General features: G+C 33.9%; 58 protein-coding genes, 1 tRNA gene and 1 other RNA gene (2 of these 60 running past the window's edge). 21 read left to right on the top strand and 39 right to left on the bottom strand.

What is annotated here, in order from left to right; genetic code table 11:
* Positions 1-1,170 carry the 5' portion of a tetrahydrodipicolinate N-succinyltransferase N-terminal domain-containing protein gene (locus tag SUDEN_RS05740; protein WP_041672250.1) on the bottom strand. Its footprint begins 27 nt before the window's first position, so only the first 1,170 of its 1,197 coding nucleotides appear in the window; it begins with the start codon at positions 1,168-1,170; its stop codon lies beyond the left edge, outside the window.
* A gap of 76 nt (positions 1,171-1,246) precedes the next feature.
* Here SUDEN_RS05740 and SUDEN_RS05735 point away from each other — a divergent pair, with 76 nt between their 5' ends.
* Positions 1,247-1,750: an ankyrin repeat domain-containing protein gene (locus SUDEN_RS05735; protein WP_041672248.1), complete on the top strand. Its 504-nt coding sequence runs from the start codon at positions 1,247-1,249 to the stop codon at positions 1,748-1,750.
* Between the two features lie 7 nt (positions 1,751-1,757).
* Here SUDEN_RS05735 and SUDEN_RS05730 read toward each other — a convergent pair whose 3' ends face one another.
* From SUDEN_RS05730 to SUDEN_RS05725, 3 genes are read right to left on the bottom strand one after another with little or no spacing between them, the layout of a single operon-like run.
* Positions 1,758-2,405 carry a DUF6166 domain-containing protein gene (locus tag SUDEN_RS05730; RefSeq protein WP_011372721.1) on the bottom strand — a complete coding sequence of 216 codons (648 nt, stop codon included), beginning with the start codon at positions 2,403-2,405 and terminating at the stop codon, positions 1,758-1,760.
* A 9-nt stretch (positions 2,406-2,414) separates the two neighbouring features.
* On the bottom strand, positions 2,415-2,540 hold the full coding sequence (locus SUDEN_RS11570) for a hypothetical protein (protein WP_274378246.1): 126 nt from the start codon (positions 2,538-2,540) through the stop codon (positions 2,415-2,417).
* A 56-nt stretch (positions 2,541-2,596) separates the two neighbouring features.
* On the bottom strand, positions 2,597-3,328 hold the full coding sequence (locus tag SUDEN_RS05725; protein WP_011372720.1) for a competence/damage-inducible protein A: 732 nt from the start codon (positions 3,326-3,328) through the stop codon (positions 2,597-2,599).
* Positions 3,329-3,427: 99 nt separating this feature from the next.
* Here SUDEN_RS05725 and SUDEN_RS05720 point away from each other — a divergent pair, with 99 nt between their 5' ends.
* Both SUDEN_RS05720 and adk read left to right on the top strand, forming a co-directional pair.
* Positions 3,428-3,715: a hypothetical protein gene (locus SUDEN_RS05720; protein WP_011372719.1), complete on the top strand. Its 288-nt coding sequence runs from the start codon at positions 3,428-3,430 to the stop codon at positions 3,713-3,715.
* A 101-nt stretch (positions 3,716-3,816) separates the two neighbouring features.
* The gene (gene adk / locus SUDEN_RS05715) at positions 3,817-4,464 is read left to right on the top strand and encodes an adenylate kinase (RefSeq protein WP_011372718.1); all 648 of its coding nucleotides are present in this window, start codon (positions 3,817-3,819) and stop codon (positions 4,462-4,464) included.
* A 138-nt stretch (positions 4,465-4,602) separates the two neighbouring features.
* On the opposite strand, the gene SUDEN_RS05710 is transcribed toward adk, so the two are convergent.
* Together SUDEN_RS05710 and aspS are read right to left on the bottom strand one after the other, a co-directional pair.
* Entirely contained in the window at positions 4,603-5,172 is a 570-nt protein-coding gene (locus SUDEN_RS05710; protein WP_011372717.1) for an adenylate kinase, read from the bottom strand.
* Positions 5,173-5,230: 58 nt separating this feature from the next.
* A complete protein-coding gene (gene aspS, locus SUDEN_RS05705) occupies positions 5,231-6,973 on the bottom strand; it encodes an aspartate--tRNA ligase (protein WP_011372716.1) in 1,743 nt (580 codons plus the stop codon).
* 128 nt (positions 6,974-7,101) lie between these two features.
* Here aspS and SUDEN_RS05700 point away from each other — a divergent pair, with 128 nt between their 5' ends.
* The 12 genes from SUDEN_RS05700 (at position 7,102) to mrdA (ending at position 17,771) form a co-directional block, all read left to right on the top strand.
* Positions 7,102-7,956 (top strand): NAD(+)/NADH kinase, encoded by an 855-nt coding sequence (locus SUDEN_RS05700; protein WP_011372715.1) that lies wholly within the window; start codon positions 7,102-7,104, stop codon positions 7,954-7,956.
* A gap of 48 nt (positions 7,957-8,004) precedes the next feature.
* The gene (locus SUDEN_RS05695) at positions 8,005-9,546 is read left to right on the top strand and encodes an AAA family ATPase (RefSeq protein WP_011372714.1); all 1,542 of its coding nucleotides are present in this window, start codon (positions 8,005-8,007) and stop codon (positions 9,544-9,546) included.
* Between the two features lie 2 nt (positions 9,547-9,548).
* A complete protein-coding gene (locus SUDEN_RS05690; RefSeq protein ID WP_011372713.1) occupies positions 9,549-10,325 on the top strand; it encodes a TatD family hydrolase in 777 nt (258 codons plus the stop codon).
* A gap of 78 nt (positions 10,326-10,403) precedes the next feature.
* A complete protein-coding gene (locus tag SUDEN_RS05685; protein ID WP_238374790.1) occupies positions 10,404-11,558 on the top strand; it encodes a lytic transglycosylase domain-containing protein in 1,155 nt (384 codons plus the stop codon).
* A 22-nt stretch (positions 11,559-11,580) separates the two neighbouring features.
* Entirely contained in the window at positions 11,581-12,393 is an 813-nt protein-coding gene (locus SUDEN_RS05680; RefSeq protein WP_011372711.1) for a septal ring lytic transglycosylase RlpA family protein, read from the top strand.
* A 1-nt stretch (position 12,394) separates the two neighbouring features.
* Positions 12,395-12,967: an imidazoleglycerol-phosphate dehydratase HisB gene (hisB, locus tag SUDEN_RS05675; protein ID WP_011372710.1), complete on the top strand. Its 573-nt coding sequence runs from the start codon at positions 12,395-12,397 to the stop codon at positions 12,965-12,967.
* A complete protein-coding gene (locus tag SUDEN_RS05670; protein ID WP_041672246.1) occupies positions 12,964-13,458 on the top strand; it encodes a KdsC family phosphatase in 495 nt (164 codons plus the stop codon). The genes hisB and SUDEN_RS05670 overlap by 4 nt, the downstream gene beginning before the upstream one ends.
* Before the next feature lie 11 nt (positions 13,459-13,469).
* On the top strand, positions 13,470-13,979 hold the full coding sequence (lptC, locus tag SUDEN_RS05665) for an LPS export ABC transporter periplasmic protein LptC (protein WP_238374789.1): 510 nt from the start codon (positions 13,470-13,472) through the stop codon (positions 13,977-13,979).
* Positions 13,980-14,480, top strand: coding sequence for a lipopolysaccharide transport periplasmic protein LptA (gene lptA / locus SUDEN_RS05660; protein ID WP_011372707.1), 501 nt, complete (start codon positions 13,980-13,982; stop codon positions 14,478-14,480).
* Positions 14,473-15,090, top strand: coding sequence for a ribosome biogenesis GTP-binding protein YihA/YsxC (gene yihA / locus SUDEN_RS05655; RefSeq protein ID WP_011372706.1), 618 nt, complete (start codon positions 14,473-14,475; stop codon positions 15,088-15,090). Before lptA ends, yihA begins: the two co-directional genes overlap by 8 nt.
* Positions 15,080-15,541 carry an N-acetyltransferase gene (locus SUDEN_RS05650; RefSeq protein ID WP_011372705.1) on the top strand — a complete coding sequence of 154 codons (462 nt, stop codon included), beginning with the start codon at positions 15,080-15,082 and terminating at the stop codon, positions 15,539-15,541. The genes yihA and SUDEN_RS05650 overlap by 11 nt, the downstream gene beginning before the upstream one ends.
* 415 nt (positions 15,542-15,956) lie before the next feature.
* Complete coding sequence (gene mrdA / locus SUDEN_RS05640; RefSeq protein ID WP_011372703.1) at positions 15,957-17,771, top strand: penicillin-binding protein 2; 1,815 nt, start codon at positions 15,957-15,959, stop codon at positions 17,769-17,771.
* Positions 17,772-17,807: 36 nt separating this feature from the next.
* On the opposite strand, the gene SUDEN_RS05635 is transcribed toward mrdA, so the two are convergent.
* The 3 genes from SUDEN_RS05635 to SUDEN_RS05625 are packed head-to-tail and all read right to left on the bottom strand — an operon-like array spanning position 17,808 to position 19,355.
* Complete coding sequence (locus tag SUDEN_RS05635; RefSeq protein ID WP_011372702.1) at positions 17,808-18,734, bottom strand: calcium/sodium antiporter; 927 nt, start codon at positions 18,732-18,734, stop codon at positions 17,808-17,810.
* 6 nt (positions 18,735-18,740) lie between these two features.
* On the bottom strand, positions 18,741-19,160 hold the full coding sequence (ybeY, locus tag SUDEN_RS05630) for an rRNA maturation RNase YbeY (protein WP_011372701.1): 420 nt from the start codon (positions 19,158-19,160) through the stop codon (positions 18,741-18,743).
* A gap of 15 nt (positions 19,161-19,175) precedes the next feature.
* On the bottom strand, positions 19,176-19,355 hold the full coding sequence (locus SUDEN_RS05625; protein ID WP_041672243.1) for a hypothetical protein: 180 nt from the start codon (positions 19,353-19,355) through the stop codon (positions 19,176-19,178).
* Between the two features lie 84 nt (positions 19,356-19,439).
* Here SUDEN_RS05625 and queC point away from each other — a divergent pair, with 84 nt between their 5' ends.
* The gene (gene queC / locus SUDEN_RS05620; RefSeq protein WP_011372700.1) at positions 19,440-20,114 is read left to right on the top strand and encodes a 7-cyano-7-deazaguanine synthase QueC; all 675 of its coding nucleotides are present in this window, start codon (positions 19,440-19,442) and stop codon (positions 20,112-20,114) included.
* Positions 20,086-20,763 carry a M48 family metallopeptidase gene (locus SUDEN_RS05615; RefSeq protein ID WP_011372699.1) on the top strand — a complete coding sequence of 226 codons (678 nt, stop codon included), beginning with the start codon at positions 20,086-20,088 and terminating at the stop codon, positions 20,761-20,763. The genes queC and SUDEN_RS05615 overlap by 29 nt, the downstream gene beginning before the upstream one ends.
* On the opposite strand, the gene SUDEN_RS05610 is transcribed toward SUDEN_RS05615, so the two are convergent.
* The 7 genes from SUDEN_RS05610 to mobB are packed head-to-tail and all read right to left on the bottom strand — an operon-like array spanning position 20,741 to position 27,628.
* Positions 20,741-21,973 carry a putative glycoside hydrolase gene (locus tag SUDEN_RS05610; RefSeq protein WP_011372698.1) on the bottom strand — a complete coding sequence of 411 codons (1,233 nt, stop codon included), beginning with the start codon at positions 21,971-21,973 and terminating at the stop codon, positions 20,741-20,743. The two genes, SUDEN_RS05615 and SUDEN_RS05610, sit on opposite strands and share 23 nt — an antisense overlap.
* A gap of 21 nt (positions 21,974-21,994) precedes the next feature.
* On the bottom strand, positions 21,995-23,128 hold the full coding sequence (locus tag SUDEN_RS05605) for a TRAP transporter substrate-binding protein (RefSeq protein WP_011372697.1): 1,134 nt from the start codon (positions 23,126-23,128) through the stop codon (positions 21,995-21,997).
* A 10-nt stretch (positions 23,129-23,138) separates the two neighbouring features.
* Positions 23,139-24,134, bottom strand: a complete 996-nt coding sequence (locus SUDEN_RS05600) for a hypothetical protein (RefSeq protein WP_011372696.1) — start codon at positions 24,132-24,134, stop codon at positions 23,139-23,141.
* The gene (metG, locus tag SUDEN_RS05595; protein ID WP_011372695.1) at positions 24,131-26,065 is read right to left on the bottom strand and encodes a methionine--tRNA ligase; all 1,935 of its coding nucleotides are present in this window, start codon (positions 26,063-26,065) and stop codon (positions 24,131-24,133) included. The genes SUDEN_RS05600 and metG overlap by 4 nt, the downstream gene beginning before the upstream one ends.
* 22 nt (positions 26,066-26,087) lie before the next feature.
* Positions 26,088-26,294 (bottom strand): hypothetical protein, encoded by a 207-nt coding sequence (locus tag SUDEN_RS05590; protein WP_011372694.1) that lies wholly within the window; start codon positions 26,292-26,294, stop codon positions 26,088-26,090.
* Positions 26,278-27,120 (bottom strand): class 1 fructose-bisphosphatase, encoded by an 843-nt coding sequence (locus SUDEN_RS05585; RefSeq protein WP_011372693.1) that lies wholly within the window; start codon positions 27,118-27,120, stop codon positions 26,278-26,280. The genes SUDEN_RS05590 and SUDEN_RS05585 overlap by 17 nt, the downstream gene beginning before the upstream one ends.
* 4 nt (positions 27,121-27,124) lie before the next feature.
* Entirely contained in the window at positions 27,125-27,628 is a 504-nt protein-coding gene (gene mobB, locus SUDEN_RS05580) for a molybdopterin-guanine dinucleotide biosynthesis protein B (protein ID WP_011372692.1), read from the bottom strand.
* A 96-nt stretch (positions 27,629-27,724) separates the two neighbouring features.
* On the opposite strand from mobB, the gene SUDEN_RS05575 reads away from it, so the two are divergent.
* Positions 27,725-28,216 (top strand): hypothetical protein, encoded by a 492-nt coding sequence (locus tag SUDEN_RS05575; RefSeq protein WP_011372691.1) that lies wholly within the window; start codon positions 27,725-27,727, stop codon positions 28,214-28,216.
* A gap of 6 nt (positions 28,217-28,222) precedes the next feature.
* Here the strand turns inward: SUDEN_RS05575 and SUDEN_RS05570 are convergent, their stop codons facing one another.
* The 7 genes from SUDEN_RS05570 to rnpB form a co-directional block, all read right to left on the bottom strand.
* Positions 28,223-28,507: a YggT family protein gene (locus SUDEN_RS05570; RefSeq protein ID WP_011372690.1), complete on the bottom strand. Its 285-nt coding sequence runs from the start codon at positions 28,505-28,507 to the stop codon at positions 28,223-28,225.
* Positions 28,504-29,802, bottom strand: coding sequence for a glutamate--tRNA ligase (gene gltX, locus SUDEN_RS05565; protein ID WP_011372689.1), 1,299 nt, complete (start codon positions 29,800-29,802; stop codon positions 28,504-28,506). Before gltX ends, SUDEN_RS05570 begins: the two co-directional genes overlap by 4 nt.
* Before the next feature lie 252 nt (positions 29,803-30,054).
* A tRNA-Glu gene (locus SUDEN_RS05560) sits at positions 30,055-30,129 on the bottom strand.
* Between the two features lie 92 nt (positions 30,130-30,221).
* On the bottom strand, positions 30,222-30,767 hold the full coding sequence (locus SUDEN_RS05555; RefSeq protein ID WP_011372688.1) for a response regulator transcription factor: 546 nt from the start codon (positions 30,765-30,767) through the stop codon (positions 30,222-30,224).
* A 93-nt stretch (positions 30,768-30,860) separates the two neighbouring features.
* The gene (locus tag SUDEN_RS05550) at positions 30,861-31,067 is read right to left on the bottom strand and encodes a hypothetical protein (RefSeq protein ID WP_041672241.1); all 207 of its coding nucleotides are present in this window, start codon (positions 31,065-31,067) and stop codon (positions 30,861-30,863) included.
* Positions 31,068-31,193: 126 nt separating this feature from the next.
* Positions 31,194-31,451 (bottom strand): hypothetical protein, encoded by a 258-nt coding sequence (locus tag SUDEN_RS05545; RefSeq protein WP_011372687.1) that lies wholly within the window; start codon positions 31,449-31,451, stop codon positions 31,194-31,196.
* Between the two features lie 202 nt (positions 31,452-31,653).
* An RNA gene (gene rnpB / locus SUDEN_RS11150) (RNase P RNA component class A) lies at positions 31,654-31,996 on the bottom strand.
* Positions 31,997-32,171: 175 nt separating this feature from the next.
* Here rnpB and SUDEN_RS05540 point away from each other — a divergent pair.
* Positions 32,172-32,789, top strand: coding sequence for a TetR/AcrR family transcriptional regulator (locus SUDEN_RS05540; RefSeq protein ID WP_011372686.1), 618 nt, complete (start codon positions 32,172-32,174; stop codon positions 32,787-32,789).
* 76 nt (positions 32,790-32,865) lie between these two features.
* Here SUDEN_RS05540 and SUDEN_RS05535 read toward each other — a convergent pair whose 3' ends face one another.
* The 10 genes from SUDEN_RS05535 to mltG all read right to left on the bottom strand — a co-directional run bounded on the left by SUDEN_RS05535 (position 32,866) and on the right by mltG (position 43,809).
* A complete protein-coding gene (locus SUDEN_RS05535) occupies positions 32,866-33,420 on the bottom strand; it encodes a 2-oxoacid:acceptor oxidoreductase family protein (RefSeq protein WP_011372685.1) in 555 nt (184 codons plus the stop codon).
* Between the two features lie 11 nt (positions 33,421-33,431).
* The gene (locus SUDEN_RS05530) at positions 33,432-34,289 is read right to left on the bottom strand and encodes a 2-oxoglutarate ferredoxin oxidoreductase subunit beta (protein WP_011372684.1); all 858 of its coding nucleotides are present in this window, start codon (positions 34,287-34,289) and stop codon (positions 33,432-33,434) included.
* A gap of 1 nt (position 34,290) precedes the next feature.
* On the bottom strand, positions 34,291-35,424 hold the full coding sequence (locus SUDEN_RS05525; RefSeq protein ID WP_011372683.1) for a 2-oxoglutarate synthase subunit alpha: 1,134 nt from the start codon (positions 35,422-35,424) through the stop codon (positions 34,291-34,293).
* A complete protein-coding gene (locus SUDEN_RS05520; RefSeq protein WP_011372682.1) occupies positions 35,424-35,759 on the bottom strand; it encodes a 4Fe-4S dicluster domain-containing protein in 336 nt (111 codons plus the stop codon). The genes SUDEN_RS05525 and SUDEN_RS05520 overlap by 1 nt, the downstream gene beginning before the upstream one ends.
* Before the next feature lie 190 nt (positions 35,760-35,949).
* Complete coding sequence (gene sucD, locus SUDEN_RS05515) at positions 35,950-36,822, bottom strand: succinate--CoA ligase subunit alpha (protein ID WP_011372681.1); 873 nt, start codon at positions 36,820-36,822, stop codon at positions 35,950-35,952.
* A gap of 13 nt (positions 36,823-36,835) precedes the next feature.
* Complete coding sequence (gene sucC / locus SUDEN_RS05510) at positions 36,836-38,011, bottom strand: ADP-forming succinate--CoA ligase subunit beta (RefSeq protein ID WP_011372680.1); 1,176 nt, start codon at positions 38,009-38,011, stop codon at positions 36,836-36,838.
* Between the two features lie 21 nt (positions 38,012-38,032).
* Positions 38,033-39,424 (bottom strand): class II fumarate hydratase, encoded by a 1,392-nt coding sequence (gene fumC, locus SUDEN_RS05505; RefSeq protein ID WP_011372679.1) that lies wholly within the window; start codon positions 39,422-39,424, stop codon positions 38,033-38,035.
* A 4-nt stretch (positions 39,425-39,428) separates the two neighbouring features.
* Complete coding sequence (gene mdh / locus SUDEN_RS05500; protein ID WP_011372678.1) at positions 39,429-40,388, bottom strand: malate dehydrogenase; 960 nt, start codon at positions 40,386-40,388, stop codon at positions 39,429-39,431.
* A gap of 147 nt (positions 40,389-40,535) precedes the next feature.
* Positions 40,536-42,725 carry an NADP-dependent isocitrate dehydrogenase gene (locus tag SUDEN_RS05495; protein ID WP_011372677.1) on the bottom strand — a complete coding sequence of 730 codons (2,190 nt, stop codon included), beginning with the start codon at positions 42,723-42,725 and terminating at the stop codon, positions 40,536-40,538.
* Positions 42,726-42,864: 139 nt separating this feature from the next.
* Complete coding sequence (gene mltG, locus SUDEN_RS05490; RefSeq protein WP_049752234.1) at positions 42,865-43,809, bottom strand: endolytic transglycosylase MltG; 945 nt, start codon at positions 43,807-43,809, stop codon at positions 42,865-42,867.
* On the opposite strand from mltG, the gene SUDEN_RS05485 reads away from it, so the two are divergent.
* Entirely contained in the window at positions 43,739-46,906 is a 3,168-nt protein-coding gene (locus SUDEN_RS05485) for an AsmA-like C-terminal domain-containing protein (protein ID WP_041672237.1), read from the top strand. The genes mltG and SUDEN_RS05485 overlap by 71 nt on opposite strands.
* Before the next feature lie 2 nt (positions 46,907-46,908).
* Here SUDEN_RS05485 and SUDEN_RS05480 read toward each other — a convergent pair whose 3' ends face one another.
* The gene (locus SUDEN_RS05480) at positions 46,909-48,111 is read right to left on the bottom strand and encodes an ABC transporter permease (protein WP_011372674.1); all 1,203 of its coding nucleotides are present in this window, start codon (positions 48,109-48,111) and stop codon (positions 46,909-46,911) included.
* Complete coding sequence (gene secA, locus SUDEN_RS05475; protein ID WP_011372673.1) at positions 48,108-50,681, bottom strand: preprotein translocase subunit SecA; 2,574 nt, start codon at positions 50,679-50,681, stop codon at positions 48,108-48,110. The genes SUDEN_RS05480 and secA overlap by 4 nt, the downstream gene beginning before the upstream one ends.
* Positions 50,682-50,857: 176 nt before the next feature.
* Between secA and lolA the strand changes: the two genes are divergently transcribed.
* Complete coding sequence (gene lolA, locus SUDEN_RS05470; protein WP_011372672.1) at positions 50,858-51,373, top strand: LolA-like outer membrane lipoprotein chaperone; 516 nt, start codon at positions 50,858-50,860, stop codon at positions 51,371-51,373.
* Here the strand turns inward: lolA and SUDEN_RS11080 are convergent.
* From SUDEN_RS11080 to SUDEN_RS05450, 4 genes are all read right to left on the bottom strand, one after another.
* Complete coding sequence (locus SUDEN_RS11080) at positions 51,363-53,738, bottom strand: sensor domain-containing diguanylate cyclase (RefSeq protein WP_011372671.1); 2,376 nt, start codon at positions 53,736-53,738, stop codon at positions 51,363-51,365. The genes lolA and SUDEN_RS11080 overlap by 11 nt on opposite strands.
* A 125-nt stretch (positions 53,739-53,863) precedes the next feature.
* Positions 53,864-56,410, bottom strand: a complete 2,547-nt coding sequence (gene acnB, locus SUDEN_RS05460) for a bifunctional aconitate hydratase 2/2-methylisocitrate dehydratase (RefSeq protein ID WP_011372670.1) — start codon at positions 56,408-56,410, stop codon at positions 53,864-53,866.
* A 123-nt stretch (positions 56,411-56,533) separates the two neighbouring features.
* Entirely contained in the window at positions 56,534-56,926 is a 393-nt protein-coding gene (locus SUDEN_RS05455) for a putative quorum-sensing-regulated virulence factor (protein WP_011372669.1), read from the bottom strand.
* Positions 56,926-57,671, bottom strand: partial view of a DNA translocase FtsK gene (locus tag SUDEN_RS05450; RefSeq protein WP_011372668.1) — the end only. Its footprint extends 1,474 nt past the window's final position; 746 of the gene's 2,220 nt are visible here — the last part of the coding sequence; the start codon falls outside the window, past its right edge — the gene reads right to left on this strand; the stop codon is at positions 56,926-56,928. Before SUDEN_RS05450 ends, SUDEN_RS05455 begins: the two co-directional genes overlap by 1 nt.

Here is a 57,671-nt window from a genome sequence, read left to right as displayed (position 1 = left end):
TTCTCTAGTGCTTCTTTGAACAACATATTGCCCATTTAGAGAGTTTTGTCTAAAGTGAAGACCATGCAATCCTGCAAGTTCCCACCCTTTCATATAGTTGTCAAATTTAGTATTTGGATTTACTTTTTTGAGTTCAATTAGCTCTGCATCATTGATATGAAACTTTGTTCCAGCAAAAACTGCTAAACCACCATCAATAATACAACCATCACCTAATGGAATACCACATGTAGAGTTTGCACCAAGAAGTGTATTTTTACCGATAGTTATAGGATTTCCATCTGTTCCGCTAAGAACACCAAGTATAGAAGCACCACCACCGATATCACTCCCAGCACCAACAACGGCAGAACTTGAGATTCTTCCCTCAACCATTACAGCTCCTGTTGTTCCAGCGTTAAAATTAACATAAGAAGCACCAGGCATTACAGTAGTCCCTGCAGCTAATTGTGCGCCAAATCTCACTTTTGATGTATCTAGGATGCGAGTGTTGTCAGCTGGAATAATATGTTGAAGGAACCTTGGAAATTTATCAACAAATTCTATATGTGGATACTCATTTGCCAGTTTCAACTCTATTTCAAACTCACGAAGATAATCTAATTCAAGCGGTTTTCCATTTGACCATGCAACATTTGGAAGTGCCCCAAAAGCACCGTTTAGATTTATGCTTCTAATTTCAACTTTCGCTTGTGAGAGTGCATATAGCTTTAAATATGTCGCTTCAACGCTCTTTAGCGGTTCATCAGCAAAAATAAATGTTACTTTAAACTCACCATCTTTAGAGCCACTTGTAGCTATTTGGTTGTAAAGAGCAGATATAACTTGTATATTTTTATGAGCATCACCATATGCTTCCTCTGAATATGGAGAAAAAGCATTTAAACAGCTCTTTAAAAAAGCTTTATTAATATTACATATTACTTCACTTTGAGTAAAATCTATCTCGACACCTTGCTCTTGAAGTGCCTTAATAAAAATAGCGGCACTACCAAAATTTTCATTCCAATTAATTACTGGGTACGTTGCCTGAAGTGTTTTTTCAAGGTTTAGCTGCCCCATATCTACTCTACATACACCAAAAGCCAAAGGTTCTTTATAACCATTGATTGATGTTTTAATATCTTGAACAAGCGCTTTAAAAGCCTCTGTAGTTTGAATGATTTCCATAAATTCTCTCTTAAGTGATTTGTGATAAATATTATACTTAAACATTACTAATAATATTTTAGTATATACTTTGCTCATGAATAAATGGATTGAATTATTAAAAAAAAATGACCTGATTGGTATGAAAAAGTATATAGAAGAAGGTGCTGATGTAAATGAAGCAAATGAGAGTGGTGAGTCTGTTTTGGCTTCATCGCTTAGATATAGATGTGATTTCGATTTAGTTATGCTCTTGGTTGATAGCGGTGCTGATATTTTTGACTTTGATGAAGAGGGCGTAACTATCTTTGATATGGCAGTTACTTATGAGAATATTGAATTTGTAAAGTTTCTTATAGCACAAGGCGTGGATGTAAATACCACACAAAGAAGAAGCAGATTTACACCCCTTATGGCAGCTGTTTGTTATGGTAGAATTGAGATGGTAGAGTTTTTGATAGAGCAGGGGGCAAATACAGAGGCTATAGATGCCAAAGGTATTAGCGTTATAGATTTTGCAAGAAAAATGAATAAAAAAACAATTTTAAAACTTCTAAAATATGACAAGAATGCTCCAATAAATAGGAGTTATGCAAGATAAATAGTCTTTAATCTAAGAGTTTAACAAAGTTTTTATAATTCTCTATAATTTTTTGGTTTTTTTGATTTTGGGTGTAAAATTCAATAGCTTTTTTTCCAAGTCTTGGAATCTCATTTTTAACAGCCCAGCTACTTACAGTTCCTTCTGGAATCTGTAAAATATTCGCTAACTCTTTTTGTGTGATTTCTAGCTCTTTACAAGCATCTTTAACAACATTTGATTTTGTTTTTTTCTCTTTTTTAACTCTCTCTTGCTTGAGGATTAGTTCATTATCTTCTTTTTTGTCTTCTTTATCTATTAAAGGCTCTTCTTCCTCTTTTTTTGTAACGGACTCCATATCTCTGTTTTGGCTAATCCATCTCAATACATCAAATCCAGTTATAACCCAATCTCTATTATTAAATTTTGAGACAATATCTTGTGTGAATTTTAAAATATTATCTCTAGCAAACTCCTCATCTGTAACTTGGTAAAGCATGCTAAATGCAAGTTGCTGTGCACCAAGAGAGGAACTTCCCCAATCAAAACCATTATAGACTGCAAATACATCATATCTAACAGGGAGTTCAAGTTCACCATACGTAACATATTTAGCACCCAAGAGTGTTTTATGCCCTTTAAATGTATGATGATTTTTATTTACAGTTACAATCATTTAACCCTCTTAAATTTTAAAAGTGTAGTGAGAATCACTCTTTTTTTGCAAATCTTTTTTATTTGAAATACAGAAACGATAAGCAACGTAAGCAAAGATAGTTACTATTAAAAGTATGAATAACCAAACTAACATGACAGCACTCCTTGATTTTTACTTGTTTATTATAGCAAGTATCGACTATATATTTATTAAATTAAATTATATTTTATGTCAAGTTTTTCAAGATGTTCTATAAAGTGTTGAAAATAGCGCTTAACGCACTCTTCATCTTCGAAACATAAAGAGATTTCAACTGAAGCTCCATCATTATTTAGTATTGGAAGAGATGAGAGTTCTATATTTTTTGGAATGATGTTCATAACTTCAATTAAACTATTTTCACTTGTTTGTGCGAGTAGCGTAAATCTATATTTTTTTACACTTTTACTAAATAACTCCTTTATAACACTGCTTATCATCGGATGAGCCATTTGTGGAAATCCTGGAGTAAAAAAATATCTATCTTCAAGTGAAAAACCTGACATGTTATTTATTGGATTAAAAAGAAGTTTGGAGTTTTGTGGTAAATCTGACATGTGGATTCTATAAGGATAGGCTTCTTCTTTAAATCTCTCTATTATGTCTCTCTCAAACTCTTTATCTCTTTGTAGTGGGTTATTTGTAAAAACTTCTGCAGCAATCTCTCTTGTTAAATCATCAGGAGTAGCACCAATTCCTCCAAAAGAGAACATGACACTATTTTTATCCTCTTTTATGAGTCGATAGATATTTTTAATAAGATTTTCATCATCTTTTATAATAAAAGAGGCAAAAAGCTCATGCCCATATTTTTGAAGTTCATTTTTTAAAAATTCAAAATGTTTATCGACTCTTCGTCCATTTAATATCTCACTGCCAATTATACAAGCATAAAAATTCATACTGCTCTCTTGTTTTTTGCTCAATTATAGTTTAGGGATTGTTAGAAGAGTCTTATATAGAGTATAATTACAAAATTAAATTTATAAAAGGTGTTTTTTATGTCTTATGCACAGCAATTAGAAGAGTTGATAACTAAGAGTGTTATTCCAGATATTGATGAGAGATTGGATGAGATTTTCGAGGAAATCGCTAACAATAAGGAAGCAAGCGAGGATGCAAAAGAGGAGATAGAAGACCTCAGAGAATTCAAAGCTGACCTTCAAGATGTACTTCAAGACTTATCTAGTGGAGATATGGAAGAAGATGAGTGTAAAGAGCTGATTGATGATATTTTAGAAGCTCAAAGTAATGATGACGAAGATGATTTTGGATTTGAAGAAGATTAACAAATAATTTATATAAGGTTATAAAAAGGTTACTCCTTTTTTATAGCTAGTTTTAAATTCGTTTATATATAATTTCATCAACAAAAACAGATAGGATAATCATGAGAATAATACTACTTGGCGCACCAGGGGCTGGAAAAGGCACGCAGGCAGGGTTTTTAACAAAAAGATACAACATCCCTCAAATTTCTACTGGAGATATGCTCAGAGCTGCTATAAAAGCTGGAACTGAAATGGGCAAGATGGCAAAAGAGGCTATGGATACAGGTAAACTTGTAACAGATGAGATTATTATTGGTCTTGTAAAAGATAGAATTGAAGAAGAAGATTGTAAAAACGGCTTCCTTCTTGATGGCTTTCCTCGCACACTAGCTCAAGCTGATGCTGTTACAAATGCAGGCATAAATATTGATGCGGTTATTGAGATAGATGTTCCAGACTCTGAGATAGTAAAAAGAATGTCAGGTCGCCGTGCTCACTTAGCAAGTGGTAGAACTTATCACTTAGTTTACAATCCGCCAAAAGTTGAAGGTAAAGATGATATAACTGGCGAAGAGTTAGTTCAGCGTGATGATGACAAAGAGTCAGTTGTATTAGACCGTCTAAGAGTTTATCACGAACAAACAAGCCCACTAATAGGCTACTACAAAAATCAAGCAACTAAACTTGATACATTAACTTATATAACTGTTGATGGTACGGCTGACATCGCTGATGTTGAGGCGGCTATCGTTTCTAAATTAGGTTAAAAACCACTCTACATGTAAGCATCCAAAAAAATTCTGGGTGCTTTGTAATCTTAATTTATTTTTATTTGATGTATAAAGCAGATAAATTAGCTGAAAAACTTAGAAATAATATACTTAATAATAAACATTAAGACCTAGTTATATTTTAGCCTTAACAAAACTTCCCATTTCAGAAACTATTGTCTCAATAGTTCCTTCGCCACTTATTACATGTAAAAGATTTTTAGCATTGTAAAAAGCTTGAATATCAAACAAAGGCTCTGTGTAAACCTTCATACGGTTATCAAAAACTTCAGTGTTATCATCAGCACCGCGCGCACGACCTAAAACTCTATCACGAGCAGTCTCTTCGCTAACACGAACTTCTATAACACTTGCAAGTTCTAAAGATGAGTCTATATGTAGATACTCATCTAGTGCGTTTAACTGTTCCATGCTTCTTGGGTAACCGTCTATGATGATTATGTCGGTAGGAGCATTTTTGATAGCGTTCGTGATAGTTTTTATAGCTACTTCTATTGGAACTATTAAGCCTTTAGATATATAGTTGTCTATCTCTAAACCAAGTTCACTTTTAGTTGCAACTTCTGCTCTTAACATCTCACCTGTTGAGTAGTGCGTTATGTTATCATTTTCTTTAGCAATTAACTCTGCATCTGTTGTTTTGCCAGAACCTGGGGCGCCGATGATTAGAAATAGTTTTTTCATTTTAGTACTTTTGAGTGGTTTTTTAGTAGCAACAAAGAGTTGCTACTGTGTTGGGGGTTTATCTAAGTTTTATATGTAAATCTCTAAGTTGAGTCGCATCAACTTCACTCGGTGCTTTTGTAAGGATACAAGAAGCTTTTTGTGTTTTAGGGAATGCGATAACATCACGGATACTTGATTTTTTAGAAATTAACATCATAAGTCTGTCAAATCCAATAGCAAAACCGCCATGTGGAGGAGCGCCGAATTTTAGAGCATCAAGTAAGAAGCCAAACTTCTCTTTTGCCTCTTCTTCACCAATGCCAAGAAGTTTGAATATCTCCTCTTGCATCTCTTCTTTATGGATACGGATACTTCCGCCACCAAGCTCTGTACCGTTTAAAACGATATCATAAGCGATAGAATCAATCTCTTCGATGTCGTCTTTATCAGTATCTTTTGGTTGTGTAAATGGATGATGAAGTGCTTTTACTCTTCCATCTTCAACCTCAAACATAGGAAAGTCAACAACCCATACAAATTCAAAAGCATCTTTGTCTGCAAGATTCATTCTCTCATGTTCTGCGATAAAAATTCTAAGACGACCCATATAATCCCATACAGTTTTTTTATCACCTGCACCAAAGAAAACAACGTCTCCAACTTTCATACCGAGTCTATCAACTAGAAGTGCGATATCTGCATCTGAGAAAAACTTGATAAGTGGACCTTTTAGTCCATCCTCTTTCATCTGAAAATATCCAAGCCCTTGTGCGCCGAACTGACGAACAAAATCTTCAAAAGTTTTCATCTCTCTTTTTGAGAAAACCAAATCTGCACCTGGAACTCTAAGAGCTTTTATACGGTTTTTGTGCGGTTGTTTAGCGATATTTGTAAATATTTCGTTATCACATCTCTCAAATATATCGATAACATCAACCATTTTCAAATCATATCTAAGGTCTGGTTTATCAGATCCATACCACTCCATAGCATCTCTGTAAGCTATGCGGTTAAATGGAGGCTTGATTTCAACGCCACAAGCGCCAAACATTGAGACTAAAAGTTTTTCAGCAATAAGCATTACATCTTCTTGATTACAAAAGCTCATCTCAACGTCTATCTGAGTAAATTCAGGCTGTCTGTCTGCTCTTAAATCCTCATCTCTAAAACACTTTGCGATTTGGAAATATCTATCAAATCCGCCAACCATTAAAAGCTGTTTAAATAGCTGCGGAGATTGCGGAAGTGCGTAAAATTCGCCACTGTGAACACGAGAAGGCACTAGATAATCTCTTGCTCCCTCAGGAGTTGATTTTGTAAGTATCGGAGTTTCAACCTCTAAGAAGCCATTTTCATCAAGTATGTTTCTAGCTGCGATTGCAGCTTTTGAACGAAGACGAAAAGTCTCATACATAGATGGGTCTCTAAGCTCCAAATAGCGATATTTAAGTCTTGTCTCTTCACCGACATTTTTATCGCCTATCACAAATGGAACCGCTGCTGAGCGATTTTCAATAGTTAGTTCACTAACAACAATTTCAATTGCTCCAGTCTTTAGGCGAGGGTTTGTAAGTCCCTCTCCACGGAGGCGAACTTTACCTTTTGCAACAAGAACAAACTCGTCACGAATACTACTTGCTATTTTGTGAGAAGATGCGCTGTCTTCAGGGTCACATGTAAGCTGAATCAATCCGCTTTTATCTCTTAAATCGATAAAAATAATCCCGCCATGATCTCGGTAGCTATTTGCCCAACCAGCTAGAACAACCTCTTGTCCTATATTTGCTTCACTTAATTCTGTACAATAATGACTTCTCATAGATATAGAGTCCTAGTAAATAATTTTCGCAGATTATACCTAAACTACTCTTATCATATAATTATATGGAGCCATTTATTTTTTAGCACCAAGAGTGTATAATGAACGAAAAAAATTAAAGAGCAGTTTTGGATAATAAAATTATAAAAAAAGTTGGCGTTATTTTAAGACCATCATCACCTCAGTTAAAGAGTGGCTATGAAAAGCTAGAAAAAATCTTCAGTAGCTACAGCATAGAAGTTTTAATAGAAGATAAAAGTGCCAAAATGATTGGCGCATCAGGGGCTAGTTTTAAAAAGATTTGTAATGAATGCGATTTTTTAGTAAGTTTTGGAGGTGATGGTACGCTTATCTCTACCGTTAGAAAATCTTTTGATTATGATATCCCCATCTTAGGCATACATGCTGGAAATCTTGGGTTTTTAGCTGATTTGTCTTTGGATGAACTTGACTCTTTTGTAGAAAAAATAACTCAAAACAGATATAAGATAGACGAGAGAGCAGTCCTAGAAGCTACAGTTATAAAAAATGAAAAAGAGATAAAAATGTACGCTTTTAACGATGTCGTTTTAACTCGTACAAGAGTTTCTAACATGATTCATATTGAGACACTTGTAAACTCTCGCTCTTTTAACACATACTATGGAGATGGCGTTGTAGTATCTACTCCAACAGGCTCAACAGCGTATAATCTCTCAGCTGGAGGACCAGTACTTTTTCCAATGAGCAATGTTTTTGCTCTAACTCCAATCTGTCCTCACTCACTAACTCAAAGACCAGTTGTTCTTCCTGGAAAATTTACAATAGAGATGAAAACATCTGAGGAGAGAGCTCTTATAATTATAGACGGACAAGATGTACATGAGCTAGAGCTCGGGGAGAGCGTTCATATAAAATTAGCAACCAAAACAGTTAAACTGATGCATAAAGAGGAGTATAACTACTTTGATGTGTTAAAAGAGAAGCTAAGATGGGGCGAGTGATTGTTTGAAAGAAAGTATAATTCGCAAATATTTAAGCAAGGCAGTTAAATGATAGAGAGATTTTATTTAAAAGATTATCTTAGCTTTAAAGAGGTAGAGCTTGAATTAAAGAGTGGACTTGTTGTCTTTACGGGTCCTAGTGGAAGCGGCAAGTCAATTTTGATGGGCTCTATTTTATCATCTTTTGGAAGCACTTCTTGCGAAGCTTCTCTTTGCGAATCTAGTGTAGCGTGGGAACTTAATGGTGAAGAGTACGGAATTGAGAGTGATGATATAAATGTATTTAAACATATAAAAAAAGAGAAATCAAGATACTTTATAAATAACCAAAGTATCTCAAAAAAGGCGATGAGTGAACTCTCTTCAAACTACTTAAGACACCTATCACTAAGAGATTTTAGCGATTTTGATAATGAAAATCTTTTAAATATCATAGACTCTAGAATGGGTCTTAAAAATGCAGAGATACAGAGAGTAAAGAGTGAATACAAAGAGCTATTTCTAGAGCATAAAAGAGTGAAAAAAGAGCTCCTAAGCATAGAAGATGAGCAAAAAAAGATAGTTGAACTAAAAGAGTTTGCCTCTTACGAAATCAAAAAAATAGATACTATTAATCCTAAAATCTCAGAAGATATAGAGCTATTAGAGATAAAAAAAGAGTTATCAAAAAAAGAGAAAGTTTTAAAGAGCCTCTCTAGCGCAGATGCTATTTTTGAGCATGAACATGCTGTATTTAGTGCGCTTGATTTACTTGATAAAGATGGTTCTTTTTTTAGTGATGCCATGAACGAGCTAAGAGCTTTGCTTGAGAGTGCACAAGAGAGATTTAGTATGCTTGAAGAGATTGATGTAGAGGAAGTTTTAAACCGCATCGAAGAGCTTGGTGAATTAAAGAGAAGATATGGAAGCATAGAAGAAGCACTAATATATAAACAAGAGAAGATTCAAGAACTGCAAAAATATGAAAATATAGAGTTTACAAAGGGTGATTTAGAAGCAAGAGTAAAAGAGTTGGATAAACAAGTAGTAGATTTAGCTTCAAAACTAAGCCTCGCTCGTTACTCAGAGATAGACTCTTTTAATAAAGAGTTAAATAAATATCTAAAAGATTTGTATCTACGAGATGCTCTTGTTGAGATTAACGAGAGCGAATTTAGCGCTTTTGGAAAAGATGAGATAACTATAAAACTAAATAGTACTGATTTACAAAAGATAAGCACAGGAGAGTTTAACAGACTAAGACTCGCTATCTTGGCTCTAAAGTCTGAGACCATGAGTAAAGATGGCGGTGTTTTAATTCTTGATGAGATTGATGCAAATCTTAGCGGTGAGGAGTCAATGAGCGTTGCTAAAGTTTTAAAACAGCTCTCAAAACATTTTCAGATATTTGTAATTTCTCATCAGCCACAATTAACATCTATGGGAGATCAACACTTTTTAGTCTATAAAGAGGGTGATGAATCTTTAGTCAAAGAGCTTGATTTTGAGAGAAGAGTTGAAGAGATAGCTAGGATTATCAGCGGAGAAAGCATAACTCAAGAAGCAAGAGGCTTTGCAAAAGAGCTTTTAAATCTACAAATAAGAGAGTAGAAATGGTAGTTGATACACACGTACATCTTGATGATGAGAGATTTATAGATGATTTAGATGAAGTTTTAAATCGTGCTAGAGATGGCGGTGTTGAACGCTTTATCATCCCAGGCGCAGATCCCATAAATCTTAAAAGAGCTGTTTTAATAGCTCAAAACAACAGCGATGTCTATTTTGCAGTTGGAGTACATCCATACGATATGGACTCTTTTAATGAAGATGATTTTAAAGAGTTAATTATGCACAAAAAATGTGTAGCAGTTGGAGAGTGTGGATTAGATTATTTTAGGCTTGAGGGGACAGAGGATGAAAAAGAGGAAGAAAAGAGAAAACAAAAAGAGATTTTTATTGCTCAAATAGAGTTAGCTAAAAAATATAAAAAACCTTTAATCGTTCACATTAGGGACGCTTCAAGAGATTCAAAAGAGATACTCTTGAAACATAATGCTAGTGAAGTTGGTGGTGTTTTGCACTGTTATAATGCTGATGAAGAATTACTTAGTTTGGCAAAAGAGGGCTTTTATTTTGGGATTGGTGGAGTTTTGACCTTTAGCAATGCAAAAAAATTGATTCATGTGTTACCAAAAATCCCATTAGATAAGTTACTCATTGAAACAGACGCTCCATATTTGACTCCAACTCCCCACAGGGGCAAGAGAAATGAGCCTCTTTATACACAGTTGATTTTGAAAAAAATAGCTGAACTTTTAGAAATTTCAGAGCAAAAAGTGGAAGAAATAAGCACAAAAAACGCCTTTAAACTTTTTCATATTTCTTAGTATCAGCAATTTTTATTATATTATATATAATTTTTAGATAAAATCTATCTTCAAATTTATTAAAGAGGAGCTGCAAAATTGAAATATATCATTATGTTTTTCTTCCCACTTTTGCTCAGCGCAAACCTTTCTTACCTTACAAATCAGACTAAAGAGATAGCAATATTGGAGTCTTTCGACATAGAAGCTTCTTTCTTGTATGACCCGATTATGAATCAAATGAAAAATTCTCAAGTAGATATATATTCAGAAGAACAGTTTCTTAGAACTATGGACGAGGCACATCTTTTTATACCTACAGTAAAAAGTATATTGACAAAATATGGCATACCTCCAGAATTTCTTTTTTTAGCAATGGCTGAATCTAGTTTTTCAACAAAAGCATATTCTGTAAAAAAAGCATCTGGTTTATGGCAATTTATGCCTGAAACTGCAAAATTGTATGGATTAAGAATTGATCAATATGTTGATGAGAGAAGAGATTTAATTAAGTCAACAGAAGCAGCCGCTAAATATCTTAGTAAACTTTATGAAAAGTTTGGCAAGTGGTACTTAGCAGCAATTGCTTACAATTGTGGCGATGGAAGACTCTCAAGAGCTATTAAAAATGCAAACAGTGATGAGCTTACTATTTTATTGGATCCAAAAAAACAGTACATCCCAAAAGAGAGTAGATTTTATATAAGAAAAATTGTCTCTCTTGCAATGATAGGCAATGATGAGCAGTTTCTTTTAAATAGCGAGTATGAGTATCTTTTAAACAGAGCAAACGCTTCTTCTATCTCTGCTGTAAATGTACCAAGAGGTGAATCTTTAAGAAGAGTCTCAGCGCTTATCAATATACCTCTAGAAGAGCTTCAAAAGTTAAATAGACATTTAAAGCATGATTTTGCGCCACCATACTTGAAAGATTACAATATTTATATTCCATATATAAAACTCTCTGAATTTAAACAAAAGTATTTTGAAGAAAAATTAAATAAATTTTATAGAGTTCACATAGTTGAAAAGGGTGAGAGCCTCTATAGTATAGGTAAAAAATACAATGTAAGTCATGCAATGATTAAAGATTTTAATGCTTTAAAAGTGGACACACTAAGTTTAAATCAAAAGTTAATTATCCCTATAAATGGTAAAGTAGAAAATCAAAGAATCAGTAGTAATTTTTCTGCTACGATGAAAAACAACAAGAGTATAGAACCTCTTTTAGAATCAGTTAAAATAGATATTTAAAAACAAGAGAGATTTCAGTACTATGAATAAAATATATATATCCTTAGCTACCTTAGTTCTAATTTTTGTTACAGGTTGTAGCTCAAGAGGAACAAGAGCATATACTCCTCCAGATACGCAGAGCAGCTACTCCTCAGATAAGAGTGTTCATAGCTCATCTATAAATAAAAAAGATTATAATCATCCTACAATGAGACCTTATGAGATAAGAGGTATAAAATATTATCCTACAGTGGTAAATGTTGGTGATGTATTTGATGGTTTTGCAAGTTGGTATGGTCCTGATTTTCATGGTAAATTAACATCTAATGGTGAAACATATAACATGTATGACATGACAGCTGCACACAAGACACTCCCTATGAATACAATTGTAAAAGTTACAAATCAGAGAAATAATAAAAGTGTAGTTGTAAGAATAAATGATAGAGGTCCTTTTATTGAGAGAAGAATTATTGACCTCTCAAACACTGCAGCGAAAAAAATAGATATGCTTAATGCTGGAACAGCTCCAGTTAAGGTTGAAGTTTTAGGTTTTCATTCAAAAGATAAAAGAGATACTCCTCTTGACAAAGACCTGCAATCATCTCCTCAGGATCAAGTTATAGATGGATTTGCACTACAAATTGCATCTTTTTCAAGAGTTGAGGGCGCACTTGAGACACAGCAAAAGTATAACAATACGGATGGATATAAAACAGTTATTAAAGATATACAGACAAATAATGGCAGAATGTTTAAAGTTTGGTTAAAAGGCTTTAGAAGTGAGCAAGAGGCGAGAGACTATCTAGCACTTGGTAATTTTAAAGGCTCATTTATTGTGAGAGAGGATTAGGATGATTAGTAAAAGCAGAAAAACAAAAGAGACAGACATAACTGTTTCACTGGATATAAATGGCAACGGTAAGAGTAAAATAGATACAGGTGTTGGTTTTTTAGACCACATGCTAGATAGCTTTTCAAAACACTCTTTGATTGATTTAGAGATTACATGTAAGGGCGATACACATATAGATGATCACCATAGCGTAGAAGATATAGGGATAGTTCTTGGCGCCCTTTTTGCAGAAGCTCTCTATCCTGTTTCAAATATGGAGCGTTTTGGAAGTGCAAATATAGTTATGGATGAAGCGTGTGTTAGTTGTGATTTGGATTTGAGTAACAGACCATATCTTGTTTATGAAGTTAATCTTGCTGGGAAAGTAGGACAGTTTGATACAGAGCTTGTTGAAGAGTTTTTTAGAGCATTTGTGTTAAATGCAAGAATAAGTACGCATATAGTTCTACAAAGAGGCAAAAACAGACACCATATTATAGAGGCAGCTTTTAAAGCTGTTGCAGTTGCGCTTCGCCGTGCAATGCAAAAAAATGAAAGAGTCGGGATTCCTAGTACGAAAGATATGCTTTGATTAAGTTGATTGTGCTTGATGTTGATGGGTGTATGAGTGATGGGAAAATAATATACCACTCTGATGGCTCAGAGATAAAAAACTTTAATGTAAAAGATGGTTTGGCGATTAGCTCATGGATAAAAATTGGCTTACATGTAGCCATAATTACTGGAAGAGACTCTAAAATAGTCCAAAGAAGAGCAGAAGAGTTAGGAATTAAATATCTGTTTCAAGGCATTAAAGATAAAGAGAGTGTTTTAAAAGAACTTATCTCTTCCTTGGGTTTTAAGCACTATGAAGTTGGTGCAATCGGCGATGATTTAAATGACTTTAAAATGCTGCGCAGTGTCGGCAGAAGCTTTACGCCAAAAGATGGAGTAAAAGAGATTAAAGATATTGTTGATACTACTCTTACATGTAATGGTGGAGATGGAGCAGTTAGAGAAATGATAGACATTCTTGTAGATGAGAATGATTTAAGAGAGCAATTTATGGCTCTTTGGTTATAATTAGCATGAATATGAACTATTTTTTTCTCTTTATCTCTTTATCTCTTTTAATGATACTTTTTGTATTTAAACCTGTTGAAATAAAAGAGAATTTTTTTGGAGATATTGAGCTATTTAGTATCTCATCTTTTACTATGTATGAGTTTGACCCTCATGGTCTCATAACGCTTATGAATGGCTCAAAAGCCATTAAATATAGTGACAGATACAGCGTTGATGATATAGACTACACAGATAGTTCTAAAGAGTATGTTTCAAACATGAAATCAAAAAGAGGAATATACAAAGATGATATTGTATATCTCGATGGCAATATTGTTTATACAAGAGAAGATGGTTTGACATTTAAGACACAAAAAGCGATATATAATAAAAAAACTAGTATAGCTATTGCTGATGGAGATTATCTTTTATATAGAGATGCAAATAGAGTTATAGGGGAAGGGTTGCACTACAATAGTGCGCTAGAGAGAGTTACTTCAAAAAATGTAACAGCAAAATATCAACTAAAAGAGAGATAGATGAAAAAAACAGTTTTTTTAATAATTTTATCAGCAGCGTCGCTGTTTGCGCAAGAGCTACAGGTAAAAGCAAAACTATTTAATGCAGATCAGAAAGCTGGAATTTCTATTTTTGAAGGTGATGTAAATATCATCAGAGGCAATGATGAACTAAATGCTTCAAAGGTAACCATACATACAAACTCTGCGCAAGAGCCCACTAAGTTTATAGCTGAGGGTAACGCTTCATTTAAGATAAAAACCATTGAGGGTGCTTTATATGTAGGAAAAGCGCATAAAGTAATCTATCTTCCTAAAACAAAAGAGTACTATTTCTATCAAGATGTACATCTAAAGCAACTTGATGATAAAAAAGAGATTATTGGCGATGAAGTAATTTTAAAAACAATTGAAGGTAAAGCTTACGCAAAAGGTGCTGCTAAAGAGCCAGTAATTATGATTTTTAATATGCCTGAAGATCAAAACAAGACAGAAGTTCAGAAGAGTGAAAAAAATGATTGAGATTGTAGATGCAAAATTTATTACATCTGCCCCAAATTTAGATGGTGCACCTCCTAGTATAGAGCAGAATGAAATCGTTTTTATGGCCCGCTCAAATGTTGGAAAAAGCTCTCTGCTTAATGCTCTAACAAATCATAAAGGATTGGCTAAAGTATCATCAACACCAGGTAAAACAAGGCTTATAAACTACTTTGATGTTACTTTTATAAATAGAGAAGACTCTTTAAAAAGCTTTGCTAAATTTGTTGATTTACCTGGATTTGGTTATGCAAAAGTGGCAAAATCGATAAAATATGATTGGGAGAGAAACCTAACAGACTATATAGCATCAAGAAAGCAGATTAAAATTTTTATACATCTGGTTGATTGCAGACACCCTTTTTTAGATATTGATAAATCTGTTAGTGATTTTTTGCTTGAGTGTGCCAACCCCACACAGCATATTTTTCAGATATTTACTAAAATAGACAAGCTCAATCAAAAAGAGCAAACTGAGTTAAGAAGAGATTTTCCTAATGCCCTGATGGTTTCTAGTTCCAAAAAGAAAGGATTAGCAAAAATAGTAACGCTTATCTATAATGTTTTAAAGGAGTGTGAAAATGAAGATTGAATTAACAAAAGCAAAACTCTCTGATATACAAGAGATGCAAAAGCTAGTGGCTGCTGAAGTTGAAGCTGGTGTAATTCTTGCAAGAAGCTCAGATGAAGTGGCGACAAATATAAGATCTTATATTCTTGCTAAAGATGGCTCTGAAATTATTGGATTTTGTGCTCTTCATATTCATACACCATCTTTAGCAGAGATTAGATCTTTGATTGTAAAAGATGGAAGAAGAGGAGAGGGAATAGGGCAAAGCTTAGTTACAAAAGCAACTGATGAAGCACAAATATTAGGACTTCAAAAGGTTCTTAGCTTAACTTATAAACAATCTTTTTTTGAAAATTTAGGTTTTATCGAGATTCCAAAAGAGTCACTCCCAGAACATAAGATTTGGGCTGATTGTATTAAATGTAAACATTTTCCAATATGCAACGAAGTCTCTCTTATAAAAACCCTCTAGCATTATACCTTTATGGTATATTGTTTCTTGTCTATACTGCACTAAGCGGAATATATCTTTTTTTACCGCCATTACTTACAGTACTATACTTTTACTTTTCAAAAGCACTTAAAAAAGAGCAGACTTCAGTTCTTATTTTAACTATTTTTTGTCTTTTATTTTTTGAATCAGAGAATAGTTATGTGCTATTTAGTACCATAATCTATTTTTCAATTTTGCATAAATATATTGTTCCAAAAATAACTCAGAGTTTTAGTTGTGTTACATGTATTAATTTTATGATTGTTCTTTTTGTTTATGTAGGCTTTTTTCTTTTTTACTCTTTTTTATCAAATATTTTTTTATTTGCTTTACCAGCTATCAACTATTATGTAATCTACTATATAGTTATTGAATTTTTAATTTTGAGCATATTATGAAAATTAAATTTATACTTTTTATATTTGCATCTATCTGGCTAGCTCTTTTAGTAAGAGTTTTTTTTCTCTCAGTTGAATCAAACAGTTACTATGAAAGACTCTCATACAATAACACAATTAAAATCGAACAAATTGCTCCTGTAAGAGGGGAAATAGTAGATATAAACAACAGACCAATAGCAATAAATGAACTTGGATTTAAGATACAACTAGCTCCACATCTAGGTCTTGAGAGAAATTCTGAAATTTTTGAAGATGAGATAAATAGGCTTATTGCTCTATTGCCAAATTTAGATAAAGAGAAGATGATAAAAGAGTATAAAAAAGTTGATTCATACTACAACCATAACTTTATAGATATAGTTGATTTTGTATCATATGAACATATTATGCCTATATATTCAATATTGAGCCTAAGAGAAAATTTAAATATAGTCTCCTCTCCAAAGAGATTTTATCCATACGGTGAGATAGGTGCACATATTATTGGGTATGTTGGGCGTGCAAACAAAGATGACATTGTAGATGATGAGCTTGTTAAACTCATAGGATATAGTGGCAAATCTGGTATTGAAAAATACTATAATGAGTATCTTCAAGGTTTAGCAGGAAACAGAGAGATAAAGGTAAATGCGCATAATCAAGAAGTAGAAGAGCTCTCAAGCCAAAAACCATCAGAAGATACAAAACTTACTTTAAATATCGACATAGAACTTCAAAAATATATATCATCATTCTTTGTAAATAAGGCTGGTGCAGTGATTGTTATGGATGTGAATGGCGCTATTTTATCGGCAAGCAGTTTTCCAGAGTATGACCTAAACACTTTTGTAACTGGCATAAGCAATGAAGTTTGGGATAAGTTGTCAAATAGTCTTGATAAACCTTTTACAAATAAACTTATCCATGGACTCTACCCACCTGGTTCAGTTATAAAAACAGGACTTGGACTACTGTACATAACTTCGCCAGAAGCTGGTCCAAACTTTAATGTTCACTGCACCGCCTCTATGCCACTTGGCTCAAGGGTATTTAGATGTTGGAAGAAAGATGGTCATGGAAGTACTGATATTAAAAAAGCCATAAGAGAGAGTTGTGATGACTATTTTTATAAAGGAAGCCTAAGGCTCGGTATTGAGAAGATGAGCGATGGGCTCATGAGATATGGACTTGGAAAAAAAACAGGCGTTGATTTGCCAAATGAATTTATAGGTACAGTCCCATCTCGTGAGTGGAAAAGAAAAAAATATAACAAACCATGGTATATAGGTGAGACTGTAAACACATCAATCGGGCAGGGAGATTTTTTAACAACTCCGATGCAGATAGCCCAATTTACAGCACTTATGGCTACAGGAAAGTTGCCTAAACCATACTTTGCCAAGATGATAGGCGATGAAGTTGTAGAGCCAGACCTTCAAGATGTACTCACGGAAAATGAGCTAAAGAGGCTGCCTACAATTCAAAGAGCGATGTATGAAGTTTGTAATGTACCTGGTGGAACAGCTAGGAGTTATGTAAATACAAAAGTAAAAATTGCAGGTAAAACTGGAACAGCCCAAGTTGTTGGTATTTTACAGGATATTAAAGAGAGGGAGCTAGAGCATGAAATGGAGTACTATACACGTTCTCATGCTTGGTTTTCAACGTATGGTCCATACGATAATCCACAATATGTTGTTTTAGCTATGGTAGAGCATGGAGGACATGGTGGCGCTGCTACTGGTAATATTATATCTGGGGTTTATAATAAACTCTTAGAACTTGGATACATAAAAGAAGATGAAGAAGCCCAAGAAGATAAAGAGTAGGGCGCTTTATAGATGAGAAAATTTCACCTATATTTATTAAAAAGAGTTAAGTAAAAAAAGCGACAATATTGTTAATAAAAATATCGCTCCAGTTTTATTGTATAGTTTGTTTGCTACAATAAAAAGAAGAGCTATAGAAGAGCCAACCATTACATAGATGTCAAACTGTGCAGTAATTAAGTTGATGGTTAGTGGATTTATGATTGATGAAGCTCCTAAAACCATAGAGAAGTTAGCAACGTTTGAGCCTATTATGTTTCCTATGCCCATCTCTGCATTTCCATTTTTTACAGCAACCAAAGAGACTACAAGTTCAGGTAGAGATGTTCCAAGTGCAATAAGAAAAAGTCCAATTATCCACTCACTTACGCCAAATAACCTAGCTATATCTGTTCCGCTCTCAACAACGAAATTTGCTCCACCTATTGTTAATACAAATCCAATACCTAAAAATAGAATAGTTTTTAACCAATTAAACTTCTCTTTTGATAAATCCTCATCTATTGCATCTTCAAAATCATCTTTTGGACCAGTAAATAAAAATAGAATATATGAAACCATTATTAAAAGAAATAAAATCCCATCAGCCCTGCTTATAACACTATCTTGAATCATCAGCATAAAAATAACAACAGGCACAATAATCCAAGCACTATCTTTTACAAAGATGTCTCTTTTAGGGTTCATATTTTTTGATATTAAGAATACAACTCCTAAAATTAATGTTATATTGAAAATATTGCTACCAACAACATTAGCTATAGCCATCTCACTTTTGCCTCCATATGATGCCATCATTGAAGCTGCCATCTCTGGCATTGAAGTTCCAAATGCTACAAGAGTAGCGCCTATGACGTAGTGTGATATATTGAAATGCAGAGCTATTCTCTGAGACTCTTTTATAACAAAATCCGCCCCATAAACAAGTGCAGCCATAGCAACTGTAAAAATTATGAAATCCATATATCGTTATCCCTCGCTTCTAACTATTAAACTTTGAGGCAAATTAAACTCTTTGATAATTCTAGCCTCCTCTTCTCTCATCTCTCCGCTATCAACTTCATGGTCGTATCCAAGAAGATGTAAAAGACCATGTATAAAAAGGAGTGCAAATTCATCATTTAGAGTGTGTCCAAACTCTTTTGATTTTTCTTCTACATGTAAGGAGCAAATAACAATACTTCCTAATGGTGAGAGCGGCATTTCGATATAAGGAAAACTTAAAACGTCTGTTGCTTTATCTATATTTCTATGAGCGCTGTTTATCTCTCTCATCTCATCTTTATCTGTAACTATTAATTCTATCTCTTTATTTGTGAGGGAAGAGGCAATTTGTTCAATTACCTCTATATGAAGGTTTAGTGAGGTTCTGTTGTCAAAGTCTATCAAGTTTTATGCTCTACCTTAACCAGCTAAATTTAGGTTGGTTCCTAATCCAGTCTTTTGTGCTACATCTTTTCTAGACTCTTCAGTTACAGATTCTAGAACTTTTAAAGCGTCTCTCTCCTGAGTCTCTGTAGCTTTTTTTATAGCCTCAACTCCAGCTGAAGATTGAGTAGGTGTGTTTGAAGATGAAATTTCCATAGTGTCCCCTTTTTTTTGAATATTGAGGCATTATATAGGGTATTGCATTTAAGGAAGATTAAAATAATATGCTAAAATTCCCTTATGAATTTAAAAAATAAAAAAGCAATTTGTATTATGAGCGGTGGAATGGATTCTACACTAGGGGCTTATATGGTAAAAGAGATGGGTTATGAAATTGTAGCTTTACACTTTAACTATGCTCAAAGAACTGAAGCAAAAGAGCTCTTCTGTTTTAAGAAAATATGTGAGGCACTAAATGTCTCAAATAGTTATGTTTTGGATTTAGACTTTTTTTCAAAAATAGGTGCTTCTGCTCTTACAGATAAAAGTATAGATATACCTATAAATGGACTAGAAGAGGGTGTTCCCATCACTTATGTGCCATTTAGAAATGGCATATTTTTATCGATAGCAGCAGCGCTAGCAGAAAAAGAGGAGGCTGTACTTATTGCTATTGGTGTTGTGCAAGAGGATAGTAGTGGTTATCCAGATTGCAAAGACTCTTTTATCACTAGCATGGAGCAGAGCATTAATCTTGGCACAAAAGATGAGACAAAAATCAAAATATATATGCCACTGGTTCATCTTAGTAAATCTCAGATAGTTGAGCATGCACTTAGACTTAATGTTCCACTTGAACTTACATGGAGTTGTTACAAAGATGAAGAGGCAGCTTGTGGTGTTTGTGACAGTTGTCGCCTGAGATTAAATGGATTTAGATTAGCCAATGCAAAAGACCCTATTGAGTACATGTAAGATTAATTTTAATGATTTAGAGATTTTGCATCTACAAAAAGCAACTCTAAAAAATAGCTATCTAAGTGTGAAGAAAAATGGTGAAATCACTCTTAAGACTCCAAAAGTATCAAACGCATTTATTCAAAAGCTTCTTATCCAAAGAGAGCCATGGATAAGAAAACAGCTAAAAACCATAGAGTTATCAAAACCTATAAGCATAAATCTTCAAGATGAGATTCTACTCTTTGGAGAGGTTTTTAGTATGGATTCAGATGAGGCAAAAGAGCTAAGAGAGTTACTTCAAAAAGTAGATATTTCAGAACAAGATACTATTTTAAAGTGCTATGAAAAATTTTATAAAAATTTTGCAACTCTTTACCTAACTCAAAGAGTAGAATATTTTGCAAAGGTTATGAAATTGAGTTTTAGTGAACTAAAATTTAAAAAAATGCGAAGTAGATGGGGAAGTTGTAGCTCAAAAATGGTTATTACTCTAAATACAGAACTTATAAAAATAGATAAAGAGCTTATTGATTTTATAGTGGTTCACGAGCTTTCACATCTAGTGCATATGAACCATTCAAAAAAATTCCACTCTCTTGTTTTTGAGTATATGCCTAAAGCAAAAGCCCTAAACAAAGAGCTTAAAGCGATTTGTCTTTTATAAAATATTCTATATTGTATCTGCTAGATGGTGACCACATCATCCATCCATTAGTATTTATATCTTGTGTTGCTCTAATCTGCTCTTTTATCTCAAACTCTCTGTAATGCCGTTTTTCATGTGCGTAGTCCTTAAAATACTGCAACCATGGTCTAACTCTTTTTGTGTCAATTCTATCTTCTATATTTTTAATGCTTCTGTAAATTACAGTATGTGGGTGGTTTGATGGGCTTTTAAATGAAAATGAACCACTTGCAAATCCAGATGGATATAACATTGGAGCCAAATAATCTACATGTGGTGCCATCGAGCTAACTGTTTGACCTATGTTATTATCATCCTTGGTCCAACATATATTTCCATAAGTATCCGCAGAGATAAATACCCCATATTTTCTAAGTCTCTCTTGTGCAAGATTTAAAAAATCACTAATTGCTTTTATACGACTCTCTTGAGTGCTCTCTTTAGAGTAAAGCAGCCCATCTTTTGCAGGAAAGCGAATATAGTCAAAATTTATCTCATCAAAACCGACTTTTGCCGCCTCTTGCGCAACAGAAATTGCGTAGTTATGCGCTCTGACATCAAAAGGATCAACCCAAGCCATATTGTCATGGTTTCTCCAGATAGTGCCATCTCTATTTTTGATAGCATAATCCACATTGTTAATAGCTTGAAGCTCATCTTTAAATGTCACAATTCTTGCAATCGTATAGATATTTTTAGCTCTCATAATTGACATAAACTCTTCTATATTTCTATTTATGATACTTTTATCAGCGCCATAGCTGTTGGCTTGTTCAAAAGATGTTTTAAATGATGTGTGTCCATACTCATTTTTAACATCTACAACAACTGTATTTATATCTGTTTCATCTATTATTTTTAAAATATCTCTTAGCTTTGGAGATTGATTATTTGTATGCCAAAAACTTAAATATAGCGCTTTTACAACAAGAGGTTCAAGCTTAAGAACTTTATCACTTGACTCTTGTGTAATTTTATATGGTCTATATCCACACGCTTTTACATGTAGAGGTTTTTCAAGACTATTTATAGTAAAACTTCCATTGATATCGCTTTTAACACTCAAAACAGAATCACTAATAGTGACATCTTTAATAGGTTTCAAACTGACCGCATCAATAATATTTGCACTAAATGAAGCAAAAAGTGTATTTTGCAAAAGCATGGCGGTTAATAATAGGATTTTCATTAATTTCTCTCTTCTTTTAATTTATCTAACATTTAAAAAGTATCTAAGACTAGCGTCACTCCACTCTTTAGAGAGGCTTAAATGTTTCTGTATAGACTCATTTACTATCTTAAAGTCGCTATTTTTTTGGCCAAACTCATCAAGAACCTCTTGTAATGCTACTTTTGCAGCAGTTATTACATCCAGAGGAAACTCTTTTATCTCTATATTTAACTCACGCAAATTTTTAAGTGCATGGATGTTTTCATAATGAAACTCATAAGTCATATTTGAATTCATCTCACTGCTCGCAACTTCTATCATACTTTGATGCTCAAACGCCAACTTATTCCAAAACTGTTTATTAAAAGTTAGTTCGAGGATAGATCCAGGCTCATGCCATCCAGAGTAATAAAATGGTGCTACTTTATAAAATCCCATCTTTATATCCAGTGCAGGACCAACCCATTCGGTAGCGTCAATGACACCTCTCTCAAGTGAAGTATAAATCTCTCCAGCAGGAAGAAGAACTGAATTTACTCCCATTTTTGAAAAAACTTCTCCACCAAGTCCTGGAATTCTCATCTTGAGTCCATTCATGTCAGAGAGCGAATTTATCTCCATTCTAAACCACCCGCCCATCTGTATGTTTGTGTTTCCGCCCATAAAAGGGTAGAGATTATTTTTTGCATAATGTTCTCTCCATAATTCCAACCCGCCACCATAGAGCATCCATGAGTTTATCTCTTCAGAAGTAAAACCAAAAGGAATACCGCTATATAGTGAAAATGCACTATTTTTACCTTTCCAATAATATGGACCAGAGTGAAAAGCATCTATCTGTCCACTGCTTGCGGCATCAAAAACAGCAAGATCAGGAACGAGTACATTTTTAGGATAGATTTTTATCTCCAAAGAGTCACCGCTTATATCTTTAACTCTCTGGGCAAACTTCTCAATACCAGTACCAATAATTGGAAAACTCCCTGGCCAACTCGTTGCTAGCTTTATAACTGTTTTTTTATTTCTATTTATATTTACTCTTTTTTCATCATCGCTCTTAAATTTTGGATGCTTAGAGTAATCAATAGCCTCTCTGTTGCTATCATTGCACCCATTTAGTGCTAAGGCTGCTGAGGCGGTAGTTGCTGTGGCGAGAAAATCTCTTCTATTCATTACATGTACCTTAAAAATCCATAGTTAATTGTGTTTGATTTGATAGAGGCCTATTTAAAATTGACTTATCAACGCCTACGATTAGGGCAAAATTGAAGAGATTGTTTCTTAAAATATTTACAATCTCTTTCTCATTTTTATATCTAAAGATATTTTTGCTATCTTTTGACTCAACGTCATGAGGGAGTACAAAAATAGTATTTGCCCATGACGCATGTTGTTGTAAAAAAGAGATTTGCTTCTCTATAAGCTCTATATTTGGTTCAAATATAAGCACTTTGTCACTAGAGCCAAAATTTTTAATCTCAAATTTTTTGTTTGTAAAAACTGGTTCAAAATGCTCTATTGGAGTGAATTTCTTTAGTTTATACTCTATCTTAAGCGTTTTATACAGATGTAAAAGTTCCTCTAAATAGGGAATGAAAAATGGCGAAATAAGCTGTCTTTCATAAAAAACATTATCATATATAAAAGATGTTTCAAAAAGAGTTTGCTCCATAATTTCAACTGGCTCAAAAGAGGCAATTGGCATTTTTTTAACAACTGCGAATATCTCTTTAGAGGTAAGGGCAGGGCTAAAGAGGAGGATGGTTTTTGTTTCGACTTCTGAAATAATTTTAAAAATAGATTTCAAATCTCCGCAAATAGTGCGAAAATTTGGCAAAGTTATCACTTGCAAAGAGAGTTTTAAAATAATCTCATTGCACTCATAAGCGACTATCTCTTTTTCAATAGTTTTAAAACGAATTAGTTTCTTGAGCGCATTATCTAGACTGTCTGCTTTTATCCAAGCAATTTCATTATCACTTATTTGTGCGGGTTTATCAAAGATAACTCCATAAGCACCATTCTCAACTGCGAGCGGAATCTCTTGCGTAGTGTACGCAAAAAAAAGATCGCCTCTCTTTACTTTGAGAGCATCAAAGGCAATATTTTCAAAACTATGAACATAAGGCTCATTAATAAGAGTAGTTTGAGTAAGTGCTAAAAAGTTTTCGAGTCTCATCCAATAGGCGTGCCTGCTTTTTTAGGTTTTTCAGGTCGTATCAAACACAACCCATCTTCATCTTTAGCAGCAAGAAGCATTCCCTCTGAGATCATTCCCATAAGTTTTGCAGGTTTTAAGTTCGCAACAACACAAACTTGAGTATTTATAAGAGACTCTGCGCTATAAAACTCTCTTATTCCAGCAACTACCTGTCTAGGTTTTCCTTCATTCAAGTCAACTTGAAGTTTTAGAAGTTTTTTACTCTTCTCAACTTCTTCTGCTGCGATTACTGTCCCAACTTTGAGAGAAGTTTGAAAAAATTGCCCAATTTCTATAAGATTATCACCCTCACACAGACTTTGTTCCGCAGCCTTCACGCTCTCTTTTGTAATATTTGGTTGAGCAAGTGGGGCTTCAGGCATAAGCGGCTCATCAACACGTGGAAATAGAGGTGGAACAGGTTTAATATTAAACAATTTTAAAAGCTTTTTCTCTTGAACAAGCTCTCTGTAGCTCTCATGAGAGATAGAAAAGTTTAGAGCATCTGCAATAATATCTGTAGTGCGAGGCATAACAGGATGAAGCATAATAGACGCTTTTGCTAAAATATTTGCAACAAGTGCTACAGTAGAGAGCGCTTCATCTTTTTTTCCATCTTTCATCTTAACCCATGGAGCATGCTCTTCAATGGCTTTGTTCCCGATAGAAAATAGTTTCCATAACTCCTCTAAATAGCGATGCGTTTGAAAATTTTTCATAAAAATATCGAGTGAATCAAGTACGACATTCATCGCATCAATCTCTTTTTTATGATATTTTAAAACATTAACACTCTCTATCTCAAAATCTGAGTATTTACCACTCATACCAATGATACGATTTAAAAGGTTTCCAAGGTCGTTACTTAACTCTGAGTTTATCCTATCTATAAATGCTCTTTGAGAAAAGTCTCCATCTTGCCCAAAAGGTACTTCTCTGAGCATAAAATATCTTAAATTTTCAACGCCATAAACATCAGCAACTTGTTTTGGAGAGATAACATTGCCTTTTGATTTACTCATCTTCTCGCCATCCCTAGTCCACCATCCATGTGCACCTATATGCTGAGGAAGAGGCAAATCAATACTCATTAAAAATGCTGGCCAGTAGATTGCATGAAAACGAAGTATATCTTTTCCAACAAACTGCACTGAAGCTGGCCAATAACGCATATTTTCCTCTGTAGTTCCATATCCAAGAGCTGTAATATAGTTCATAAGAGCATCAAGCCAAACATACATAACATGCTTGTCATCTTTTATAGAGTTTGGCATCCCGACACCCCATGTAAAAGATGTTCTTGTGACTGACAAATCTCTAAGTCCGCCTTTTACAAAGTTTATAACTTCATTTGCACGAGAACGTGGAAGGATAAAATCAGGGTTCTCTTCATAGTGCTTTAAAAGGGCATTTTCATATTTAGAGAGCCTAAAAAAGTAACTCTCCTCTTTGACAATATTTGTACTTCTGCCACAATCAGGACAAAATTCACCATCGACTAGTTGCGTCTCAGTAAAGAAAGTCTCACAACTTACACAGTAGTGACCCTCATAAAAATCTTTATATATATCACCTTTTGCATACATAACTTCAAAGGCTCTCTGGACACCCTTTTTATGCTCTGCATCAGTTGTACGAATAAATTTATCATAGCTTATATCAAACTCATCCCAAAGGTTTTTAAAAGAGGCACTTATCTCATCTGCAAACTCTTGTGTTGGCTTAGAATTTTTTTGAGCAGACTCCTCTATTTTTTGACCATGTTCATCAGTACCAGTTAAAAAATAGGTATCTTCACCTTTGAGCTTCTCATATCTAGCTAGAGTATCAGCTATAAAAGTAGTATAAGCATGCCCAATATGAGCCTCTCCGTTAACATAATAGATAGGTGTTGTTATATATTTACTCAATTTTTATCCTTAAAATTCAAATTTAAAACTCAAAGCCACCAGTATCTCCTTTGGACATACTGTTGTAAACCGCTTTAACATAATCAGTTCTAAGCTCACAGCTTAGATAAAACTCGCATTTGCTACAACTTTCTAAGCTTTTTGCACTCTGACAATCTTGAAGCTTTACAATCATATCAACAAGATAAAGTTCAAATTTATCCAACTCTTTGCTATTGGTTGCTTGCATAAACTTCTCTTACTCTTTGTATCTCATATTTTGAGCCAAAAAAGCATGGTGAAGTATCATGTATATGTGCATATTCAAGGTTCATTAAATCAACTGCACCATCAATGGCTTCTCCCCCAGCTCTATTAAAGATAAAAGCAAATGGAAAAACTTCAAAAAGCTTGCGAAGCTTTCCATCTGGCTTATCTGAAGTGCTAGGATAACTAAAGAGGCCACCGCCTTTTAGCAGTATTTGATGCAAATCTGGAACCATTCCTCCAGAGTATCTTAAGCGATAACCCTCATTAAAAAAGCTATCAACCATCTTTTTATGATAAGGCTTCCAATTTTGTTGAGTTCCACCAGGTGCATTTAACTTCCCTTTTTCATTGAGACGAATCTCTTTTACAAACTCAAACTCTTTGCCTTGAAGAAGGTGTAGTTTCGTTTTGTTATGAGCAAAAACCATCTCAACGCGAGGACCAAAAACAACGTAACATGAAGCTACCATGTTTTTTGCTCCAAATGCACCTTCATATATTCCAAAAATAGAGCCTACACTAAGGTTCACATCTATTAATGATGAGCCATCCAGAGGGTCATAAGCAATAAAATATCTACCATCTTTATGTAGTATAACCTCTCTCTCTTTCTCTTCACTTGCAATTGTATGAATAGAAGTTACATGTGAAAACTCCTCTTCAATAATCATATCACATTTTATATCGAGCTGAAGTTGCGTCTCTCCAGAACTATTTTCTTGCTGTGAATAACCTATATCTTTGGTGTCTATTGCATCTTTTATTCTTATTGCTGTTCTTTGTATTGCGCTAAATATGTCAGTCATCTATTTAAACTTCCTTTGCATTTTTTAATATCCACTCTATTACATCTTGACAACTGTTTATGTCTAAGATAGCAACATTTTTTGGAAAATCATATCTGCTTATATCTATGCTACCATCAGTCGCTAAAGCATTCATGTATGGAAAATACTCAGCATCTAAAGAGTCCCTAAAGACGCTTATTCTAGGAAGAGGAAGGTTTTTAAGCCCTTCAACTAGCAAAATGTCAAACTTGTCAAAAAGTCTAATCATCTCATCTAGTTCTTTTTGTCTTTGAGAGAAGTATGTAGTGCGATTTGGAGAAGTTACAATAACCTCTGCGCCAGTATCTGCAAATTTATAACTATCTTTGCCTTCCACATCAAAACGAGCTTTATCTTTTGGGTCATGTTTTATAATGGCTACATCCATCTTATACTCATGTATGAGCTTTCTCGCCACTTTTAATATAAGTGTCGTTTTACCACTATTTGATGGGCCTGTAAATGCTACTGCTAATCTTTTTTTCAATATGTTAACCCTCTTAAAAATTAAGTGATTATACAAAATAGTCTTTAAAAGGTTGTTTAATAAGATATAATTCTCTCACTATTTCTAGGGATTTAAATGAAGATTTTTTTACTATTTTTAACTTTTATGCTACTTTTTAGTGGATGTTCTAAAAAAAACGCCTTTTTTGCGTTTAAAATGGATAGAGAAAAAGAGTTAAGTGCTTCTAGTATTCAAAGCAGTAAAATAGTTTCAAAAGAGGGCGAAGTTATGGGGGTTATGTCTTCCATTTACCTCAATGAAGTCTATCCTGAATCATTTAATGGATATGAATATTTCATTATTCTTTTATACCTCAAAGATGTAAAAGAGCTCAACAATCCAAATAACACCATTGAGAGTGATTTAAAGCTCACACTAAACTCAAAACTGCCAATTAAAGTAGAAAAACTACCTAAAGAGAATCAATTTTCACACTTAATTAATAGAAAAAATGACTGGACAAACTCTTACATAGTAGCATTTGAGCAAGCAGAATCTATAAACCTTTTCCTAGAAGACAATCTATCTTCATCTGCTGTAGTTTTAAAATACAAAAAAGAACAATAGCTAAAATTACAAAGCATGTAATAAAGAGCTAAGTAATACAATAACTATCTCTAGTCCAATAACAATAACAAGTGGTGCTAAATCTAAACCATTAAAATTTGTCTTTATATATCTTCTAACAAGCGCATAAGCTGGATTTGTGACTCTGTACAAAAATTGGACTATAGGATTAAATGGGTCTGGATTTACAAAACTAAGAAGTGCTGCAATAATTACAACCCATATATAGACATTTATAACTCCTATTGCTATAGAACCCAAACCTTGAATTATCTCTATTAAAATGCTCATTTTACAATCTCACCTAAATAATTTTTGATATGTTTATATACTGTGGCAATATCTGGTCCATGTTCAGAACCCATTAATAAAATTCTTAGCGGCTTAAAAAAATTTTTTCCCTTAAGTCCAGACTCTTGTATAATGTAGTTTTTAAAATCTTCATACTCCTCAAAGTAGGGTGCTTTTTGTATAATCTTAACTATAGTCTGTGCATACTCTTTAAACTCATCTGGAATATTTTTTTCTGCAAAAATTAGCGCTATCTTTGCTCTTAACTCTTTAGTTGTACTAGCTTCTTCAAGATATATTTTAGCAACTTCTCCAATTTGAGCATCTGCAAAACCAACATATCTTGATAACTCTTTTGCATCTAAGATTTTTAGATGTTCCTTGTTTACATGTTTTAACATGTTTATGTCGAAACGGGCAGGGGATTTAGATATATTTTCTAAACTAAACCACTCAATTGCCTCTTGTATAGTAAATATCTCTTTTGGCGGTTTGTTTCCTATTAATATTAAATAATTTGCAATTGCAGATGGAAGATAACCCTCCTCAAGAAGCCACTTTACACTAGAAGCGTCATCTCTTTTGCTCATCTTCTTACCATCATCATTTAAGATGATAGGCAGGTGTGCATACTCTATATTTTTACTGTATCCAAGAGCTTCTCTTATAAGAATCTGTTTTGGTGTATTACTTACATGGTCTTCGCCTCTAATAACAAGTGAAATGTCACTAAGCATATCATCAACTGCACATGCAAAGTTATACATTGGCGTCTTGTCTTGTCTCATAATGATGAAACTATCTATATCATTTGGCTCGAATTTTATTTCGCCCTTAATATGATCTTTTATGATAATTGGCTCTAGCGGTTTTCTTATTCTAACCGTAAAAGGGTGCTCATTGTCTATCACAAGCTCATCAGGAAGTGAGGCACACGCATCATCATATCTGTAAGCAGTTTTACTATTTTTTGCCTCTTCTCTTTTTTTATCCAGCCAATCAGATGAACAAAAGCAGTTAAAAGCTCTCTTGTCTTGCAAAAGTTGAAGTGCCATAGCTCTGTGAAAACGAAAATTTTCACTCTGATACATGACAACAGAGTAATCAATACCAAAAAGATTTAAAATATCTAATATCTCTTTATCTTTACCCTCAATATTTCTGTCTTTGTCCGTATCTTCAATTCTAATTACTAAATCTTCTTTTCTCTGCTTTGAGACAATATAGTTAAATATAGCAACTCTTAAGTTACCTATATGCATATCACCCGTGGGACTTGGAGCAAATCTTAACATTAAAAATCCTAAAAATAATTTTCGTGATTTTATCGCAATTTAGCTGAGGAGAGGTTTTTTTATCGTCAATTCTAAGAATGTGTAGTAGTATAGAAATGTCTTAAAAATTGCACAATTAATTGATGACTCAAAATTGCATTATGAAAATAAAATTGTCTCACTTGGTTGTTGAATGGGCAAAATAAAAAAATGTCCCAGAGAAAACTTAAATTTTAAAGTATTGTAAAATAGAGGATTAAAAGGTGTATGAAGTGGTGACCCCGAGGAGAATCGAACTCCTGTAACATGGATGAAAACCATGGATCCTGACCGCTAGACGACGGGGCCACTCTATAGCGTTTTTTTCAGTTTTAATTACTGAGCCGAAATTATATAGATTTTATTCTTAATAAAATATAAAAACTCAGTAATTTTTTTAATTATTCGTAAAAACTGCGAAGCGCTCTTATGATTACAGCATTTTTAGAGATGCTCTCTGCTTTAGCATTCTCATTTACAATCTCATATAAATCTAATGGAAGAGAGATAGAGAAAGTTTTTGTCTCAATTTTTTTCTTCTTAGCAACCATTGCAACAACGCTTGTTAAAAGTTCTATAATTTTTTTAGTATCTATTGGTTTTTGGATAAAGCTATTTACACCAACCTCAATTGATTCTGATATTTTTTCAATATCATTGCTAGCAGAAATAACAATAATAATTTGAGTAGGGTTAATCTCACGAATTTTGCGAGAAAGCTCTATACCATCCATTTCAGTCATTATAATATCAACAAAAACAACATCAGGAGCTGATTTTAAGTAAGTTTCTAATGCTTCTTTTCCATTAAAGCATGATCTTACGTCTGAGAAAAAATTTTTAAAAGTAGAGCTGAGCAGCTCATTTGCGACTTTCTCATCTTCAACAACCATCGCCGATAATTTTTTAGTTTCTTGTGTTAGTTGTACCAAATCTATATTAGACATTGCACGATCCTTTATTTTTAAATCATGAAAAGATTATATCAGATAATTGGGTAACAAATCAAACTGTTTTTAGCTAATAAAAACTACACTAATTCAATTATATTTTTTAAATGCCTCAAGCCACTCTAAATCAGACTCTTTTGCACTCTCTTTTTGATCAAGCAGTGACCCTATAATGCTAAGTAGAGTCTCCTCGTCCATAAATTTCAATAAATTGGGATTGATGTTTGTCTTGTGAATGTCTTCATAACTGTTTAATAGATTTTGAATATCGTTAATTAGTTGTTCTTTTCTTTCCATCAGTTTTTTACTCTTATGTTATAGTTTATAATTCTTCTCTTATAGGCTGTGTATTATGTCTCAAGCTATTAATCAATTTATATATTGGTTAACATAATGTAAATTCTATTGAAAGTATTTTATATCTTATTTTATTAAAATTGATTTAGATATCGCTTTTTTTATCTCTTCGACATCCAGATTGCCACTTATTTTTAATTCCATGTTGCCATCTGAACCAGTTATATCCATATCTTTGATTTTTTGTTTAGATTCATCACTCATGCAATCACATTTGCCTGTTTTACACTTTTTAACCATTTCTATTACAGTATTCTTTTTTATTGTGCTACTAAATTTTATGCTTACACCATTTTCATATGAAGTTACATCTGTTTTTTTCATAAAAAATCCCTTTATTACGATTTTAATATTAGATAATATATCTAGATATAACCAATAAGCTGAGTTTATTTAACTTCTTAGTATAGCGTATTTAGCGCTAAATTGTAACAACTTCTATATGGATAATAAGTGTTTACAGTTACACCACGGTTACAATTAAAAAGTAAATAGTGAGATAAGCCCTATAAATAGGCTTTTAAAATGAATAGGTACAACGTAAGCCGAGTTTTGTTTTAATAGTATTAATCTACTTTACTATTCACATAGTAACTCTAGCGAAACAGTAGCATAGCAAAACATGTAGTTTTACTTTAAGAGGCTGACCATCTGTTTCTTGCTGCCATGTTGGGTTTACAAGCTCTCTATATTACTATAGAGACTGGTGGTCTCTTACACCACCCTTTCACCTTTACCGCTAAGCGGAAGTCTTCTCTCTGTTGCACTTTCCCTCGCATTGCTACGGCCATTAGTTAAATGGAACACTCTCTTATAGCAGCTCGGACTTTCCTCTTGAAATAAATTCAAGTAACTATCTGTTGTACCTATGAAATAGTACAGAATCATTCCTTTATATCTCTTTTTGGGCATAGTTAACAACTGTTCATATTTAAACTTGCTATTATGAACAGTTGTTCTTTACGCATAAGGTTTAATTAACAATTGTTCATATATAATTTCTTTTATATTAACGATTGTTCATATCAATAGAAAAGGACTGTAATGCCCGAAATTAGCATAGGTAAAGAAAAAACTGGTACAAAACAAAAGATACTAAAATCTTCATCCAAACTCTTCTCTGAGCATGGATTTAAAGCTACTAGCGTACGAAAAATAGCATCTGAGGTAGGAATAAGAGAGAGTGCTTTATATAATCACTTTAAAAACAAGGAAGAGATATTTTTATGCGTTGCAAAAGATATTTTTACTACACCATTCTCGCAAATAGATAGTGATATTAAAGAATCTGCACTAAAAGGAAAGGTATTTTTACAAAAATTTTCTATGCAATATAAGCTTCTTACATTTGATAAAAACAACGAAAATATGTTCAGGCTCTTGATGATTGAACTTTTTCAAAATCAAGAACTTAGAGAGCAGTTTATAAGTGAATTTCACAATGAAAACATCAAGATTTTATCTGAAGCCTTTTTTATTATGATGCAAAATTCTCTTATTCGTTCTGCAGATCCGATGATGGTTGCTTATGAGTTTTTATCCACCCTCTTCTACATTAGATTGCAAGTTACGCTGCTTAGATTTGATGCGTTATCAACAAATGCGCTCTCAACTCAATTTGAAAAACATGTTGATTTTTTTTGGGAGAGTATTAGGGTATAGTTATAGATTTTATAATATTGTTTAGTATTATAAATTTGGTTAAAAAAAACGGCTCCAAAAGAGCCGTTTTTTGGAATTATGCGATAGCTTCTAGTGCGTATTTTTCACCGAGCTCATAAGCTAATTTATTTGCTGCATGAACTTTTGATGGTACTTTTGAGAGCATTGTCTCTATTAAAGAATCTTTATCTATTGGCTTCATTATAGTATTTGCAATAGCTAGAGCAACAACTGATTGTGTAATAACATTACCAACCTCTTCTTTTGCTATTGTAATAATTGGAATTTCTATTATATTCCATGTTTTTCTATCTTCATCCGTAGGTTTTACTAAGTTTGGATCAACAACGATTGTTCCACCTTTTTTTACTCCACCCTTAAATGAGTTATAACTCACCTGAGCAACCGAAAGCATAAAGTTTATTTCGCCATCATTTGCGTAAGGATAAAAAATTTCTTCATCATCAAGCGTGATATCAACAACAGTTGGACCACCACGTACTTGAGAGGTGTACGTTGCTGTTTTTAATCCATGTCCACCAACTTTAATTTTTGCCGCTGCAAAAATTTCACCTGCAAGAAGAACACCTTGTCCGCCAACACCTGTAAATCTCATTAATGTTCTAGCCATTGTGTTTCTCCTTATATTTTTTTCTCAAAATCATTTTGAGTAATTGTTTTTCTAGTGCCTTGATGTACTTTAATTATCTCTGCATACATATCACAGTATTCAGCTGCGTTTGTATCCTCTTTTAAGATACCTGTTGGAAATTTATTTAACTGCTCTTCAGGAGAGAGTTCATCATACTTCTTCTTAGGAATAGTAATACTATCAATCCACTCCAAATTCTCCATAGCAGAAGCCATCTTGTTTTTTCTACCAAGATTTATATGACAGTTTGACATAATATCAAGGAAAGAGAACCCTTTATGCTCTATCGCTTTTACAAATACTTTTTCAAGTTTTTTAGGATCAAGCATAGTTTCTCTTGCAACAAAAGAAGCTCCTGCTGCTATAGCTAAATTTGCAGCGTCAAAAGTTGGGTCAATATTACCAGCTTTTTGCGATACAGTCCACATACCTTGCGGAGTTGTAGGACTTGTTTGTGAATTTGTCAAACCATAAATAAAGTTATTGATTACAATCATAGTAATATCTATATTTCTTCTACAACCATGTATTGTATGGTTTCCGCCAATAGCTAAGGCATCACCATCTCCAGCAACACAGATAACATGTTTATTGGGATTTGCAAGTTTAATTCCTGTAGCAAATGCGACTGTTCTACCATGTGTAGTGTGAACTGTATTAAAATCTATATATGATGAGAACCTTCCCGAGCACCCTATTCCAGATACAACACAGACATCATCTTTATTGAGACCTAATTTATCAATTGCTCTTACAAAAGCTTTTAAAATAACGCCATCTCCACAACCCCAACACCATAGTGTCGGCATTTTTTCTAATCTTAAATATTTATCATAATTAAATGCCATTTTATAGCTCCTTTACTTTATTCACAATTTCATAAGGAGAAATTGGTCTTCCGTTTACTTTAAAGAGACCTTCAATATCAAGTCTTCCAGTTGAACGTTGTACTTCATCTCTATATTGACCTATATTTAACTCTACACATAAAACCTTTGGTATTTTAGCTGCAAGTTCTCTCATTCTATCTTGAGGACTTGGCCATAAAGTGATTGGTCTAAATAAACCAGCTTTAATTCCCTCTGCTCTTAAGTGACGAATTGCCTCTTTTGCAGCAAGAGAAACAGAACCATAAGCAATAATCAAGATTTCAGCATCATCAAGAAAAAATTCTTCATTTAGCTCAATCTCATCTTTGTGAAGTTCAACTTTATCCTCTAATCTTTGAATAAGTTTTCTACATGTCTCTATCTCTTCAGTTGGAAAACCTTTTCTATCATGGTGCAGTCCAGTAAAATGGTATCTATACCCTTTAAACATAGGGTTTAATACTGCTGGTTGATCATGCTCACATTGATATGGAAAATACTCTTCAGCTGGTCCATCGAACTGTTTTCTTGGAACAATAGCGTCTCTCACTTCATCCTCTGTTGGAATAACAGCTTTACCATGCATGTGACCTAAGGTCTCATCAAGTAAAACAAAAACAGGTTGCATAAATCTATCTGCTAGATTGAACGCTCTTACAGTTTCTGTATAACACTCAGAGAGCGATCCAGCACATAGTGTGATTGATTTATAATCACCATGTGAAGGATTTTTTGCTTGTGCAACGTCACCTTGAGATACACGAGTTGGAAGACCAGTTGAAGGACCACCACGCATAACATTTACTACAACTAAAGGAACTTCAGTCATTTGAGCAAGTCCAAGATTTTCAGCTTTTAATGAAATACCAGGTCCAGAGGTAGCAGTCATTGTTCTAACGCCGCTCATTCCAGCTCCAATTGCAGCAGCAACACCAGCAATCTCATCTTCCATCTGTATACATGCACCGCCAACTTCTGGCATCAAATCAGACATCTCGTGCATAATTTCACTTGATGGAGTAATTGGATAACCACCAAAAAATCTACATCCAGCGTCTCTTGCAGCTAAAGCGGAAAGTTCATTGCCGCTTGAAATTATTTCTCTAGTTGCCATTATTTAGCTCCTTTTTGGTCTAGTGACATATAGTTATTTGCAATAATTGCAGCTTGACGCTCTTTTGCATCATCTGTAAGTTTTGCAAATTTAAACTCTTGTTTATCAGCTACATATATAGCAAAGTCTGGGCATGATAGCTCACACTCATTGCACCCGATACATGATTCAGGATTATTCACAGAAATCATAGCCCCCAAAGTTGATGATGCATCATAAACCATTCCAAGTACACCTGAAGGACATACTGATACACATATATCACACGCCTTACAATTGCTTGTATTTACCCACACAGGCACATTGCCTGGGTATTGAATCATCGCAGCTCCCATTTGTTCTCCTCTTTTTTTTAAATTACCAAGTAAGTTTTTACTTGTATTTGATGTTAATTTCTCCATCAACATCAATCTTGTTTTCATAAACAGATTAACTAAGTTTTATTAATGTAACTCTAAATTGTGCTAATAACGCTTCTTAAATAACATATATGTTACCTAATGAGGCTCGCACAAATTCTTTAAATTACTTTGCTAAAACCTCTGCTATTGCCTTTCCAATATCTGCTGGAGACACTACAACTTTTACACCAGCATCTTCAAGTGCAGCCATCTTCTCAGCAGCAGTTCCAGCGCCACCGCTAACAATTGCTCCAGCATGCCCCATTCTTTTGCCTGCAGGTGCAGTTTGACCTGCAATAAATGCAACAACGGGTTTTGTAATATGCTCTTTTATGTATGCTGCAGCTTGGATTTCTAAATCTCCACCGATTTCACCAATCATAACGATTGCATGAGTCTCTGGATCTGCTTCAAACATTGGCAGTAGTTGTTTGTATGAAAGCCCGATTATCGGGTCTCCACCTATTCCAACTGCTGTAGAGATTCCAAAACCTTGTTTTACAACTTGGTTGGCACCCTCATAAGTTAGAGTTCCAGATTTTGAGATAAGCCCGATGTTTCCTTTTTTGAAAATCATCCCTGGCATAATTCCAATTTTGCACTCTTCAGCTGTAATAATTCCTGGACAGTTTGGTCCAATTGTTTTCATGTTGTGTTTTATTGCGTAAGCTTTTGCAGCTTGCATATCACGAACAGGAGCACCCTCTGTGATAATAACTGCAAGCTCAATTCCAGCATCTGCAGCTTCCATAACAGCGTCTGCAACAAACGCAGGTGGAACAAATATCATAGAAACAGTTGCACCTGTAGTTTTTACAGCCTCTTTAACAGTGTTAAATACTGGCTGACCTAAATGCTCAGTTCCACCTTTATTTGGTGTAACACCACCTACGATTTTAGTTCCATAAGCTAAGCACTGCTCAGCATGAAAAGAACCCTCTTTTCCTGTGAAACCTTGAACAATTACTTTTGTATCTTTATTTACTAATATACTCATAAAAAACCTCTCTTTACTTAGCTTGCGCAGCAGCTGCTACTGCTTTTGCAGCACCATCAGCTAAATCTGTAGCTGCTATAACATTTGCAATGTTTGCATCTCTTAAAATCGCTGCTGCTTCTTCTGCATTTGTACCATCAAGACGAACTATTACAGGAACATGAACATCTACAAGCTTAGTAGCTTCTAAGATACCATTTGCAATACGATCACATCTAACAATTCCACCAAAAATATTTACAAATATAGCTTTAACTTTTGGATTTTTAAGAATAATCTCAAATCCTTTTGCAACTGTCTCAGCATTAGCTTTTCCGCCAACATCCAAGAAGTTTGCAGGTGTTCCGCCCATGTAGTTGATAGTATCCATTGTTCCCATAGCAAGCCCTGCTCCATTTACCATACAGCCGATTTCGCCATCAAGACTTACATAAGAGAGACCATATTTACCAGCTTCACGCTCATCAGCATCCTCTTCACTTATATCTCTCATATCTTCAATATCAGGGTGGCGACCAAGAGCAGAATCATCAAATCCCATCTTTCCATCAAGTGCTAAAAATTCACCGCTTCCAGTTTTTACAAGAGGGTTGATTTCTATCATTTCTGCATCATTTTCCATATAGAGTTTATATAGTTTTGAAGCAAAACTTATAAGTTTTTTTTGCTCATTTGGATCAGTAATACCTAAACCAAATACAAGTTCTCTTCCATGGAAACCTTGAAAACCGATAGCTGGATCTACTGCTATTTTGATAATCTTCTCTGGAGTATTGTGAGCAACATCTTCGATAGCCATACCACCCTCAGTTGAAGCCATAATTACTGGCATTTCACGAGCACGATCAAGAACAACACCAAGATATAACTCCTCTTTAATATCAGCGCCCTCTTCAATGTAGAGCTTTTGAACAAGTTTACCCTCAGGTCCTGTTTGATGAGTTACTAGAGTCATACCTAAAATTTCTTTAGATAACTGCTCTACTTCTTCTAATGAACGAGCAAGTTTTACACCGCCACCAAGACCTCTTCCTCCTGCATGGATTTGGGCTTTTACAACCCAAATAGAACCACCTAATGTCTCTGCATTAGCAACTGCTTGTTTTACACTCTCAGCCATCAAACCTTTTGGAGTTGGTACGCCGTACTTTGCAAAAATCTGTTTCGCTTGATACTCATGTATATTCATCTATTTTCCTTTGTTTAAATTTTACGCTCTTGGCGATATCATATCTTTTGGTATAACATACTTATCAAACTCTTCAGCACTGAGCAGTCCTAAATCTATTGCTGTTTGCTTTAGAGTTGAACCGTTTTTATGTGCTGTTTTTGCGATTTTTGCTGCATTTTCATAACCTATATAAGGGTTAAGTGCAGTTACAAGCATCAGTGAGTTATTTAGATAAAAATCTATTTTGTCCTCAACTGGCTCAATTCCTACAGCACAATGGTCGTTAAATGAGATGATAGAATCCCCAAGAAGACGACATGATTGTAAGAAGTTATAAGCAATTACTGGTTTAAATACATTTAACTGAAAATTTCCCTGACTAGCTGCAAAGCCGATAGTTGTGTCATTTCCCATAACTTGACATGTAACCATAGTTACAGCTTCGCTTTGAGTAGGATTTACTTTACCAGGCATAATAGAAGAACCAGGTTCATTCTCAGGAATAGTAATCTCCCCTATTCCACATCTTGGACCAGATGCTAGCCATCTAACATCATTTGCTATTTTCATCATATCAGCAGAGAGTGCTTTTAATGCGCCATGAGCATATACAAGAGCATCATGAGATGTAAGAGCGTGAAACTTATTTGGAGCAGTTATAAAGTTGTGTCCTGTAAGTTCTGTTAATTTTTTAGCAACTCTCTCACCTAATTCTGGATGAGCATTAAGTCCAGTTCCAACAGCAGTTCCGCCAAGTGCAAGTTCACGAACAGCTTCTAGTGAATCTTTTGCCATTTTTTCGCACTTATTTAGCATCTCAACCCAACCGCTAATCTCTTGACCCAAAGTAAGAGGTGTTGCGTCTTGAAGGTGAGTTCTGCCGATTTTTACAATCGAATCAAATCTAGTGGATTTCTCTATCAGTGTTGCTTTTAGTTTTGCAATTGCTGGTAAAACACGAGTTTCTACTGCGATAACAGCTGCTACATGTAGCGCTGTTGGATAAGTGTCGTTTGAGCTTTGAGATTTGTTTACATCATCATTTGGATGAACTAGTTTTTCTACCCTAAAATTTCCACCAAGAATTTCAGTAGCACGAGAAGCTAGAACTTCATTGTTGTTCATGTTAGATTGTGTACCTGAACCTGTTTGCCAAACAACAAGTGGATATTCGCCATCTAATTTTCCAGCTAACATATCGTCACACGCCTCTGCAATTGCATCAGCTTTTTTTGCATCTAATTTGCCAAGATCTTTATTTACAAGTGCGACAGCTTTTTTAAGATATGAAAACGCTCTCGTTATCTCATAAGGCATCTTCTCTTCGCCAATAGCAAAGTTTTCAATTGATCTTTGAGTTTGTGCAGCCCAATAAGCGTCTATAGGAACCGCAATCTCTCCCATTGTATCTTTTTCTATTCTTGTACTCAAACTACTACTCCCCTTTATCAAAAAATTTGTTTTTATTTAATGTATCTATCAAAGTTCTAACGGAGTTACATGAGCCTTCAAACATAATTTTTTCTGACTCATCAAGAGATATTTCTATAATTTTTTCAGCTCCATTGGCACCTAGCATTACTGGAACTCCTGAAACTACATCTGAGTGACCATATTCACCCTCTAAAAAAACTGCACATGGATGAATCTGTTTTGTATCTTTCAAGATTGCTTCTACCATTAGTGCTGTTGCTTTAGCAGGAGCATAATACGCTGAGCCAGTCTTTAGATGTCCTACAATTTCCGCACCACCATTACGAGTACGAATTACAATTTCGTTGATTTCAGATGTGGACATAAGATCAGTTAAAGGAACACCAGCTACAGTTGAATAACGAGCAAGAGGAACCATATCATCTCCATGTCCGCCCATCACTGAAGCACGAATCTGTCCTCCACCATACCCTAGTTTTTCCTGAATAAAACTAGCCATTCTCGCACTATCTAAAATTCCAGCCATACCTATTACACGGCTTCTATCAAAACCGCTCTCTTTTAGTGCTACATAAGTCATAGCATCGAGTGGATTTGAAACCATAATTATGATTGCATCAGGAGAATATTTTGCAACCCCAGCAATTACATCTTTTGTAATATTTGCATTTATCATAAGCAAATCATCACGGCTCATACCTGGTAATCTTGGGCTCCCAGCAGTAACAACAACTACATCGCAGTTAGTTAAATCTGCCATCTCCTCAGCAACACTAACTATTGTGTGGCTTCTAACAGCAGCAGCAGCCTGACTCATATCAAGTGCTTTACCTTTAGCAACATCTATCTTGTTATCACGAAGAATTATCTCATGACAAGAACCAAGCATTGCTAAGGAGTATGCTACAGTTGCACCAACATTTCCAGCGCCTATAATTCCTACTCTTTTTCCTTGATTCATACATACTCCTTGAAATTTAAATTGTAAAATATTAACAAAATATTGTACTCAAAGACATTTTTTGCCTTTTCTATAATACTAAAAAGTATCACAAAAAAAGAAAAAGATTGCTACATGTAGAGAAAAAATCTCTACATGTAGTTAATATTATATGCTATCAACTATCTTATTTAAAGTTGCAGAAGGTCTCATAGCAGCCTCTGCTTTCTTATCATCTGGGTGATAGTAGCCGCCAATATCTTGAGCTTTACCTTCAATAGACAATAACTCTTCAATAATTTTTGCCTCATTCTCTGTTAAAGCCTTGGCAATAGGTGCAAATTTTGCCGCTAATTCTGCATTTTTACCTTCACTAAGAGCCTTAGCCCAGTATTGAGCCAAGAAGAAGTGAGAAGCTTTATTGTCTGGCTCTCCAGCTTTTCTTGATGGGGCTTTGTTGTTATCTAAATACGCAGCGTTAGCGATATCAAGAGCAGTTGTAACAGCAGCCAATTTATCATCAGAGTTTTTCTGAGCAATAAATCTTAAAGACTCAGCAAGAGCTAAAAACTCACCTAATGAATCCCATCTTAAGTGCCCCTCTTCTAAGAATTGGTCAACATGTTTAGGAGCAGATCCGCCAGCACCTGTCTCAAATACACCGCCACCAGCTAAAAGTGGCACAATTGATAACATTTTTGCAGATGTTCCAAGCTCTAAAATTGGGTACATATCTGTTAAGTGATCACGTAAAACATTTCCTGTTACAGAGATAGTATCTTCACCTTTACGAACACGAGCATTTGTATATTTAGCAGCAGATGCAACATCCATAATTGGAAGTTCTAAACCTGTTGTATCATGATTTTTTAAGTACTCGTTAACTTTTTTAATCATATTTGCATCATGAGCACGATTCTTATCTAGCCAGAAAACAGCAGGAGAACCAGTTAGACGTGCACGCTCTACAGCAAGACGAACCCAGTCTTGAATTGGAATATCTTTAACACGAGACATTCTCCAAATATCACCAGCTTCTACGTTGTGAGACATTAATACCTTACCATTTTGTTTCACTTCAACACTGCCATTTTCAGCAATCTCAAAAGTTGTTGGGTGAGAGCCATACTCTTCAGCTTTTTGAGCCATAAGTCCAACGTTTGCAACATTACCCATAGTTGTAACATCGTATTGACCATTAGCAACACAATCATCAACCATTGCTTTATGGAAAAACGCATAAGAAGCATCAGGAATTACAGATACACACTCTTGTACTTTTCCGTCACGGTTCCACATTTTACCGCCATCACGTACAACAACTGGCATAGAAGCATCTATGATGATGTCGTTTGAAGCGTGTAAGTTTGTGATACCTTTGTCAGAATCAACCATAGCCATTGGAGGTTGAATATCATAAGTCGCTTCTATAGCAGCTATAATTTCAGCTTTTTTGCTTGATTTTTCTAATTTTTTGTATAAGTCACCAAGACCCATATTTGCATTGTAACCAATAGCAGTTAGTTCATCGCCATATTTAGCAAAAACATCTTTGAAAAATACTTTTACAGCGTGACCAAACATAATTGGATCTGAAACTTTCATCATTGTAGCTTTTAAGTGTAGTGACCATAAAACACCATTCTTTTTCGCATCATCTAAAGTTTTTTGATAAAACGCTTGAAGAGCTTTTGCTGACATAAATGTAGCATCCATAATCTCTTTATCAACTACATCATTCAATGTTTTTAAAACTTTACCGTTTAATTCAATAGTAACAGGAGCGTTGCCTTCTACAATAACTGACTTTTCATTTGAGAAAAAATCACCGCCGTTCATGTGTGCAACATAAGCTTTAGATGGAGATTCAAATGCTCTAAGTTTATGAGGATTTTTTTGAGCAAATCTCTTAACAGCTGCAGCCGCACGTCTATCTGAATTACCTTCACGAAGAACAGGATTAACTGCTGAACCTAAACAAGTAGAGTATATCTCCTTAAGTGCTTTTTCTTCATCAGTTTTTGCATCTTCAGGATAATTTGGAACATCATACCCTTGAGCCTGAAGCTCTGTAATACACTCAATAAGCTGACCAACAGAAGCAGAAATATTTGGAAGCTTAATAATGTTGCCATCTGGTTGTAAAACAACATTGCCTAATTCAGCTAATTCATCATTAATTCTTTGCTCTGGTTTTAATCTATCAGAAAACTTAGAGATAACTCTACCAGCTAGTGAAATATCACTGGTAACTACTTCAACACCTGCTGCTTTAGTAAAAGCATTTACGATTGGTAGTAACGAATACGTTGCTAAAGCTGGTGCTTCATCTATTTTTGACCAAATAATTTTTGACATCTTTATTGTCCTTAGTGATATTTTATATTTTTGCAATAAGGTAACACTTGCTACAAAAACTTACAAGGGATATCTTACCACTAAGATAAATAATATGACGAAACATTGCCTAAGTATTCACTGTTTTCAAAATAGTGTTTCATTTTGTAGCACGACTTATATTGTCTAAATGTGTAGAATAGTTACATGAAAAATCATGTGTTCCTTTTTTTGAGCGCATAAAGTAGAGATAGTCGCTTTTTGCGGGAAATATTGCAGCTCTGATAGCATTAATGCTAACATTGCACACAGGACTCTCTGGAAGACCGCTGTTAAGGTAGGTATTGTATGTTGATGTATCTTCTTTTATTCTTGCTGGTGTCACTTTTACATGTGAATATTGTCCATAATTAAGAGTTCCATCCATCTGTAGTTTCATCCCTTTTTTTATTCTGTTATATATCACAGAACTTACAAGTGGCATCTCTTCTGCATTGGCAGATTCTTTCTCTATTATTGATGCAATTGTTACAAATTGAAACCATTTTTTTTCATTATATAGCCCAAACACTTTTTGTGACAAGCTTCTCATTTGTGCATCAGACTCATTTAACAAAACTCTAATAACTACTTTTTCTGTTATCCCAATTGGCAATCTATATGTATTTGGAACAAAAGCGCCCTCAACCCAAGATGTTTGAAGTGCATACTCTTTTTCTAAAATATCTCTATTGAGCCTTAACTGCTCCGCCAACTGATTTAAAAAAACATAGGTTGTCTCCCCCGGTATGAGAGTTACATTTTGAAGTGCCGCTTTTGCTGTTGTTAGTTTATATAAAAAATCCCATCTGCTGTTGAGCGTCGTTTTCATATTAATCCAACCGCTTTGTGGAGAGCCAAAAATTCTGAGTAAAAGCGCATCAAGTTTGCTAACATTGTAATTTTTACTATCCATTTGTGTTATAATTCTGCCAATAGAACCTTCAGGAATGTATATTACTCTAGGGGAATTTACAGGCTCATTTAGGTAATACATGAACGATACTACAATTATCAACACAATATCAAAAATCCATTTTACAATTGTTAGTATCTTATCATTCATTTTTTTACTTCTCTTTACTCTTTTTATATTTTTACAAAATGGAATTTTTTTACAAAATATATCATTTGAAAACATCAATGTTGAGAAATTATACATAAAATGGGATAAAAAGATAACTCTATATGCTAAAGAGGTAGTTGTAAAAGAGCAGAAAAATCAAGATGTTTCAATTGATGATATAAAAGAGCTTTTATCATTACTTAAGATAAATATTTCATATCTAAACCTATTTGAAGAGGTTACGATTGACAAAATATCTTTTGGGCAAACAGATATAGCAATTAACTACAACATCTCAAAAGATGGTTTTTTAAAAATATCCTCTCCATATATGGAGTTGGACGCTAAACTTATCTCAAGAGATTCTCTTTTCCATCTTAGTATTGAAAAATTTCATATTTTAGACAAACATGTAAATGTAGATGGTGATATTGTTTTTGATTCAAGAGATGAATTAGAACTTACCACTTCGCTTAAACTACATGTAAAAGACAGTACGACACTCAAACTATATGCAAATAGCAACAAAGACAAGCTACGCTACGCTATAGAGTCGGACAAATCCATAAAAAATTTAAAACATATTACTGAACTCTTTGATATTGATGAGAGAGTAAAATATTGGGTTGATGATGCAATAAAGCTTACAAGTCTTGAGATTAGCTCATTTTATGGATGGCTTGAGTATAAAAATCTAAAAGATGCTTATCTAAACATTTATGCTAAAGCGGTTGCAAATGATTTGATTTATACTTATGATACAAAAGTCGCTCCTATTAGAACAAAATCTACCAACTTAGAGTTTAAAGACGGGGTGCTTTTCATAAGACCACAAAATGCCTACTCTTACGATTTTTTCCTTGATAAAAGCTGGTTAAAAATTGACTTTACAAAACAAGAAGAGATTCTATCTCTCTACCTTCTTTTTAGTGGAAGCGCCAATAAAGATTTGTTGCAACTACTTCAAAGATATGAGATAAATCTTCCATTTATTCAAAACAGAGGGGCAATTGATACAAATCTTACATTAGATATTAATCTTATCTCTACTGATGTAGAAGCCATTGGAAGTTTCTACGCAAAAGAGGCACAGATAAACTACCTTGACCTCGATATTGACATATATGACGCAAATATATCAATAAATAATACTCACGTTGAAGTTAAAGATATGAGCGCAAAATATGAAGATATAGCTTACGCACATGTAGATTTAGATTTTAGTGGTAAAGATTCAAGTGGAAAATTGACTTTTAGGTTTGATTCGCTTGAATTTAAAGATAATAATCTCTCTTTGCAAACCACACAAAATCCACTCTTAGCTACATACTTTATATCTCCGCAACAAGATTATCTAGAGATTGATAAATCGAGCTGGAAGTACAATAAAGAGAGTATAAAAATAGATGCTACAAATATAGCATTTGATATAAAAAATCTCAAAGCCAAAGTTCCACCTACTAAAATTGAACTCTCAGAATTTGCTTCTGTTGTTCTGTCTGGGGATGTTTTTTTTAAGCCAAAACAGCTAAATTTGGATGTAATGGTTAAAAAACTTAATTTCTTTGGCTTAAATTTAGACAACCAAATGCCAAAATTAAAAATCATACATGATAAAGATACAACTTCAATATCTTCAAAAACAGCTCTAAATTTCACTCTTGATAAGCAGATAATAAATCTCAATAACATCTCTGTTGACATCTCAAGTGAGTTTGTAAGATTTAAAAATATAGCGCTTGATTATAAAGATGTTTTAAAATCAAATATTAGCGTTGAGTATGATCTTAAAAATGAGATTGGTGTCGTAGATATGAGTGATACAACACTCAAAAACTCTACTTTTGGAGAAATTTTTAAAAATGAAAAAACTACTCAGCTTATTTTACAAAACAGAAATAGTAAAATTTATCTAAGTTCTAAAGAGTATAAATTGGATTATATTTTTAGTGACAATGGTTGGTTATTGGACTTAAACTCTTTAGAAGAGATTGTTAAAAGCTCAAAAATTTTAGAAAAATATGCACTCCTTGATGGAAGCATAAGAGTAGAAAAAAGAAAAAATAATGAAAATATACTATTTAATCTTGATTTAAATTATGAGCATAAATTTCTTGTAGATGAAAATATTCCTGTTGAAAAATATATAGTTGATGGAACTTATAACACAAAAAATAGCGAAGTGGCTTTGAGTATAAATAGTGTAATAGATATAAAAATCAAAGATTCTATAGATATAAAAGCAGATAATATAGGAGTTGATATTCATGAAATTATTAATATCTTTAGTGATGAAAACAGCACGCAAGAGAGCAAAAAAGCGACTTTGCCAATTTATGTAAATGCAACAAATAGTTATATTTATCTAAGCCAAAATAGACAAGCAATATCGCAAAGCATCAACTTTAAATATGTAGATGATATCTTCTCTGCAGAGCTAAAATATAAAGCTGGCAAAGCAACATTTCTAAGCAAAAACAATGATTTTCATCTACATGGAGAAAAATTCAATGATGAATTTATGGAAAAAATATTTTCTCTCTCAAAGTTTAAAGGTGGCAAAATGGAGTTTTATATTAGTGGTCAATTAGATGAGTATAGCGGTACTGTAAACATTGTAGATACTACTATTCAAGATTATAAAATTTTAAATAATATTCTTGCATTTGTAAATACTGTTCCATCTCTTGTGACATTCTCACTTCCTGGATATAGCAAACAAGGCATAACAACTAAAAATGCATATATGAACTTTAAACTTAAAGATGATGTGTATAACATCAGCGATATATATTTGAAATCACAAGAGATAGAAATTGTTGGGCTTGGAGAGGCAAGCATAAAAGAAAATAGTATTAATTTAGACCTTAATTTAAAAACACAACTTGGAAGCTCTTTCTCAAAGATTCCTCTACTTGGGCATATTTTACTTGGAGAAGAGAGCATCTCTACAACACTAACGGTAACTGGTGCGCTTGATGACCCAGATGTAAACACTCAACTGGCAAAAGATATAGCAATTGCACCTTATAATATCATCAAGAGAACGCTGATGATTCCTCTTGACTTATTTAAAGACAACAAAGATAAAGAGTAAAGTTACTCATTTCTAAGAACAGTTAAAATATCTACTTCACTTGCTTTTTTTGCAGGATAAAATGATGAGATAATTACAATTACAAATGCTCCAAAGACAATAGATAAAAAATCTTTTACACTTAAATCTAGTGGCAATGTTGATGTAGGATAAACATCTTTTGGAAGATGCACTATATCAAAAGTGCTAAGAATCCATAAACCGCTCATACCAAGGGCTATCCCAGCTAAAATTCCGCTTGTTCCTATCACAACTCCAAGATATAAAAAAACCTTTTTAATCTCAGCGGGAGTAGCGCCCAAAGAGAGAAGTAGTGCAATCTCGCTTCTTCTGTTCATAACAGTCATAAGCAGTGATGAGATAATATTTATTGCTGCTATAAGTATAATAAGCATTAGAACTATAAAGAGTGAAGCCTTCTCTAGTTCTAGCGCTGCAAAAAAGTTTACATTGTCTTCCCACCACCCTTTTATGCTTACACTTTGTGGAAGATGCTCTTTGAGTTTTATAATATCCTCTTGCGGTGTTTGCGAAAATATATGTATGCCACTATATTGATTGCTTGGTAAGTTTAGCATCACTTGAAGAGAAGAGATTGTTGTGTAATTGTATGCTTTATCATAAGCTGAAAGCCCAGAATCAAAAACACCTTTTACACTAAATCTTTTAATCTTTGGGGTAACATTCATACCACCTGGCTCTACATGTGTAAAAATATACATCAGTTTATCATCAACCAAGAGTGCAAACTCATCTCTTAGCGTTTTGCCAATTAAGACGTCAAACTTCTCAAAGCTTTGATCTTTTATCGCCTCTTTTAAAACGCTATTTACTTTAACTTCACTCTCAAAATTAACGCCAAATAGATAACCACCTTCAAGTTTAGAGCCGCTTCGAGCCATAATCGCTGATTGGACATATGGACTAAAACTCAAGTTTGGAAATTTCATCTCAAGATTTAAAAGTAACTCTTCATTAACAGCACCATAAAATTTAGGAGTTATTGTTAGAGGATAGTTCATGATAGTTAACTTTTTTTTAAATTCGTTATCAAATCCATTCATAAGAGCCATCGCAATCAAAAGAACCATAACGCCTAGAGATATCCCTAAAAATGCCAAGAGTGCTGAGAGAAATATAAACGGCTGCTCATTATCAAAGCGTAAAAAACGCTTTACTAAGTACGGAACTATTGATGTTTTCAAGAAGCAAATACACCTTTTTTTGGACCACTTTTACCGCAGCAAAGTTTGTATTTTTTTCCACTTCCACAAGGGCAAAGATCATTTCTGGATATCTTTTTGCTCTCATTTTCCATCTCACTTTGATAATGGTTAAATTGAATTGAAGCTTCATTCATCTTTCTTTGTATATCTAACTTTTCAGCAACTCTTCTAGCCTCTTCCTCTGGGTCTTCAACTCTAAATTGAATAATTTGAAGAGTCTTTATAGTGTTAAATTTAATATCCTCAACAAGCTCTGTAAAGAGGTTAAAACTCTCTTTTTTATACTCTACAAGAGGGTCTTTTTGGTTATATGCTCTTAGCCTAATACCTGTTTTCATATTATCCATCGCATAGAGATGCTCTCTCCAAGCACTATCTAACTCTTTTAAGTATAGCTCTCTTTCTATCTCACTACAAATTGAATCATTAAGCACACTCATTTTTTCATCGTAGCTACTTTTAATCTTTTGTGTTAAAACTTCTAAGAGTTCTTCATACTCATAAGATGCAAAATCAGCTGGATTTAGTTCTAAATTTATCTCTTCATGTATAAGTTTAAAGAGTTTTTCTAAATTAAAATCCTCTTTTACCCCGCCATTAAAAATGGAGACATTAGCAAAAAGATGAGCCACATACTCAGCTCTGATTTCGTTAATTTTCATAGATATATTAAACTCAGGGTCAAGGAGTTGATTTCTAAATTTATAGACAATTTTTCTCTGCTCATTTGCAACATCATCATATTCAACAATATGCTTTCTGCCCTCATAGTGCATATTTTCAACTTTTTTCTGAGCTTTTTCAACTGCGCGAGTAACCATTTTTGACTCTATATACTCTCCATCTTCAACACCAAGTCTCTCCATGATGCTCTTAATTTTATCGCTTCCAAAAATACGCAAAAGACTATCTTCTAGCGAGAGGTAAAACTGTGTTGTTCCATTGTCTCCTTGACGACCACTTCTTCCACGAAGTTGATTATCAATTCTTCTGTTTTCATGACGCTCAGTTCCTACAATATAGAGACCACCAAGAGCTTTTACTTCATCATTTACCTTAATGTCAACACCACGTCCTGCCATGTTTGTAGCGATGGTTACAGCACCTTTTGCACCAGCATTTTTAATAATCTCACCCTCTTGTGCATGATTTTTAGCATTTAAAACAGTATGCGCAATTTTCTCTTTTTTCAATACTTCATGTAGAATCTCAGATTTTTCAATAGATGCAGTACCAATAAGCACTGGCTGACCAGTAGCTGAGAGTTTTTTTATTGTAGCTATAACCGCTTCAAATTTCTCTTTTTCTGTTTTATAGATTAAGTCGTTTAAGTCTTTTCTTAAAATAGGAATATTTGTAGGGATAGAGATAACATCCAAAGAGTAGATTTGTGCAAATTCTGAAGCTTCTGTTTGTGCTGTTCCTGTCATACCCGCTAATTTATTATACATTCTAAAGTAGTTTTGAAATGTAATATCAGCTAGTGTTTGAGTCTCTTCTTTTATCTCAACACTCTCTTTTGCTTCAAGGGCTTGATGAAGTCCCTCTGAGAAGCGACGACCTTCGCTTAGGCGCCCCGTAAACTCATCTACAATTACAACTTCACCGTTATTTACAACATAATCAACATCTTTTTCAAAAAGGTAATTCGCCTTTAGTGCCTGATCTAATATATGAGATAGTGAAGCATTCTCTGGACTGTAAAGATTTTCAACTTTGAAAAGCTCCTCTGCCCTTGTTATACCCTCTTCTGTCAATAGAACTGTTTTATCTTTCTCATCAACGCTAAAGTGCTCATCTTTAAGGAGCTTAAGAGCTATGTCATTTGCGTCTTTAAAGTCTCTTAGTGTTCTGTTTGTAGGTCCTGAGATAATAAGTGGAGTTCTAGCTTCATCAATCAAGATACTATCAACTTCATCAACAATAACAAAATTATGACCTCTTTGAACCATATTTTCACGAGAATAGCTCATATTGTCTCTTAGATAATCAAATCCAAATTCGTTATTTGTTCCGTATGTAATGTCTGCGTTGTAAACTTCTCTTTTTACAACTGGGTCATGCATATTTTCTAAGATAACGCCAACACTAAAACCTAAAAATTCATATAATGGTCGCATCTCATTGCCATCTCTTGAGGCAAGATAGTCATTAACAGTAACAAGGTGAACGCCTTTGCCACTAATTGCATTAAGAACTATTGGAAGAGTAGCAACTAATGTTTTACCCTCTCCTGTTTTCATCTCAGCAATTTTGCCCTCATGTAGAACTATTCCACCGATAAGCTGAACATCAAAATGTCTCATGTTAAGCACTCTTGTGCTAGCTTCTCTAGTTATCGCAAAAGAGTCGACTAATACGCTATCTAAACTTTTACCACCAGATAAAACACTCTCTTTTATCTCATTAAAAGCACTCTTTAATGCTTCATCGCTGAGAGCTTTATATTTGCTCTCTAAGTTATTTATTTTATTTACTATTTGTCTATATCTTTTTAGTTCTCTATCATTTGTAGTACCAAAAATCTTACCCATTAATGCTTGTAGCATTTGCGCCCTTATTATAGATAAGTGCGTAAAACAGGCACCTACCACTGAAATTATTTTTATTTTATCATACATATAATTAGAAATTGCATAAACTAAAAAATCATTCTCTTTTTATGAGATATTAAATAATATGTAAACAGTCACTAAGATATAATTTTTATAAATTAAGGATAATAATGAAACCATTTTTAATAGCAGTTTTTATTACAGTTGAGCTCTTCGCCTCTTTGGACTCTATCGTCTCATTTGATGCAGACTTTACTCAAAATATCACAGACGATAAAAATAAGACAATCAGTTACAATGGGCACATAATAGCCACTAAACCGCAAAACGCAAGATGGAGTTATTTTAAACCTGTAAAAAAAGAGGTTTACATTAACGATTATGATGTAACTATTGTTGAACCAGAGATTGAACAGGTTATTATTAGAAAAATTGAATCAAATTTTGATTTTTTCAAGATGATAGAAAACGCAAAAGAGAACTCAAAAGATAACTACACAGCCAAATATGGAGACACTCTCTTTAACATAAAGAAAAAAGGTGACTTAATAGAGTCTATCTCATATCTAGATGAGTTTGAAAACAGGGTTGTAATTATCTTTAAAAGTCAAAAGCAAAATCAAGCTATAAACAAGATACTATTTATGCCTACTTACCCATTGGACTTTGATATAATTAGAGACTAATAGAAGCCTCTTCAACTCTATTTCTACCCTTATTTTTAGCTCTATAGAGTGCTTTGTCCGTTATATTGTATATTTCATTGACTTCCATAGCGCACTCTTTTGGTATAAAAGAGATACCTATAGATATGGATAGGTATCCTGAAATTTCACTAGATGCATGCTCTATTTTTAAATGCTCTATATTTTTTCTTAAAGATTCCGCTCTCTTTAGAGCACTCTCTTTATCGTTTGTATAAAAAGATATACCAAACTCTTCTCCGCCTAGTCTATATACATAATCATTTGCTCTTTTAAATAAAGATTTCATACTCAAAGAGACTAGCTTTAATATCTCATCACCTTTTTGATGACCATAATAGTCGTTATACTGTTTAAAATAGTCAATATCAATAATCAATAAAACTAAATTTTTATTATCTCTTTTTGATATTTTGTACTCTTTATTAAAATTTGTATCAAAAAAACGTCTGTTATAAAGCCCCGTTAAGGCATCAGTAATTGAGTACTCTTCAATCCTTTTCTTGTCTGTAATGTCTCTTATGATAGCTGAGAAACCTAAAATATTACTGTATTTATCTGTTTTTGGGGTTATAGTAGTCTCTATCCAATACTCCGCACCGCTCTTGTTTAGATTTTTTATCTCGCCTTTATATATTTTACCAGAGAGAATTATCTCCCACATATTTTTATAAAGCTCTTTTGGCGTGTCTGGATGGGCAACAATAGAGTGAGATTTCCCTATAATCTCTTTTTTTGAATATCCAGATATCTTTGTAAAAGCATCACTAACTTCTGTGATAATCCCTTTTTTATTTGTTTTTGATGTTATTACATATTTATCAATTAGTTCTATATACTCTTTATTTGTATCTAAATATTTTGCGTCACGTAAAAAACCAATAATCATATCTATAAAATATGCAAAATCTTCGTTATGGATATTTTCATGTTTTTTTAAAAAACCTAATTGTAAAACACCAAATATTTTATCATAACTAATAAGTGGGATTGTGCATATATTTGAAGGCTCTGCAGTGATTGCTTCCATGCGAAACTTTATTTTTTTATCATCATTTAAGTCTGTATGGATAATCTTTTTTTGAACTCCAACCTCCCCTATTATTCCTTCTCCAAGCTCTACTATGGGTTTCATTTTATTTGTAGCATAAGATGATGCTAAATAGAGTTTATTATTCTCTTCATCAAATATATAAATTGCGCCCTGAATGACACCAAATTTATTTGCGAAAAAATAGAGAGATGATGACGCAATTTCTTCAATAGTTTTACACTTTTCTAAATCATTTTTAAGATTTATTATTGATGTTAGGTTGTTTTTAATCTTTTTTTCACTTTTTGCATACAACATGTAACTTCTTACCATAGATGCAATAGTTATAAATATAAGAAGAACAACAAAAGCTCCTATTATCGTTCCATATAATTTTGTCTTTTTTAACTCATCCAATTTTTTATTTAATTTTTGATTTAAAAACTCTGCATTTATACTATATAGTATAAACATTTTATCGATAACATTTGTAGATATTTTGAAAAATTCCAACGCTTCAATCTTTGCATCATGTAAAAGAACTGTATTTTTAACGTACTCCTGCATCTTTTGAGTTTCACTACTTATATTTTCAAGTTGAGAAAGAAGTCTTGTTTTTTCAACATCATCATGAATCTCATTTATTGTTTTATATATTAGTTTGATATGCTCCTCACACAAAAGACAGTTGTTCTTAATAGTGTATAGAAGTTCATTATCTGCAGATTCGTCTAAAATAGCTTTACTTGTTTTTGCTCTTATCTTGCCAATCACTTCTATAAGATTTGGCAGATGCTTAAGCATAATCTCTACAAAAAAGTATTTATCACCATCTGCTTCTAAGAGTAACTTTGACTTAAACCCCAGATAGTAAGCTTTCTCTTTTAGCTCCTCTATCGCATATGTATATTTTTGATACATTACTATTTTGTCTTCAGATGAGCTATCCATTATAAGTTTAACATCATCTATAACATAATCATAACCACCATCATAAAGTGATGGATATAACTCTTTTAAAGCCCTTATATCTTGAATATCTTTTTTTGCATCTGCTTTTATCAACTCAACACTGTTTAATATACTTTTATATCCTGCATCATCCACAGAAAATTGATCAAACTGGCTATATCCTCTTAATTTTTGGATTTTAAGTATAAATTTTTGGATTTTTTGTGCGAACTCTATGCCATCAATTTTATATTGTGTTTTCTCTATCTCATTGTTATAATTATTTATAAAGTTATTAAATAAAAAAAGTGTTCCTCCAATTAAAAAAAGAATTAGAATAACAATTTTAGATATTTTTTGCATTTTTTTTAAACCTGATATATTAATTTTTTTTAAATATTTTAACAAAATAAGATAAAAAAACTGCTGTTATTAGTGGGAGATTTTTTTGTGTGAGTAGCGCAGAAAAAAATTCTGCGCTAGGATAATTAGAGTTTATAGTCTTTAATAAGATTAAAGTTAAGATATTTGTATATCTCACTCTCTTTACCAATGATTTTTTTAGTTTTTTCTAAGTACTCAGCTTTAGTTGGAATACGTCCAAGTATAGAGCACACTGCAGCTAACTCAGCAGAACCAAGATAAACTTGAGCGCCTTTTCCTAAACGGTTATCAAAGTTACGAGTTGAAGTTGAAAATACAACCGCATCATCAGCAACTCTTGCTTGATTTCCCATACATAGTGAACATCCTGGAATCTCAGTTCTAGCACCAGCTTCACCAAAAGTTACATAATAACCATCTTCAGTCAGCTGTTTTTCATCCATTTTTGTTGGAGGACAAACCCAAAGAGTTGTTGGAACTTTGCCTTCACCTTTTAAAACTTCGCCTAAAGCACGATAGTGACCGATATTTGTCATACATGAACCAACAAATACTTCATCAATTTTAGTAGGACGAGAAGATGCAAGAACTTCACTTAGTGTTGCAACATCATCTGGATCATTTGGACAAGCTAAAATAGGTTCTGTAATAGTGTTCAAATCTATCTCGATTACTGCTGCGTACTCTGCATCAGCATCTGGCTTCATAAGTGATGGAGATGCTAGCCACTCTTTCATCTTGTCTATACGACGCTTAATTGTACGTTTGTCCTCATATCCAGCTTCAATCATAGACTCTAAAAGAGTTACATTTGATTTTAGGTACTCAATTACTGGCTCTTCATTTAGTAAAACTGTACATGCAGCTGCGCTTCTCTCAGCAGATGCATCTGAGAGTTCAAAAGCTTGTTCACACTTCATATCAGGCATACCTTCTATCTCCATGATACGACCAGCAAATATGTTTTTCTTACCCTTTTTCTCAACAGTTAAAAGACCCTCTTTTATCGCTTGATGAGGAATAGCATTTACTAGGTCACGAAGAGTTATACCAGGTTGTAGTTCACCTTTAAAGCGAACAAGAACAGATTCTGGCATAGTTAAAGGCATAGAGCCTGTTACACCAGCAAATGCAACTATTCCTGAACCACCAGGGAAAGATATACCAATTGGGAAACGTGTATGGCTATCAGCACCAGTTCCAACAGTATCAGGAAGAACCATTCTGTTTAACCAAGAGTGAATAACTCCATCACCTGGACGAAGAGCAACACCTGAACGCTTAGAGATAAAATCTGGTAACGTGTGGTGCATTACAATGTCTGATGGCTTAGGATACGCTGCTGTGTGACAAAATGACTGCATAACTAAATCAGCAGAGAAGCCAAGAGCCGCAAGTTCTACTATCTCATCTCTTGTCATTGGTCCTGTTGTATCTTGAGAACCAACTGTAGATGTTTCAGGCTCTACGTACATTCCTGGGCGAACACCGCTCATGCCACATGCGCGACCAACCATCTTTTGAGCTAGAGTATAACCTTTACCGCTATCAGCTGGCTGTTCAGCCGTTAAGAATTTATCAGATGCACCAAGACCAAGAACACCACGAGCTTTAGAAGTTAAGCCACGACCGATAATCAACGGAATACGTCCACCAGCACGTACTTCATCAGTAATAGTGTTAGGATTTAGTTTAAAAGTTGCAATACATTTGCCATCTTTGTGAGCTTCACCCTTGTATGGATAGATAGTAATTACATCGCCTGTTTCCATTTCAGATACATCAAGCTCAAGTGGCAATGCGCCTGAATCTTCACATGTAGCAAAGAAGATTGGAGCGATAATGCTTCCAAGAACAACACCGCCAGTGCGCTTGTTTGGAACACCTGGGATATCTTCACCCATGTGCCACTGAACAGAGTTTACACCAGATTTTCTTGAGCTTCCAGTTCCAACAACATCACCAACATAAGCGATTGGATTGCCTTTTTCTTTTAGCTTTTTAATAGTCTCGATAGGATTATCCATCTTAGCAACAAGCATAGAGTTTGCATGTAGTGGAATATCTGAACGAGTAAACGCTTCAGAAGCTGGTGAGAGGTCATCCGTATTTGTCTCTCCAGCTACTTTAAATACACTTAGGGTCATTTTTTCTGCTAATGCTGGTCTTGATGTAAACCACTCAGCATCTGCCCATGATTTTATAACTTCAGCCGCATGAGTATTTCCAGCTTTATAAAGTTCTTCTACGTCATTAAAAGCATCGTAAACAAGAAGAGTGTGTTTTAGTGCCTCTTTAGCTGCATCTACTACTTCACTGCTTTTGGAAGTAAGTGCATCAACCATAGGTTTGACATTATATCCGCCAAGCATCATTCCCATCATCTCCACAGCACGAGCAGGAGATATTGCAGGTATGCTAATCTTCTCTGAAGCTATATCATTTAAAAATGCAGCTTTTACATACGCAGCGTCATCAACACCTGGTGATACACGATTTGTAAGAAGATCTACATTTTGAGCCATATCGCCCACTTTATCTTTTATCATCTCTACTAAAGCAACAGTTTGCTCAGCATTTAATGGTAGTGGTGGAACTCCAAGGGTTTCTCTTTCTGCTATATGTGCTTTATAATCTTCAATAAATGACATCATTATTCCTCTGTTTTAAAATTTAGTAAGATTGTAACTAAATAAAGAAACACAAAAAACATAGTGTTACCATAGTAAACAAATTCTCTATATTTTATTTAAAATATGTTTCATATGGTAACTTTATAAATCTCTTGATTTTAATTCTGCCTCAATAATCTCTCTATCTTTTCCATGATAGTTACTTTTTAGCCATAGAAGATACACATCTGGTAAATCGCAGTAGATCATCCCTTTATATTTTCCATATTCAACTCTATTTTTTTGTGGAATTTTTAAAACTACCTCTTCACAAAATGAATCAGTAAAAATTGTCTCCACAAGAGCTTTGAACTCTATAAACTCAACTCTTTTTTTAATTGAAAAAGTGTATGTGTTAAAATCAAAAAAACCCCTTCTTAGCTCCACAAAAGTTTCTATCTCTTTTATCTGTTCAACCAAAAGTAGTTCTAAATTTTTTACATGTACACTAAAAGAGTTTTGGTGTTTTGTAAAGACAAAATGTATTTTTGTCATTATAAAATATCACGCATCCCTTTTGAGTTTGGTGCAGATAAGATACCCTCATTTTCAAGCTGTTCAATCAATCTTGCAGATTTGTTGTAGCCGATTTGTAGTTTTCTTTGAAGATATGAGATGGATGTTTTTCTATCACTCAGTACTACATTTTTAGCTTCATCAAACATTGGGTCAAGCTCTTCATAACTCTCATTTGATGAGTAGCTGTTTTCATTTTCTTCAATTAAAAAACTTTTATCGTAGTTTGGTGCTCTTTGTGATTTTATAAAATCAACAATCTTCTCTATCTCCTCTTCAGTACTCCACGGTGCATGAAGACGCACTAAACCAGTGGAACCTGGAGGAGTAAAGAGCATATCGCCTTTTCCTAAGAGTGACTCCGCACCTTGTTGGTCTAGTATGATTTTACTATCAACCTTCTGCCCTACTCTGTAAGATATACGAGATGGAAGATTTGCTTTAATTAGCCCAGTTACGACATCAACCGATGGTCTTTGCGTTGCTACAACTAAGTGAATCCCTGAAGCTCTTGCCATTTGAGCAAGTCTTGCTATGGATATTTCTACATCTTTACCGCTTGTCATCATCAAATCTGCCAATTCATCTATGATAACAACTATGTAGGGAAGATGCTCTCCACCCTCTTTTTTTACCTTTTCATTGTAGCTCTCTATATTTTTTGTTCTGTTCTCACTCATTAAAGCGTAGCGTCTCTCCATCTCATGAACCATGTTATTGAGTG

It is taken from the genome of Sulfurimonas denitrificans DSM 1251 (assembly GCF_000012965.1).
Taxonomy (GTDB): Bacteria; Campylobacterota; Campylobacteria; order Campylobacterales; family Sulfurimonadaceae; genus Sulfurimonas; species Sulfurimonas denitrificans.
Note: the sequence above shows the minus strand (reverse complement) of the source record. Positions and strands in the feature narration are given on the sequence as shown.

Excerpts from the sequence above, each read along its gene's own strand:
- SUDEN_RS11570 (WP_274378246.1), bottom strand. The coding sequence starts at position 2,540 with ATGTTAGTTTGGTTATTCATACTTTTAATAGTAACTATCTTTGCTTAC.
- lolA (WP_011372672.1), top strand. The coding sequence starts at position 50,858 with ATGAAACCATTTTTAATAGCAGTTTTTATTACAGTTGAGCTCTTCGCC.
- lptC (WP_238374789.1), top strand. The coding sequence starts at position 13,470 with ATGAACTATTTTTTTCTCTTTATCTCTTTATCTCTTTTAATGATACTT.
- gltX (WP_011372689.1), bottom strand. The coding sequence starts at position 29,802 with ATGTTAAGATTTGCTCCAAGTCCCACGGGTGATATGCATATAGGTAAC.
- SUDEN_RS05690 (WP_011372713.1), top strand. The coding sequence starts at position 9,549 with ATGGTAGTTGATACACACGTACATCTTGATGATGAGAGATTTATAGAT.
- SUDEN_RS05540 (WP_011372686.1), top strand. The coding sequence starts at position 32,172 with ATGCCCGAAATTAGCATAGGTAAAGAAAAAACTGGTACAAAACAAAAG.
- mdh (WP_011372678.1), bottom strand. The coding sequence starts at position 40,388 with ATGAATCAAGGAAAAAGAGTAGGAATTATAGGCGCTGGAAATGTTGGT.
- SUDEN_RS11080 (WP_011372671.1), bottom strand. The coding sequence starts at position 53,738 with ATGCAAAAAATATCTAAAATTGTTATTCTAATTCTTTTTTTAATTGGA.
- lptA (WP_011372707.1), top strand. The coding sequence starts at position 13,980 with ATGAAAAAAACAGTTTTTTTAATAATTTTATCAGCAGCGTCGCTGTTT.
- SUDEN_RS05605 (WP_011372697.1), bottom strand. The coding sequence starts at position 23,128 with ATGAATAGAAGAGATTTTCTCGCCACAGCAACTACCGCCTCAGCAGCC.
- SUDEN_RS05720 (WP_011372719.1), top strand. The coding sequence starts at position 3,428 with ATGTCTTATGCACAGCAATTAGAAGAGTTGATAACTAAGAGTGTTATT.
- SUDEN_RS05520 (WP_011372682.1), bottom strand. The coding sequence starts at position 35,759 with ATGGGAGCTGCGATGATTCAATACCCAGGCAATGTGCCTGTGTGGGTA.
- SUDEN_RS05575 (WP_011372691.1), top strand. The coding sequence starts at position 27,725 with ATGAAGATTTTTTTACTATTTTTAACTTTTATGCTACTTTTTAGTGGA.
- SUDEN_RS05610 (WP_011372698.1), bottom strand. The coding sequence starts at position 21,973 with ATGAAAATCCTATTATTAACCGCCATGCTTTTGCAAAATACACTTTTT.
- adk (WP_011372718.1), top strand. The coding sequence starts at position 3,817 with ATGAGAATAATACTACTTGGCGCACCAGGGGCTGGAAAAGGCACGCAG.
- SUDEN_RS05725 (WP_011372720.1), bottom strand. The coding sequence starts at position 3,328 with ATGAATTTTTATGCTTGTATAATTGGCAGTGAGATATTAAATGGACGA.
- queC (WP_011372700.1), top strand. The coding sequence starts at position 19,440 with ATGAATTTAAAAAATAAAAAAGCAATTTGTATTATGAGCGGTGGAATG.
- SUDEN_RS05600 (WP_011372696.1), bottom strand. The coding sequence starts at position 24,134 with ATGAGACTCGAAAACTTTTTAGCACTTACTCAAACTACTCTTATTAAT.
- SUDEN_RS05730 (WP_011372721.1), bottom strand. The coding sequence starts at position 2,405 with ATGATTGTAACTGTAAATAAAAATCATCATACATTTAAAGGGCATAAA.
- SUDEN_RS05495 (WP_011372677.1), bottom strand. The coding sequence starts at position 42,725 with ATGTCAAAAATTATTTGGTCAAAAATAGATGAAGCACCAGCTTTAGCA.
- mrdA (WP_011372703.1), top strand. The coding sequence starts at position 15,957 with ATGAAAATTAAATTTATACTTTTTATATTTGCATCTATCTGGCTAGCT.
- sucC (WP_011372680.1), bottom strand. The coding sequence starts at position 38,011 with ATGAATATACATGAGTATCAAGCGAAACAGATTTTTGCAAAGTACGGC.
- SUDEN_RS05650 (WP_011372705.1), top strand. The coding sequence starts at position 15,080 with ATGAAGATTGAATTAACAAAAGCAAAACTCTCTGATATACAAGAGATG.
- SUDEN_RS05695 (WP_011372714.1), top strand. The coding sequence starts at position 8,005 with ATGATAGAGAGATTTTATTTAAAAGATTATCTTAGCTTTAAAGAGGTA.
- SUDEN_RS05590 (WP_011372694.1), bottom strand. The coding sequence starts at position 26,294 with ATGCAAGCAACCAATAGCAAAGAGTTGGATAAATTTGAACTTTATCTT.
- hisB (WP_011372710.1), top strand. The coding sequence starts at position 12,395 with ATGATTAGTAAAAGCAGAAAAACAAAAGAGACAGACATAACTGTTTCA.
- SUDEN_RS05535 (WP_011372685.1), bottom strand. The coding sequence starts at position 33,420 with ATGGCTAGAACATTAATGAGATTTACAGGTGTTGGCGGACAAGGTGTT.
- SUDEN_RS05455 (WP_011372669.1), bottom strand. The coding sequence starts at position 56,926 with ATGACAAAAATACATTTTGTCTTTACAAAACACCAAAACTCTTTTAGT.
- SUDEN_RS05530 (WP_011372684.1), bottom strand. The coding sequence starts at position 34,289 with ATGGCATTTAATTATGATAAATATTTAAGATTAGAAAAAATGCCGACA.
- SUDEN_RS05625 (WP_041672243.1), bottom strand. The coding sequence starts at position 19,355 with ATGGAAATTTCATCTTCAAACACACCTACTCAATCTTCAGCTGGAGTT.
- SUDEN_RS05485 (WP_041672237.1), top strand. The coding sequence starts at position 43,739 with ATGAACGATACTACAATTATCAACACAATATCAAAAATCCATTTTACA.
- SUDEN_RS05555 (WP_011372688.1), bottom strand. The coding sequence starts at position 30,767 with ATGTCTAATATAGATTTGGTACAACTAACACAAGAAACTAAAAAATTA.
- SUDEN_RS05635 (WP_011372702.1), bottom strand. The coding sequence starts at position 18,734 with ATGGATTTCATAATTTTTACAGTTGCTATGGCTGCACTTGTTTATGGG.
- SUDEN_RS05525 (WP_011372683.1), bottom strand. The coding sequence starts at position 35,424 with ATGGCAACTAGAGAAATAATTTCAAGCGGCAATGAACTTTCCGCTTTA.
- SUDEN_RS05735 (WP_041672248.1), top strand. The coding sequence starts at position 1,247 with ATGAATAAATGGATTGAATTATTAAAAAAAAATGACCTGATTGGTATG.
- SUDEN_RS05550 (WP_041672241.1), bottom strand. The coding sequence starts at position 31,067 with ATGGAAAGAAAAGAACAACTAATTAACGATATTCAAAATCTATTAAAC.
- aspS (WP_011372716.1), bottom strand. The coding sequence starts at position 6,973 with ATGAGAAGTCATTATTGTACAGAATTAAGTGAAGCAAATATAGGACAA.
- secA (WP_011372673.1), bottom strand. The coding sequence starts at position 50,681 with ATGCTACAAGCATTAATGGGTAAGATTTTTGGTACTACAAATGATAGA.
- mltG (WP_049752234.1), bottom strand. The coding sequence starts at position 43,809 with ATGAATGATAAGATACTAACAATTGTAAAATGGATTTTTGATATTGTG.
- SUDEN_RS05545 (WP_011372687.1), bottom strand. The coding sequence starts at position 31,451 with ATGAAAAAAACAGATGTAACTTCATATGAAAATGGTGTAAGCATAAAA.
- SUDEN_RS05570 (WP_011372690.1), bottom strand. The coding sequence starts at position 28,507 with ATGAGCATTTTAATAGAGATAATTCAAGGTTTGGGTTCTATAGCAATA.
- SUDEN_RS05585 (WP_011372693.1), bottom strand. The coding sequence starts at position 27,120 with ATGACTGACATATTTAGCGCAATACAAAGAACAGCAATAAGAATAAAA.
- acnB (WP_011372670.1), bottom strand. The coding sequence starts at position 56,410 with ATGTCATTTATTGAAGATTATAAAGCACATATAGCAGAAAGAGAAACC.
- SUDEN_RS05615 (WP_011372699.1), top strand. The coding sequence starts at position 20,086 with ATGCAAAAGACCCTATTGAGTACATGTAAGATTAATTTTAATGATTTA.
- SUDEN_RS05680 (WP_011372711.1), top strand. The coding sequence starts at position 11,581 with ATGAATAAAATATATATATCCTTAGCTACCTTAGTTCTAATTTTTGTT.
- sucD (WP_011372681.1), bottom strand. The coding sequence starts at position 36,822 with ATGAGTATATTAGTAAATAAAGATACAAAAGTAATTGTTCAAGGTTTC.
- SUDEN_RS05710 (WP_011372717.1), bottom strand. The coding sequence starts at position 5,172 with ATGAAAAAACTATTTCTAATCATCGGCGCCCCAGGTTCTGGCAAAACA.
- yihA (WP_011372706.1), top strand. The coding sequence starts at position 14,473 with ATGATTGAGATTGTAGATGCAAAATTTATTACATCTGCCCCAAATTTA.